The 57,671-nt window shown below is 56.2% G+C and carries 47 protein-coding genes (2 of these 47 cut by a window edge); 11 read left to right on the forward strand and 36 right to left on the reverse strand.

The features are described 5' to 3' along the window. The 5 genes from MXM41_RS06005 to MXM41_RS06025 all read right to left on the reverse strand — a co-directional run. Positions 1-553, reverse strand: the 5' end (the start) of a protein-coding gene (locus MXM41_RS06005; protein WP_325930510.1) for a multidrug ABC transporter permease/ATP-binding protein. It extends 1,091 nt beyond the left edge of the window; the window shows 553 of its 1,644 coding nt (coding positions 1-553); it begins with the start codon at positions 551-553; its stop codon lies off the left edge, out of view. 76 nt (positions 554-629) lie between these two features. Beyond that, complete coding sequence (gene alkB / locus MXM41_RS06010; RefSeq protein WP_325930511.1) at positions 630-1,280, reverse strand: DNA oxidative demethylase AlkB; 651 nt, start codon at positions 1,278-1,280, stop codon at positions 630-632. Further along, positions 1,280-2,344 (reverse strand): bifunctional DNA-binding transcriptional regulator/O6-methylguanine-DNA methyltransferase Ada, encoded by a 1,065-nt coding sequence (gene ada / locus MXM41_RS06015; protein WP_325930512.1) that lies wholly within the window; start codon positions 2,342-2,344, stop codon positions 1,280-1,282. The genes alkB and ada overlap by 1 nt, the downstream gene beginning before the upstream one ends. A 72-nt stretch (positions 2,345-2,416) precedes the next feature. Further along, on the reverse strand, positions 2,417-3,472 hold the full coding sequence (gene apbE, locus MXM41_RS06020; RefSeq protein WP_325930513.1) for an FAD:protein FMN transferase ApbE: 1,056 nt from the start codon (positions 3,470-3,472) through the stop codon (positions 2,417-2,419). A 120-nt stretch (positions 3,473-3,592) separates the two neighbouring features. Next, a complete protein-coding gene (locus tag MXM41_RS06025) occupies positions 3,593-4,711 on the reverse strand; it encodes a porin OmpC (RefSeq protein WP_325930514.1) in 1,119 nt (372 codons plus the stop codon). Between the two features lie 738 nt (positions 4,712-5,449). Here MXM41_RS06025 and rcsD point away from each other — a divergent pair. After that, positions 5,450-8,122: a phosphotransferase RcsD gene (rcsD, locus tag MXM41_RS06030; protein WP_325930515.1), complete on the forward strand. Its 2,673-nt coding sequence runs from the start codon at positions 5,450-5,452 to the stop codon at positions 8,120-8,122. 16 nt (positions 8,123-8,138) lie between these two features. Then, positions 8,139-8,789 (forward strand): response regulator transcription factor RcsB, encoded by a 651-nt coding sequence (gene rcsB, locus MXM41_RS06035; RefSeq protein ID WP_032612710.1) that lies wholly within the window; start codon positions 8,139-8,141, stop codon positions 8,787-8,789. Positions 8,790-8,905: 116 nt separating this feature from the next. Here rcsB and rcsC read toward each other — a convergent pair whose 3' ends face one another. Continuing rightward, a complete protein-coding gene (gene rcsC, locus MXM41_RS06040) occupies positions 8,906-11,752 on the reverse strand; it encodes a two-component system sensor histidine kinase RcsC (protein WP_325930516.1) in 2,847 nt (948 codons plus the stop codon). A 143-nt stretch (positions 11,753-11,895) separates the two neighbouring features. Further along, positions 11,896-14,532 carry a DNA topoisomerase (ATP-hydrolyzing) subunit A gene (gyrA, locus tag MXM41_RS06045; RefSeq protein ID WP_325930517.1) on the reverse strand — a complete coding sequence of 879 codons (2,637 nt, stop codon included), beginning with the start codon at positions 14,530-14,532 and terminating at the stop codon, positions 11,896-11,898. A gap of 132 nt (positions 14,533-14,664) precedes the next feature. Between gyrA and ubiG the strand changes: the two genes are divergently transcribed. The 4 genes from ubiG (at position 14,665) to yfaE (ending at position 19,452) form a co-directional block, all read left to right on the forward strand. Next, complete coding sequence (ubiG, locus tag MXM41_RS06050) at positions 14,665-15,393, forward strand: bifunctional 2-polyprenyl-6-hydroxyphenol methylase/3-demethylubiquinol 3-O-methyltransferase UbiG (RefSeq protein WP_325930518.1); 729 nt, start codon at positions 14,665-14,667, stop codon at positions 15,391-15,393. Between the two features lie 334 nt (positions 15,394-15,727). Next, positions 15,728-18,013 (forward strand): class 1a ribonucleoside-diphosphate reductase subunit alpha, encoded by a 2,286-nt coding sequence (nrdA, locus tag MXM41_RS06055; RefSeq protein ID WP_325930519.1) that lies wholly within the window; start codon positions 15,728-15,730, stop codon positions 18,011-18,013. A 54-nt stretch (positions 18,014-18,067) separates the two neighbouring features. After that, entirely contained in the window at positions 18,068-19,198 is a 1,131-nt protein-coding gene (nrdB, locus tag MXM41_RS06060; RefSeq protein ID WP_325930520.1) for a class Ia ribonucleoside-diphosphate reductase subunit beta, read from the forward strand. Next, complete coding sequence (gene yfaE, locus MXM41_RS06065; RefSeq protein WP_325930521.1) at positions 19,198-19,452, forward strand: class I ribonucleotide reductase maintenance protein YfaE; 255 nt, start codon at positions 19,198-19,200, stop codon at positions 19,450-19,452. The genes nrdB and yfaE overlap by 1 nt, the downstream gene beginning before the upstream one ends. Before the next feature lie 5 nt (positions 19,453-19,457). Here the strand turns inward: yfaE and yfaU are convergent, their stop codons facing one another. The 6 genes from yfaU to MXM41_RS06095 form a co-directional block, all read right to left on the reverse strand. Further along, positions 19,458-20,258: a 2-keto-3-deoxy-L-rhamnonate aldolase gene (gene yfaU / locus MXM41_RS06070; RefSeq protein ID WP_325930522.1), complete on the reverse strand. Its 801-nt coding sequence runs from the start codon at positions 20,256-20,258 to the stop codon at positions 19,458-19,460. A gap of 15 nt (positions 20,259-20,273) precedes the next feature. After that, on the reverse strand, positions 20,274-21,563 hold the full coding sequence (locus MXM41_RS06075; protein ID WP_325930523.1) for an MFS transporter: 1,290 nt from the start codon (positions 21,561-21,563) through the stop codon (positions 20,274-20,276). Positions 21,564-21,613: 50 nt separating this feature from the next. Beyond that, a complete protein-coding gene (rhmD, locus tag MXM41_RS06080; RefSeq protein WP_325930524.1) occupies positions 21,614-22,819 on the reverse strand; it encodes an L-rhamnonate dehydratase in 1,206 nt (401 codons plus the stop codon). Between the two features lie 13 nt (positions 22,820-22,832). Continuing rightward, positions 22,833-23,654: an IclR family transcriptional regulator gene (locus MXM41_RS06085; protein ID WP_325930526.1), complete on the reverse strand. Its 822-nt coding sequence runs from the start codon at positions 23,652-23,654 to the stop codon at positions 22,833-22,835. 200 nt (positions 23,655-23,854) lie between these two features. Then, positions 23,855-25,054 (reverse strand): nicotinamide mononucleotide deamidase-related protein YfaY, encoded by a 1,200-nt coding sequence (locus MXM41_RS06090; RefSeq protein ID WP_325930527.1) that lies wholly within the window; start codon positions 25,052-25,054, stop codon positions 23,855-23,857. A 92-nt stretch (positions 25,055-25,146) separates the two neighbouring features. After that, positions 25,147-25,689: a YfaZ family outer membrane protein gene (locus MXM41_RS06095; protein ID WP_325930529.1), complete on the reverse strand. Its 543-nt coding sequence runs from the start codon at positions 25,687-25,689 to the stop codon at positions 25,147-25,149. A 268-nt stretch (positions 25,690-25,957) separates the two neighbouring features. Between MXM41_RS06095 and MXM41_RS06100 the strand changes: the two genes are divergently transcribed. Then, complete coding sequence (locus MXM41_RS06100) at positions 25,958-27,406, forward strand: catalase (protein ID WP_325930530.1); 1,449 nt, start codon at positions 25,958-25,960, stop codon at positions 27,404-27,406. A 40-nt stretch (positions 27,407-27,446) separates the two neighbouring features. Here the strand turns inward: MXM41_RS06100 and MXM41_RS06105 are convergent, their stop codons facing one another. From MXM41_RS06105 to MXM41_RS06145, 9 genes are all read right to left on the reverse strand, one after another. Then, positions 27,447-28,379: an Rpn family recombination-promoting nuclease/putative transposase gene (locus MXM41_RS06105; protein WP_325930864.1), complete on the reverse strand. Its 933-nt coding sequence runs from the start codon at positions 28,377-28,379 to the stop codon at positions 27,447-27,449. Positions 28,380-28,472: 93 nt separating this feature from the next. Next, the gene (gene menE / locus MXM41_RS06110) at positions 28,473-29,840 is read right to left on the reverse strand and encodes an o-succinylbenzoate--CoA ligase (protein ID WP_325930531.1); all 1,368 of its coding nucleotides are present in this window, start codon (positions 29,838-29,840) and stop codon (positions 28,473-28,475) included. Next, positions 29,837-30,802, reverse strand: a complete 966-nt coding sequence (gene menC, locus MXM41_RS06115; protein ID WP_325930532.1) for an o-succinylbenzoate synthase — start codon at positions 30,800-30,802, stop codon at positions 29,837-29,839. The genes menE and menC overlap by 4 nt, the downstream gene beginning before the upstream one ends. Then, positions 30,802-31,659: a 1,4-dihydroxy-2-naphthoyl-CoA synthase gene (gene menB / locus MXM41_RS06120; protein WP_325930533.1), complete on the reverse strand. Its 858-nt coding sequence runs from the start codon at positions 31,657-31,659 to the stop codon at positions 30,802-30,804. Before menB ends, menC begins: the two co-directional genes overlap by 1 nt. A 9-nt stretch (positions 31,660-31,668) precedes the next feature. Continuing rightward, positions 31,669-32,433, reverse strand: a complete 765-nt coding sequence (menH, locus tag MXM41_RS06125) for a 2-succinyl-6-hydroxy-2,4-cyclohexadiene-1-carboxylate synthase (protein ID WP_325930534.1) — start codon at positions 32,431-32,433, stop codon at positions 31,669-31,671. Then, positions 32,430-34,100 carry a 2-succinyl-5-enolpyruvyl-6-hydroxy-3-cyclohexene-1-carboxylic-acid synthase gene (gene menD, locus MXM41_RS06130; protein ID WP_325930535.1) on the reverse strand — a complete coding sequence of 557 codons (1,671 nt, stop codon included), beginning with the start codon at positions 34,098-34,100 and terminating at the stop codon, positions 32,430-32,432. The genes menH and menD overlap by 4 nt, the downstream gene beginning before the upstream one ends. An 88-nt stretch (positions 34,101-34,188) precedes the next feature. Further along, the gene (menF, locus tag MXM41_RS06135; protein ID WP_325930536.1) at positions 34,189-35,484 is read right to left on the reverse strand and encodes an isochorismate synthase MenF; all 1,296 of its coding nucleotides are present in this window, start codon (positions 35,482-35,484) and stop codon (positions 34,189-34,191) included. Between the two features lie 99 nt (positions 35,485-35,583). Further along, entirely contained in the window at positions 35,584-35,889 is a 306-nt protein-coding gene (elaB, locus tag MXM41_RS06140; RefSeq protein WP_325930538.1) for a stress response protein ElaB, read from the reverse strand. Between the two features lie 62 nt (positions 35,890-35,951). Further along, on the reverse strand, positions 35,952-36,413 hold the full coding sequence (locus tag MXM41_RS06145) for a GNAT family N-acetyltransferase (RefSeq protein WP_325930539.1): 462 nt from the start codon (positions 36,411-36,413) through the stop codon (positions 35,952-35,954). Between the two features lie 73 nt (positions 36,414-36,486). Here MXM41_RS06145 and rnz point away from each other — a divergent pair, with 73 nt between their 5' ends. Both rnz and MXM41_RS06155 read left to right on the forward strand, forming a co-directional pair. Further along, positions 36,487-37,404: a ribonuclease Z gene (gene rnz, locus MXM41_RS06150; RefSeq protein WP_325930541.1), complete on the forward strand. Its 918-nt coding sequence runs from the start codon at positions 36,487-36,489 to the stop codon at positions 37,402-37,404. 66 nt (positions 37,405-37,470) lie between these two features. Beyond that, complete coding sequence (locus MXM41_RS06155; protein ID WP_325930542.1) at positions 37,471-38,475, forward strand: chemotaxis protein; 1,005 nt, start codon at positions 37,471-37,473, stop codon at positions 38,473-38,475. Positions 38,476-38,598: 123 nt separating this feature from the next. On the opposite strand, the gene nuoN is transcribed toward MXM41_RS06155, so the two are convergent. The 14 genes from nuoN to lrhA form a co-directional block, all read right to left on the reverse strand. Beyond that, on the reverse strand, positions 38,599-40,056 hold the full coding sequence (gene nuoN / locus MXM41_RS06160; protein ID WP_325930543.1) for an NADH-quinone oxidoreductase subunit NuoN: 1,458 nt from the start codon (positions 40,054-40,056) through the stop codon (positions 38,599-38,601). A gap of 6 nt (positions 40,057-40,062) precedes the next feature. Continuing rightward, entirely contained in the window at positions 40,063-41,592 is a 1,530-nt protein-coding gene (gene nuoM / locus MXM41_RS06165; protein ID WP_325930544.1) for an NADH-quinone oxidoreductase subunit M, read from the reverse strand. A gap of 75 nt (positions 41,593-41,667) precedes the next feature. After that, the gene (gene nuoL, locus MXM41_RS06170) at positions 41,668-43,509 is read right to left on the reverse strand and encodes an NADH-quinone oxidoreductase subunit L (RefSeq protein WP_325930545.1); all 1,842 of its coding nucleotides are present in this window, start codon (positions 43,507-43,509) and stop codon (positions 41,668-41,670) included. Continuing rightward, positions 43,506-43,808 carry an NADH-quinone oxidoreductase subunit NuoK gene (gene nuoK, locus MXM41_RS06175; protein WP_032612773.1) on the reverse strand — a complete coding sequence of 101 codons (303 nt, stop codon included), beginning with the start codon at positions 43,806-43,808 and terminating at the stop codon, positions 43,506-43,508. Before nuoK ends, nuoL begins: the two co-directional genes overlap by 4 nt. After that, positions 43,805-44,359 (reverse strand): NADH-quinone oxidoreductase subunit J, encoded by a 555-nt coding sequence (gene nuoJ / locus MXM41_RS06180; protein WP_325930546.1) that lies wholly within the window; start codon positions 44,357-44,359, stop codon positions 43,805-43,807. Before nuoJ ends, nuoK begins: the two co-directional genes overlap by 4 nt. Positions 44,360-44,370: 11 nt before the next feature. Then, complete coding sequence (nuoI, locus tag MXM41_RS06185) at positions 44,371-44,913, reverse strand: NADH-quinone oxidoreductase subunit NuoI (protein ID WP_325930547.1); 543 nt, start codon at positions 44,911-44,913, stop codon at positions 44,371-44,373. Positions 44,914-44,927: 14 nt separating this feature from the next. Continuing rightward, positions 44,928-45,905: an NADH-quinone oxidoreductase subunit NuoH gene (gene nuoH / locus MXM41_RS06190; protein ID WP_325930548.1), complete on the reverse strand. Its 978-nt coding sequence runs from the start codon at positions 45,903-45,905 to the stop codon at positions 44,928-44,930. Further along, positions 45,902-48,628, reverse strand: coding sequence for an NADH-quinone oxidoreductase subunit NuoG (gene nuoG / locus MXM41_RS06195; protein WP_325930549.1), 2,727 nt, complete (start codon positions 48,626-48,628; stop codon positions 45,902-45,904). Before nuoG ends, nuoH begins: the two co-directional genes overlap by 4 nt. A 55-nt stretch (positions 48,629-48,683) precedes the next feature. After that, positions 48,684-50,021 carry an NADH-quinone oxidoreductase subunit NuoF gene (nuoF, locus tag MXM41_RS06200; protein WP_325930550.1) on the reverse strand — a complete coding sequence of 446 codons (1,338 nt, stop codon included), beginning with the start codon at positions 50,019-50,021 and terminating at the stop codon, positions 48,684-48,686. Continuing rightward, on the reverse strand, positions 50,018-50,518 hold the full coding sequence (gene nuoE, locus MXM41_RS06205) for an NADH-quinone oxidoreductase subunit NuoE (RefSeq protein ID WP_119937089.1): 501 nt from the start codon (positions 50,516-50,518) through the stop codon (positions 50,018-50,020). Before nuoE ends, nuoF begins: the two co-directional genes overlap by 4 nt. Positions 50,519-50,520: 2 nt before the next feature. Continuing rightward, positions 50,521-52,323 (reverse strand): NADH-quinone oxidoreductase subunit C/D, encoded by a 1,803-nt coding sequence (gene nuoC / locus MXM41_RS06210; RefSeq protein WP_325930551.1) that lies wholly within the window; start codon positions 52,321-52,323, stop codon positions 50,521-50,523. A gap of 89 nt (positions 52,324-52,412) precedes the next feature. After that, complete coding sequence (gene nuoB / locus MXM41_RS06215; RefSeq protein ID WP_003861482.1) at positions 52,413-53,087, reverse strand: NADH-quinone oxidoreductase subunit NuoB; 675 nt, start codon at positions 53,085-53,087, stop codon at positions 52,413-52,415. 15 nt (positions 53,088-53,102) lie between these two features. Beyond that, positions 53,103-53,543: an NADH-quinone oxidoreductase subunit NuoA gene (gene nuoA / locus MXM41_RS06220; protein WP_032612789.1), complete on the reverse strand. Its 441-nt coding sequence runs from the start codon at positions 53,541-53,543 to the stop codon at positions 53,103-53,105. Between the two features lie 633 nt (positions 53,544-54,176). Then, on the reverse strand, positions 54,177-55,115 hold the full coding sequence (gene lrhA, locus MXM41_RS06225; RefSeq protein WP_325930553.1) for a transcriptional regulator LrhA: 939 nt from the start codon (positions 55,113-55,115) through the stop codon (positions 54,177-54,179). A 948-nt stretch (positions 55,116-56,063) separates the two neighbouring features. Between lrhA and alaA the strand changes: the two genes are divergently transcribed. Continuing rightward, positions 56,064-57,278, forward strand: a complete 1,215-nt coding sequence (gene alaA, locus MXM41_RS06230; protein ID WP_325930554.1) for an alanine transaminase AlaA — start codon at positions 56,064-56,066, stop codon at positions 57,276-57,278. A gap of 94 nt (positions 57,279-57,372) precedes the next feature. After that, positions 57,373-57,671: the 5' end (the start) of a 5'-deoxynucleotidase gene (yfbR, locus tag MXM41_RS06235; RefSeq protein ID WP_325930556.1), read on the forward strand. 301 nt of this gene lie beyond the right edge of the window; the window shows 299 of its 600 coding nt (coding positions 1-299); its start codon is at positions 57,373-57,375; its stop codon lies off the right edge, out of view.

Genomic DNA, 57,671 nt, shown 5'->3' on the forward strand with positions numbered 1-57,671 from the left:
GCTTATCTTCGGTTTCGCGCAGTACCGCCATATGCTTATAGACGCGCGACACCAGCATGTAGCCACCCCAGATGGTGATCGCAATCCACAGGGCGGTGATCGCCAGCATTTTGGTGGAGAGCCAGGCCAGATAGGCGGCCGACCCAAAGGTCAGAATAATTCCCTGCACCAGTTCCGGCAGACGCACAAAAGCGATGGTGATTGAGCGTACATCGCTGGTTAAGCCAGCCAGCAGCGAGGCGCTGCCCAGCTGTTCCACACGTTCAACCTGGGTGTCCAGAATACGCTTGATAAACTCGCTGCGCAGGCGGTAGACGAAGTGGTGACCCAGGGTAGTGAGCGCCAGCTGCGATCCCAGCGTGACGGCCATCAGCAGGATCAGCAGCCCGAGAAATTCCGGCAGCACCATCAGGGTGGTATCGACGGTTTCAATTAAACGCAGGTTGATAAAGGCGATAAGCCCAATACCCAGCGCGGCGCTGAGCAGGCTTAATGCCATCACCGCGATAAAAGGCCAGCGGTATTGGCGCCAGACCAGTAACAGGAGTTCCATGCAGAGCAATCCAGACAAGAAAAAACAGCCAGCAGTGTAAACTGCTCGCCGCTTACATCAAGAATAATTCTTATTTTTATTCGTTATACGCCGCCTGGCGGAACGTCAGGTTGTAGCGGTAATCGCCAGTGAGAGGATGCGTACCTGGCTTAAGCGGCTGAATGCCATGGTAAAACAGTCGCGATGGCCCACCCCAGACCACCACGTCACCATGCTCAAGCAGCAGGCGCTTAAGGGGAGCGTTACGACGTAATCCGCCAAACTGGAAGATGGCGGGAAGACCGAGCGACACCGAGACAATCGGCGCCCGCAGGTCCGCTTCATCTTTATCCTGATGCAGCGAGAGCTTCGCCCCGATGCCGTAGCGATTGATAAGACAGGCGTCCGGCTGGAAATCAGGATAACCGGCCGCACAGGCGGCCTCATGGCACAGGGTAGCAAACGCCTCCGGCATCGGCGGCCAGGTGGCGTCGGTAAGCGGGTCGAGTGGGGAGTAGAGATAGCCCCGCTGATTGGTGGTCCAGCCCAGCCCGCCGCAGTTGGTCATCGCCACTGACATGGTGTATCCCCCGGGGGTGACCATCTGGCGAAACGGCGACGCGGCGGACACCTGTTCAACGCCCTGTAATAACGCGGCGGCTTCTGCCCGCGCGAAGCGTCGCAGGATCACCGCCCCGGGTGCCAGCGGCTCATGCCAGGGCTGTTCATCCGCAAAGAGATCGAGCATCACACCTCCTCTTTTTTGGCTTCACGACGCAGCAGAGCCGCTTTGCGGGCCGTGCCCCAGCGGTAGCCCGCCAGCCCGCCATCGCTACGCACCACCCGGTGGCAGGGAATCACGATCGCCAGGGTGTTAGCAGCGCAGGCCCGGGCTACAGCCCGTACCGCGCCGGGATGACCAATAGCATTGGCCACCTGCTGATAGCTTGCCGTCTCACCGCTACGTATGGCGCGCAGGGCCTGCCAGACCTGGCGCTGAAAGGCGGTGCCGCGAATATCCAGCGGCAGCGCGAGCGCCACGGTGTGGTTATCCACGCTGGCGATCACCTGGGCGACACGCGCCGCGAACGCGGCATCTGCCTGTTCCCGTCGGGCGTGAGGGAAGATCGCTTCCAGCCCGGCAATCAGGGCGCTGTCGTCGTCGCCGGGTAAAATCGCGCAGATCCCGCGCGTGCTTTCCGCCACCAGACACCGCCCCAGCGTGCAGTCGCTCAGGGCATAACGCACGGTGGTCTCTTCCCCGCCGTTGCGGAACTGCTTCGCGGTCATTCCAAGCGTGGCATCGGCCTTGCGATAGTAACTGCTGCTGTCAGGGAAACCTGCCGCCAGCACGGAATCGGTTATGCTCTCGCCCTTCGCCAGGGCATGGCGGAGCCTTTTTGCCCGGGCAGCCTGTTGCCAGCCTTTCGGCGTCATGCCGGTGTAAGATTTAAACAGACGATGAAGATTATAAGGGCTCATTGCCACCTGCTGCGCCAGCATCTCCAGAGTCAGGGGCTGCTCCTGCTCCAGCAACCGGCAGGCTTTTTCGATAGTGGCGACGCGCTGCGCCTGGGGATCCTGCTGGTCCGGGCGGCAGCGTTTACAGGGGCGAAAACCCGCCAGCTCCGCATTGCGGGCATCGGGATAAAAGTGCACATTTTCGCGTCGTGCGTGGCGCGCCCGGCATGAAGGACGGCAGAAAATACCGGTGGTCTGCACGGCAAACACAAATTCACCGTCGGCATCAGGATCGCGGGCCAGCACCGCCAGCCAGCGTTCGTCATCATTATTCAGGTTCGGCTTTTTCATGATCGGCTCCTTATGTAAGCATACTCATAGCCTGCCTGAGCGCCAGCCGACAAAAACCTGCAACCTTGCTTTTTAATTCGCCCCGTTGACGAGGAAACTGGCGAACTGCGGGGACATCCAGGTTTTGAAGCCCTGCCCTTCGCGGGTGATCATATAGACCGCCAGACCCTGCTGACGCACGATCTCTTTGGCTTTTTCCGCCCCCAGCACCATCAGGCCGGTATCCCAGGCATCGGCTTCCAGGGCCGTCGGGGCGATCACCGTCACCGACACCAGGTTGTGGGTAATCGGACGACCGGTTTGCGGATCGATCACATGTGAAATGCGTTTTCCATCCAGTTCATAATAGTTGCGGTAGCTGCCGGAAGTGCTGATGCCGTGGCCGTTGATATCGAGAATGGCCTGTACGGCGTTTTGCTCATCGGTCGGCTTCTGGATCGCCACGCGCCAGGGCTTGTCGCTGGCGTTCATGCCGCGACTGACCAGCGCCCCACCCACCGACACCAGATAGCGGGAGATCCCCTCCTCCGCCATCAGGCGGGCCAGGTGATCGGCAGCATAGCCTTCACCTATCGTCGAGAGATCGACAAACAGATCGGGAATATCTTTTTCAAGGTATTGCTGGCCGGCCTGATTAATGACGGTCAGGTGCTGCAGGCCGGTTTGCGCACGGGCGTCGTCAATTTGCGCCTGGTCAGGGGTTTTCACCGGCTGCTTGTCCGGGCCAAAACCCCACAGGTTAACCAGTGGGCCAACGGTGATATCCATCGCGCCGTTGGTTTTGTAGCCCACCCGCAGCGATTCGGTGACAATATCCGCCATCGCTTCGCTCACCGGCCAGGGGGAGGTGCTCTTCGACTGGTTAAAGCGCATCAGCGCCGAATCGTTTTTATAGGTGGACATCAGCTGATCGTCGCCGTCCAGCTGAGACTGAATCTTTTCGCGCAGTTCTTCTGCCTGAGAAGCGGAGAGATCGATCGCGCTGACGCGCCAGAAGGTGCCCATCGTTTTCCCTTCCAGTACCGTCGCGGCGGCGGTTTCGCTCTTTACCTGTGGCGCCGGGGCATCGCACGCAGAGAGCATAAACAGTGCCGCCAGGAAGCCGACACGCAGAAAAGTAATTTCCATTCGTTATTATCCTCGAGCCTGGGACCGGCAAGAGTACACCAAAAAACAGGCTTTGTAAGGGCCTGATAGCAAAACCAAAAAAAGGGGCCCGTTGGCCCCTTTTACAATACGGCGTAAGACTTAGAACTGGTAAACCAGACCCAGTGCTACGATGTCATCAGTGCTAACGCCAGCCTGACGGGTGAAGGAGTTATCATCCAGCAGGTTGATTTTGTAATCCACATAGGTGGACATGTTTTTGTTGAAGTAGTAAGTCGCGCCAACATCAACATATTTCAGCAGATCCTGGTCGCCGAAGTTGGTGTTACCGTTGCTAACGTCCTTACCTTTGGACTGCAGGTAAGCCACGGATGGACGCAGACCGAAGTCGAACTGGTACTGTGCAACCACTTCGAAGTTCTGCGCTTTGTTAGCAAAGCCATAAACATCGCTGTCGGACTGAGAGTTACCGAAACGGGTTGCGTTGTAGGTCTGGGAGTACTGCGCTGCCAGGTACAGGTTGTTCGCATCATATTTCAGGCCGCCGCTGTATACTTCAGCGCGGTCGCCGTCACCGTAAACGCCTGCAGCGTTCTGGTCTGCGGTACGTTTAGAAGAGGCTGCTGCCGCGCCTACGCTGAAGCCTTCGCCCAGATCGTAGGTCAGGGAGCCGCCGAAGCCGTCACCGTTCTGTTTCAGGGTGCTACGACCGGTATCGTTTTCACCGCTTACGCTGCCGTTTTTACCCTGATACTGCAGAGCAAAGTTCAGGCCATCAACGAGGCCGAAGAAGTCCTGGTTACGGTAGGTCGCAACGCCGTTAGCACGGGATTGCAGGAAGTTATCGGAACCGTAGGTGTCGCCGCCGAATTCTGGCAGAACGTCGGTCCAGGAGGTTACGTCGTAGATCACGCCGTAGTTACGACCGTAGTCGAAAGAACCTGCTTCAGCGAATTTCAGACCCGCGAAGGCCACACGCGTCCAGGACTGGTTGTCGCTCTCGGTGGTGTTACCCTGAATCTGGTATTCCCACTGGCCGTAACCGGTGATCTGGTCATTAACCTGAGTTTCGCCTTTGAAGCCGATACGCATGTAGGTCTGGTCGCCATCAGCGCCATCGTCATCAGAGAAATAGTGCAGACCGTCTACTTTACCGTAGAGATCTAATTTGTTGCCGTCTTTGTTGTAAATTTCAGCCGCATTCGCTGCGCCTGCTACCAGCAGTGCTGGCACCAGGAGGGACAGTACTTTAACTTTCATTATTTTAACCCTCTGTTATATGTCTTTTATTACCACTGCTTACTGATTAACCCTCTTAACCAGTCGGCCAGTTCATTCTCCTCAAAAATACAGAATAATCCAATAAGAATATGATACGAAAACTTTTAAGATGTTTCATATTGCTGTATAGATGTTTCATTTTGTAAATACAAGGGAACTTTTTGGCCGCACAATAAGTTAAAAAATAAAGCACCAAAAATCAAAAAGTTAAAATAAATCATTAAAATCAACAAGTTACACAAAAATAAATTATAGCACTGATTGACAAAACAAAAATGGCTCCGACTACTAAAATATCTCTCGCTATCATCATTAACTTTATTTATTACCGTCATTCAATTTTGAATGTCTGTTTATCCAGAATGGAACCGAATGCAATGCATTCGGTTTTTTTTTACTCATCTTTACGCAAATTTAAATATTTGTGCTACCCACCTGAAACTATAACGATTATTAATTAAATCTTTTCTTTCTTTTTTTAGTCATAGAAATTTAATGGGTAATTTAATTTCTTGTTTATTCGTGCTATTTTTTTCATCTATTGTCAGTTATTTGTACAATCTTTACATGACCGTACAGATTTAAGACAATCGTTTTGCTTTGCGCAACGACGCGAAAAAGTCAGCCTTTGCGGTAGCGTGAGGCTGGAAATTCGATTATTACGCTTTATACTGCCCTATTCGCCTGAAGCGCAGCCATAACGGGTCAAACACATTAATGAGTCAGTCTGAAACCACAGCCGCGAACAAGTTCTCCCTGCTTCCGGGCAGCATTACTCGTTTCTTTCTTCTATTGATCGTTGTGCTGTTAGTGACCATGGGCGTGATGGTGCAGAGCGCGGTCAATACCTGGCTCAAAGACCGCAGCTATCAGATTGTCGATATCAGCCACGCGCTGCATAAACGCATCGACACCTGGCGCTACGCCACCTGGCAGATTTACGACAACATTGCGGCAACTCCCACGACCTCCTCTGCTGAAGGCTTACAGGAGACGCGCCTGAAACAGGACGTCTATTACCTTGAGAAAACGCGACGTAAAACCGAAGCCCTGATTTTCGGCTCCCACGACAGCGCCACGCTGGAGATGACTCAGCGGATGTCGACCTATCTGGATACGCTGTGGGGCGCAGAGACGGTTCCCTGGTCGATGTACTATCTCAACGGTCAGGACAACAGCATGATCCTGATCTCTACCCTGCCGCTTAAGGATCTCTCCTCCGGGTTTAAAGAGACATCCGTAGGTAATGTTGTGGATTCCCGCCGCGCTGAGATGCTACAACAGGCTAACGCCCTGGATGAGCGCGAAAGTTTCTCTTCCCTGCGTCGGCTGGCCTGGCAAAATGGCCACTACTTTACCCTGCGCACCACTTTCAATCAGCCGGGCCATCTGGCAACGGTGGTGGCTTTCGATCTGCCGATCAACGATCTGATCCCGCCGGACATGCCGCTCGACAGCTTCCGCCTGGAGCAGGACAACTCGGTGCAAAATCTGCGCGTGCCGACGGATAAAGAGAGCCCTGACAGCGTCTCTATCTCCTTTAATGGTTCGAAAATTGAAATTGCTTCATCGCTGAACACCACAGGCATGCGGCTGGTCTGGCAGGTACCTTTTGGTACGCTGCTGCTGGATACCCTGCAAAATATTCTGTTGCCGCTGCTGCTCAATATCGGTCTGCTGGCACTGGCGCTGTTTGGTTACAGCACTTTCCGTTCGCAGCCGGGTCGCCAGAGCGATGTTCCCGTTTCGGCCGGTACGAACAACGAACTGCGCGTACTTCGCGCCCTGAATGAAGAGATTGTCTCTGTGCTGCCGCTCGGCCTGCTGGTGCACGATCAGGAGGCCAACCGGACTGTTATCAGCAACAAAATTGCCGATCACCTGCTGCCGCACCTGAATCTGCAAAACATCACCAGCATGGCCGATCAGCACCAGGGAGTCATTCAGGCCACCATTAATAATGAGCTGTACGAAATCCGTCAGTTCCGCAGCCAGGTGGCGTCGCGGACGCAAATTTTCATTATTCGCGATCAGGATCGCGAGGTGCTGGTCAATAAAAAACTCAAGCAGGCGCAAAGACTGTATGAAAAAAACCAGCAGGGCCGTGCGGCGTTTATGCAAAATATTGGCGAGGCGTTCAAGCTACCGCTGAAAGCGCTGGCCAGTGAAGCCGCCCACTTATCCAGCCCGGAGAGCCTGCAGCTGTCAGGTCATGCCGATACGCTGGTGCGACTGGTGGATGAGATCCAGCTTGCCAATATGCTGGAAAATGACACCTGGAAGAGCACGGCGTCGCTGTTCTCCATTCAGGATCTGATCGATGAAGTGGTGCCGGAAGTGCTGCCAGTGATCAAGCGCAAGGGGCTGCAGCTGCTGATTAATAACCCGCTGCGCGCCAACGATGAACGTCATGGCGACCGTGACGCCCTGCGCCGTATCCTGCTGATGCTGATCCAGTACGCGGTCACCACTACCCAGATCGGAAAAATTACCCTCGAAGTAAGCAGCGATGAATCGGCCGACGACCGCCTCACCTTCCGTATTCTTGATACCGGCGAAGGGGTTACGGCCAGTGAAATCGACAATCTGCACTTCCCGTTCCTTAATGAGACCCAGGGCGACAACTATGGCAAGGCCAATGCCCTTACCTTCTGGCTCTGCGATCAGCTGGCACGTAAACTCGGCGGTCATCTGAATATCAAAGCGCGTGAGTCGCTGGGCACCCGCTATTCGCTGCACGTCAAAATGGCGGCCAGCCCGCAGGAAGCAGAGGAAGATGAACGCCTGCTGGATGACGTAGTGATCATGGTGGACGTGACCTCAAATGAGATCCGTAATATTGTGGTTCGTCAGCTGGAAAACTGGGGCGCAAGCTGTATCTCGCCTGACGAACGGCTGGCAAGTCAAGAATATGATCTCTATTTAACGGATAATCCGTCTAATCTTACTGCCTCGGGCTTGCTTTTAAGCGATGATGAGCCAGGCGTGCGAAAAATTGGCCCAGGCCAGGTGCGCGTCAACTTTAATATGAGCAATGCTATGCAGGAAGCTGTACTACAACTAATAGAGGAGCAGCTGGCACAGGAAACGATCCCGGAATCCCCACTGGGCGGCAATGAAAATGCTGAACTTCATGCCAGCGGATATTATTCGCTCTTTGTAGACACAGTACCAGATGATGTTAAGAGGTTGTATACTGAATCGGCCGTGAATGACTTCGCGGCATTGGCTCAGACAGCACACCGGCTCAAAGGGGTGTTTGCCATGCTTAATCTGGTTCCAGGCAAGCAATTATGTGAAACGCTGGAACATCTTATTCGTGAGAAAGATGCCGCCAGCATAGAAAAATACATCAGCGACATTGACGCCTATGTCAAAAGCTTGCTGTAGCAAGGTAGCCCTATACATGAACAATATGAACGTAATTATTGCCGATGACCATCCGATTGTACTGTTCGGTATTCGCAAATCACTTGAACAGATCGAGTGGGTGAATGTAGTCGGTGAATTTGAAGATTCCACAGCACTGATTAATAACCTGCCTAAGCTTGATGCGCACGTGCTCATCACCGACCTTTCCATGCCTGGAGATAAGTACGGTGACGGGATTACGCTGATCAAATACATCAAGCGCCATTTCCCCAGCATTTCGATCATCGTGCTGACCATGAACAATAACCCGGCGATTTTAAGCGCCGTTCTGGATCTCGATATCGAAGGGATCGTCCTGAAACAGGGCGCACCAACCGATCTGCCAAAAGCGCTGGCCGCGCTGCAGAAAGGGAAGAAATTCACCCCGGAAAGCGTCTCTCGTCTGCTGGAAAAAATCAGCGCTGGTGGCTACGGCGACAAACGTCTGTCACCTAAAGAGAGCGAAGTGTTGCGTCTGTTTGCCGAAGGTTTCCTGGTGACCGAAATTGCCAAGAAGCTCAACCGCAGCATTAAGACCATCAGTAGCCAGAAAAAATCTGCGATGATGAAGCTAGGCGTGGAGAACGATATCGCCCTGCTGAACTATCTCTCTTCCGTGACGCTGAGTCCGGCAGATAAAGAGTAGTTGTGCAAATTGCCGGATGGCAAAGTAAAAGCAAAAAGGCAACGTAAGTTGCCTTTTTTTATGTTTAATTCCTCGGACGAAAGGAGAGAGTGGGAGTGAGGGTATCAGGCCGCCCCCTATACTCGCGTCTTCCTTACCCGCTCTGCGTATATTGACAGCGTCTGTTTCAGCACGTCCAGCGTAACTGGCTTGGAAAGACAGCTGTCCATGCCCGACTCCAGACAACGCTGCTTCTCTTCTGCCAGCGCGTTAGCGGTAACCCCCACCACCGGCAGCGTCAGGCCAAGCTGTCGAATACGCTGGGTCAGGCGATAGCCGTCCATATTCGGCATGTTCACGTCGCTCAGAACAATATCGATATGGTTTTTGCTCAGCACGTTCAGGGCGTCAACGCCGTCATTCGCAGTTTTGCACTGATAGCCCAGCGAGCCAAGCTGGTCGGCCAGCAGGCGACGGTTGATCGGATGGTCATCTACCACGAGGATCATCATGTCCTCATTTAACGACTGTACTGATTCCGGTGATGGCAGCGACGTCGTCCCGTCCGCGCTGTCCAGTTCCACACGATAGATACGCGCCAGCAGCGCGATCAGCTCATGTGGCGAGGCCACGCTGTTCACCCACTCGCCGTGCGCACGCTCCAGCGCGATGCCGATATGACGACGGCAGAAGATCACTGCCGCTTTACCCTGCCATGGCTGCGTCAGCTCATCGTCGGTAAGGAGCATATCTTCTGCGTCCGGCGTTTGCCCGGCGTAGCGCGCCACCCGGATGCCGTGTGACGTCAGCAATGACTCCAGGTAGGCATACAGCGAGGCGTTATTGACCGCCAGCCAGCAGCGTTTATCGCTTAACCCCTCGATCAGCGTATTGGCCGGAGACTGCGCCGCATAGAGTGGGATACGAATAGTGAACTGACTGCCCATGCCCGGTTCGGTATCCACAGAGATATCGCCGTCCATCATGCTGATCAGTTTTTCACAGATCGCCAGCCCCAGCCCGGTGCCCTGGAAGTTACGCTGCACGCCCGTTCCCACCTGGAAGAAAGGATCGAAGAGTTTAACCACTTCTTTCGCCGGAATACCCACCCCGGTGTCACGCACGCGAATGCTCAGGTAGTCTCCTGCCCGACTCACGTGCATCACAATGCAGCCCATATCGGTAAATTTAATGGCGTTGCTGAGCAGGTTCGAGATCACCTGCTGCAGACGCATCGGATCGCCCTGCAGCGACAGCGGCACGTCCGGCTCAATAAAGCAGTACAGCCCCAGCTGCTTACGCACCACCAGCGGCAGATAGTTGGCGCTGATATGATTCATTACCTCGCGCGGCGAGAATTCACGCGGTTCAATTTTTAGCTGCTCGGACTCGATTTTGGAGAAGTCGAGAATATCGCTGATAATTTTCAGCAGCAGGCTGGAGGAGTTGTTCATCGCCGTCACCAGACGGTCAACGCCCCGTGGCAGCTCTTTGGTCTGCAGCAGATCGAGGTTACCGATAATCCCGTACAGCGGGGTTCGCAGCTCGTGGCTGACGGTTGCGAGGAACATCGACTTAGACTGGCTGGCCTGTTCCGCGGACTGGGCCATATCCTGCAACGACTCTTCCATTTTGACGCGTGCGGAGACATCCACCAGCACGCAAATGGCCACGTTCTCATTACGGTAGCGCGAGTGCACAAAGCTTATCTGCAGGTTGGTGTTATTGCTGGTCAATACATCGACGAAGTTGACCTGCTGCCCGCAGATAATCTGCGTCAGTCGCTGTCTGTCCTCATGGGTGAGCATATTCAGGTAGTTATGTGCCAGCTCGTTACTAAGAATGTTAGTACCGTCAAGGGTGCGCAGGATACAGATCCCCACCGGGGCAGAGGCGACGATCTTACGGTTGAACTGCTCATGCTCTTCAAGACGCTGGGCGTCGACCTCCGCCGGAATAAAGATTTTGCGCTCGTACATCCGCGCGAGGGTAAACAGCGCAATCCCCACCAGCACGTTCAGCAGCACTGAGTTAAGGATCAGCATGCGGATACGCTCCAGCACCATATCCACCGGAACGGAGTAGACGATGCTCAGCGATGACGGTGGCAGGCTTTTTTTCATCACCAGGTCATGAAAACCGGCGCTGTAACCAAACCATGAGCGCTCCTGCATCCATCGGGGATCGATCTTCAGGCGCGATTCCGGCCCGGCCAGCGATATCAGTGAATGGCCATTTTCATCGACAATGGTCACGCCCATCGGCAGATTACCCGGGGTGAAAAAGTTCTCCATACGGATAGTCTGCTCGATGCCGAGCATCGCCTGCAGACGATTGCCCAGATAGACCGGCGTCAACGCATAGAAGTACCCTACCCCCGAACGCGGCCCCTGACTTATCCAGAACAGATTGTTACCGCGCTCATCCTGCGGCGCGTTGCGGTATTTGATGATCCGCTCGTGCAGGCTTTTCAGGGCGCTGTCCCGCTCTACCGGTACGTTGCGCAGGCCAAAGTCGGCCATACAGAGGTTTTCGCTGCCAATCAGGAAGACACGGTTCAGATCGTAGGCTGCCGAGAAGTTATCGCGCCAGTAGCGCATAAACCAGGCCAGCGATTCCAGCGAACCCCGCCACGCGGAGCCCATCGTCGAGCAGTCCGAGTCCGGGAAGAGAGGCTCAAAGTCAGGGACATCCGTTTTACTGTCGCGCCCTCGGATAGCCAGAACGCCGTTTTCTGCCGTCAGACGGTTCTCGGCAATATACTTGAGCTCCTTCATGACGTCAGAGGTGCGCTGAATATAGCGCTGGGCCTGATCGTAGCTGAGGCTAAACTCCTGACGGATCTCCAGTTCCTTCTGGTGCAGCGCATTAACGATATAAAACACCGAAAATAGCGCGATCAGCACCCAAATCAGGAGTGCCAGCGCCCGGAAAAGATAGCGAGAAACTTTCAGCGTGGTTCGAAAGGAGACGAGGTATTTCAAGGGGGCGAGGCTCCGCCGTCAGGATCACAAGGAATGGGTTAAGGTAGCGGTAAATCGCCGCCGTCGCAATGTTCGGTTGTCTGCAATTCAGGGCTCCTGCATAAGAAAAGGGCCGGAAACCGGCCCTTTGTCGTCAGGAGAGATTACTCTTCGGCATCATCTGCCGCATCATCGTCGGTTTCGGCTTCCGGTGCGATTTCATCGTCACCTTCTGCCACGCTACCGTCGATAGAGTCGAGTTCTTCATCATCCACTGGCTCAGCGACACGCTGCAGACCCACCACGTTTTCATCTTCCGCCGTGCGGATGAGGATCACGCCCTGGGTATTACGCCCTACCACGCTGATTTCCGACACGCGGGTACGCACCAGCGTACCGGCATCGGTGATCATCATGATCTGGTCGGTATCATCGACCTGTACCGCGCCGACAACGGAACCGTTGCGCTCGGTGACTTTGATCGAGATAACGCCCTGGGTGCCACGGGACTTGGTCGGGTATTCATCCTGCGCGGTACGTTTACCGTAGCCGTTCTGCGTGACGGTGAGGATTGCGCCTTCGCCACGTGGAACAATCAGCGAGACAACGCTGTCTTCGCCCGCCAGTTTAATCCCACGAACGCCTGTGGCCGTACGGCCCATGGCGCGCACCGCGTTCTCTTTGAAGCGCACCACTTTACCAGCGGCAGAGAACAGCATCACTTCGTCGGAACCTGAGGTCAGATCCACGCCAATCAGTTCATCGCCTTCGTTCAGGTTGACGGCGATAATGCCGGCAGAACGTGGGCGGCTGAATTCGGTCAGGGCGGTTTTCTTCACCGTACCGCTGGCGGTCGCCATAAAGACGTTCACGCCTTCAGCGTACTCGCGAACCGGCAGTATCGCCGTGATGCGTTCGTTTTGCTCCAGCGGCAACAGGTTGACGATTGGACGTCCACGCGCGCCACGGCTCGCTTCCGGCAGCTGATAGACCTTCATCCAGTACAAACGGCCCCGGCTGGAGAAGCAGAGAATGGTGTCATGGGTATTAGCAACCAGCAGGCGGTCGATAAAGTCTTCTTCTTTAATACGTGCCGCTGATTTGCCCTTACCGCCACGACGCTGTGCTTCATAGTCGGTTAACGGCTGGTACTTCACGTAGCCCTGGTGGGACAGGGTGACGACGACATCTTCCTGGTTGATCAGGTCTTCGATGTTGATATCAGCGGAGTTGGCCGTGATTTCAGTACGACGCTCGTCGCCAAACTGATCGCGGATAAGCTCCAGCTCTTCGCGGATCACTTCCATCAGGCGCTCGGCGCTGCCGAGAATGTGCAGCAGCTCAGCGATCTGCTCCAGCAGCTCTTTGTACTCGTCGAGCAGTTTTTCATGCTCAAGGCCAGTCAGCTTCTGCAGACGCAGATCCAGAATCGCCTGTGCCTGCTGTTCAGTCAGCCAGTATTTGCCATCGCGAATACCGTACTGCGGCTCCAGCCACTCAGGACGCGCGGCATCGTCACCTGCACGTTCGAGCATCGCAGAGACGTTGCCCAGATCCCACGGCTGTGCAATCAGGCCGGCTTTCGCTTCGGCAGGCGTTGGCGCACGACGGATCAGTTCGATGATCGGATCGATGTTTGCCAGCGCCACCGCCAGTGCTTCGAGAATGTGGGCACGGTCGCGAGCTTTACGCAGTTCGAAAATCGTACGACGGGTCACAACTTCCCGGCGATGACGGACGAACGCGCTCAGAATGTCTTTCAGGTTCATGATCTTCGGTTGACCATGGTGCAGTGCCACCATGTTGATACCGAAGGAGACCTGAAGCTGAGTCAGGGAGTAGAGGTTGTTAAGAACCACTTCCCCTACCGCGTCACGCTTGATTTCAATCACGATACGCATGCCGTCTTTATCAGACTCATCACGCAGCGCGCTGATACCTTCAATACGTTTCTCTTTAACCAGCTCGGCAATCTTCTCGATCAGGCGTGCTTTGTTCACCTGATACGGAATTTCGTGGACGATAATGGTCTCACGGCCGGATTTTGCATCGGCTTCGACCTCGGCGCGGGCGCGAATGTAGATCTTGCCGCGACCGGTGCGGTACGCTTCTTCGATACCGCGACGACCATTAATAATCGCCGCCGTCGGGAAGTCCGGGCCCGGAATGTGTTCCATCAGCCCTTCAATGCTGATGTCTTCATCGTCGATATAGGCCAGACAGCCGTTAATCACTTCTGTGATGTTGTGCGGTGGAATGTTGGTCGCCATACCTACGGCGATACCGGACGAACCATTTACCAGCAGGTTAGGGATCTTCGTCGGCATGACGTCAGGAATTTTTTCCGTGCCGTCGTAGTTGTCGACAAAATCAACCGTCTCTTTTTCCAGATCGGCCATCAGTTCATGGGCAATCTTCGCCAGGCGGATTTCCGTATAACGCATTGCTGCAGCGGAGTCACCGTCGATAGAACCGAAGTTACCCTGACCATCAACCAGCATGTAACGCAGCGAGAATGGCTGCGCCATACGGACGATGGTGTCGTACACCGCGGAATCACCATGAGGATGGTATTTACCGATTACGTCACCAACGACACGGGCAGATTTTTTGTACGCTTTATTCCAGTCATTGCCCAATACGTTCATGGCGTATAGTACGCGACGGTGTACCGGCTTAAGTCCATCGCGGACATCCGGCAGCGCACGGCCAACAATGACCGACATCGCATAATCCAGATAGGAGCTCTTCAGCTCTTCCTCGATGTTAACCGGTGTAATTTCTCTCGCAAGGTCGCTCATCTAACCGCTATCCCTCTACTGTATCCCGGATTCAAAGGTCGGAAATTATAACACACACGCTTAGGTTTAAACTAATTTGCTTTGTTATCCTGATATACTTCCTCGTCTTTAAATTACGGAGTAAAAGCGTCCATGAATGCGGAAAAATCCCCGTTGGCTGATAACGTCGACCACGAAGAGATCGCCAAATTTGAAGCCGTGGCCTCGCGCTGGTGGGATCTTGAAGGTGAGTTCAAACCGTTGCACCGCATTAATCCTCTGCGCCTGGGCTATATCGCGGAGCGTTCCGGCGGTCTGTTCGGTAAAAAAGTGCTCGATGTGGGCTGCGGCGGCGGCATCCTGGCCGAGAGTATGGCGCGCGAAGGCGCCACGGTAACCGGGCTGGATATGGGTTTTGAACCGCTGCAGGTGGCGCGTCTGCATGCGCTGGAGAGCGGTATTCAGGTGGAGTACGTACAGGAAACGGTCGAAGCGCATGCGGCAGAGCACGCCCATCAGTATGACGTTGTCACCTGCATGGAGATGCTGGAACACGTTCCTGACCCGCAGTCGGTGGTAAGAGCCTGTGCGGCGCTGGTCAAACCGGGCGGTCAGGTGTTTTTCTCTACCATCAACCGCAACGGCAAAGCCTGGCTGATGGCGGTGGTCGGCGCGGAGTATGTGCTGCGGATGGTGCCAAAAGGCACCCACGACGTGAAAAAATTCATTAAGCCGGCCGAACTGCTGAGCTGGGTAGACAACACATGGTTGAAAGAGCAGCATATGACCGGGCTGCACTACAACCCTCTCACTGACAAATTCAAACTGGCGCCAGGCGTGGACGTTAACTACATGCTCCATACCACCGCTAAAAAAGACTAAGCTTAGCCACGCTTTTTCTGACGAATGCGCAGCGGTCCGTTGCGCATTTTTGACCACTCGTTGAAGAAATCAGCAGTCGATCAAATTTTCATTTTTTTTTCTCAAATATTGACATCACGTCCAGGCCTTACGGTACGAGGACTTACGCTTTTTTACCCTTTCACAACCTCAATTTAACCTCAAAATCAACTCTTGTGCTGAAAAGAATCCTTACTAGAATACTCACCATCTTGCGTTATCCTTATCGTAAAACCCCTACATGTAGTATTTATCCACAGAGGTCTGTGGATAAACGGGGGATATTTTCATTTTTCACGGACAGGTAAAAACCCACATGAATCAGAGTCTGCTGGTGACAAAGCGCGACGGTGCTACCGAGCGTATCAATCTGGACAAAATCCATCGAGTTCTCGACTGGGCAGCAGAAGGGCTGAATAACGTATCGATTTCCCAGGTTGAACTGCGCTCCCATATCCAGTTCTATGACGGCATCAGAACGTCTGATATCCACGAAACCATTATCAAAGCCGCGGCGGATCTCATCTCCCGCGACGCACCGGATTATCAGTATCTGGCTGCCCGTCTGGCCATTTTCCACCTGCGTAAGAAAGCCTACGGTCAGTTTGAGCCGCCAGCGCTGTTCGATCATGTGGTGAAGATGGTCGAGCTTGGCAAGTACGACACGCATCTGCTGGAAGACTACACGGAAGAAGAGTTCAAGCAGATGGACGGGTTTATCGATCACTGGCGTGATATGAACTTCTCCTACGCGGCGGTGAAGCAGCTGGAAGGAAAATACCTGGTCCAGAACCGCGTGACCGGCGAGATCTACGAAAGCGCCCAGTTCCTCTACATTCTGGTGGCGGCCTGCCTGTTCTCTAACTACCCGCGTGAAACCCGTCTGGAATACGTGAAGCGTTTCTACGATGCCGTTTCCACCTTCAAAATTTCTCTGCCGACGCCGATCATGTCCGGCGTGCGCACCCCAACCCGCCAGTTCAGCTCCTGCGTGCTGATCGAGTGCGGCGACAGCCTGGATTCTATTAACGCCACCTCCAGCGCCATTGTGAAATACGTTTCCCAGCGTGCTGGTATCGGCATCAACGCCGGTCGTATTCGTGCGCTGGGCAGCCCGATTCGCGGCGGCGAAGCCTTCCACACTGGCTGTATTCCGTTCTACAAGCACTTCCAGACCGCGGTGAAATCCTGCTCCCAGGGCGGCGTGCGTGGCGGTGCAGCCACCCTGTTCTACCCAATGTGGCATCTGGAAGTCGAAAGCCTGCTGGTACTGAAAAACAACCGTGGCGTGGAAGGCAACCGCGTGCGTCACATGGACTACGGCGTCCAGATCAACAAGCTGATGTACACCCGTCTGCTGAAAGGTGAAGACATCACCCTGTTCAGCCCGTCCGACGTCCCGGGTCTGTATGACGCCTTCTTCGCCGACCAGGATGAGTTCGAGCGTCTGTACACCAAATACGAAAAAGATGACAGCATCCGTAAGCAGCGCGTGAAAGCGGTTGAACTGTTCTCCCTGATGATGCAGGAACGCGCCTCGACTGGTCGTATCTACATTCAGAACGTCGATCACTGCAACACCCACAGCCCATTCGATCCGGTTGTTGCGCCAGTGCGTCAGTCAAACCTGTGCCTGGAGATCGCCCTGCCGACCAAACCGCTGGAAGACGTGAACGACGAAAACGGCGAAATCGCCCTGTGTACGCTGTCTGCGTTCAACCTGGGTGCGATTAACAGCCTGGACGAACTGGAAGAGCTGGCCGTGCTGGCCGTGCGTGCCCTGGACGCGCTGCTGGATTATCAGGATTACCCAATCCCGGCGGCGAAACGCGGTGCGATGGGTCGTCGTACGCTGGGCATTGGCGTTATTAACTATGCCTACTGGCTGGCGAAAAACGGCAAACGTTACTCCGATGGGAGCGCCAACAACCTGACGCACCAGACCTTCGAAGCTATTCAGTACTACCTGCTGAAAGCCTCGAACGAGCTGGCGCAAGAGCAAGGTGCATGCCCGTGGTTCAACGAAACCACCTATTCCAAAGGCATTCTGCCGATCGACACCTACAAGAAAGACCTGGATGCGATTGCCAACGAGCCGCTGCATCTTGACTGGGAGCGTCTTCGCGAATCCATCAAGACTCACGGCCTGCGTAACTCCACGCTCTCTGCCCTGATGCCGTCCGAGACCTCCTCGCAGATCTCCAACGCCACCAACGGTATTGAGCCGCCGCGCGGTCACGTGAGCATCAAAGCCTCCAAAGACGGTATCCTGCGCCAGGTGGTGCCGGATTATGAGCTGCTGAAAAATAACTACGAGCTGCTGTGGGAGATGCCAAATAACGATGGCTACCTGCAACTGGTGGGTATTATGCAGAAATTCATCGACCAGTCGATCTCTGCCAACACCAACTACGATCCGTCACGCTTCCCGTCAGGGAAAGTGCCGATGCAGCAGCTGCTGAAAGACCTGCTCACCGCCTACAAATTTGGCGTGAAAACCCTGTACTATCAAAACACCCGTGACGGTGCTGAAGATGCACAGGACGACCTGGCGCCTTCAATCCAGGACGATGGCTGCGAAAGTGGCGCATGTAAGATTTAATATCAATGCCGGGTGGCGCTTCGCTACCCGGCCTACGATTTTCAGGACACAATCATGGCATACACCACCTTTTCACAGAAGAAAAACGACCAGCTAAAAGAGCCGATGTTCTTTGGCCAGCCGGTCAACGTGGCACGCTACGATCAGCAAAAATATGACATCTTCGAAAAGCTGATTGAGAAGCAACTCTCCTTCTTCTGGCGTCCGGAAGAAGTTGACGTTTCCCGCGACCGCATCGACTTCCAGGCTCTGCCGGATCACGAAAAACATATCTTCCTCAGCAACCTGAAGTATCAGACGCTGCTGGACTCCATTCAGGGGCGCAGCCCAAACGTGGCGCTGCTGCCGCTGATCTCCATCCCTGAGCTGGAAACCTGGGTCGAGACCTGGGCGTTCTCCGAGACGATCCACTCCCGCTCCTACACCCATATCATCCGTAACATCGTCAACGATCCGGCGATCGTCTTCGATGATATCGTGACCAACGAACAGATCCTCAAGCGTGCGGAAGGCATTTCCCACTTTTATGACGATCTGATCGAGATGACCAGCTACTGGCATCTGCTGGGTGAAGGCACGCACACCGTGAACGGCAAAACCGTCACCGTGAACCTGCGTGAACTGAAGAAAAAACTCTACCTGTGCCTGATGAGCGTGAACGCGCTGGAAGCGATCCGTTTCTACGTCAGCTTCGCCTGCTCCTTTGCCTTTGCGGAACGCGAGCTGATGGAAGGCAATGCCAAAATTATTCGCCTTATCGCCCGCGACGAAGCGCTGCACCTGACCGGCACTCAGCATATGCTGAACCTGCTGCGCAGCGGCGCAGACGATCCGGAGATGGCCGAGATTGCTGAAGAGTGCAAACAGGAGAGCTATGACCTGTTTGTCCAGGCGGCACAGCAGGAGAAAGAGTGGGCGGAATATCTGTTCCAGGGCGGCTCAATGATCGGCCTGAATAAAGATATTCTCTGCCAGTACGTTGAGTACATCACCAACATCCGCATGCAGGCGGTCGGACTCGATCTGCCGTTCCAGACCCGCTCCAACCCCATCCCGTGGATCAACACCTGGCTGGTCTCTGATAACGTGCAGGTCGCACCACAGGAAGTGGAAGTGAGCTCCTACCTGGTGGGTCAGATTGACTCTGAAGTGGATACTGACGACCTGAGCAGCTTCCAGCTCTGATGAGCCGCGTGACGCTTCGTCTTTCTGGCACAGAGCTTCTGTGCCAGGAAGAGCACCCCTCCCTGCTTGTTGCGCTGGAATCCCACCAGATTGCCGTTGAATACCAGTGCCGCGAAGGCTACTGCGGTTCCTGCCGCTGTCGTCTGGTCACCGGCCAGGTCGACTGGATAACCGAACCGCTGGCCTTCATCAACGAAGGTGAAATTTTGCCCTGCTGCTGCCGGGCAAAAGGGGATATCGAGATCGAGATGTAACCCGGTTAATAGCTGCTTCTCTCTCCCGGGGCGCGGGCAGATTTAAACAGCGCCAGCCGTTTATCCAGCGCCTCGGTATAAAGCATGGTATCAACCCCGACGGCAACAAAGTTCGCTCCCCACTCAAGACAGCGCTTCGCCATCTCCGGATCCACCGCCAGAAAACCCGCAGCTTTTCCGGCATGACGGATCCGGCGGATCGCCTGCTCAATGATCGCCTGCACCTGCGGGTGCCCGGCGTTGTCAGGATAACCCAGCGAAGCGGACAGGTCTGCCGGGCCGATAAACACGCCGTCAATTCCCTCAACTTCCAGGATCGCATCCAGGTTATCCAGCGCGGTTTTGCTCTCCACCTGAATAAGCAGGCACAGTTCGTCGTTAGCACGGGCCATATAACTTTCCACCCGTCCCCAGCGTGCCGCCCGTGCGACCCCTGCCCCAACACCGCGCACACCCAACGGCGGATAGCGGGTTGCAGAGACAATCTCCCGCGCCTGTTCGGCACTGTCGACCATCGGGATCAGCACTGTTCTGGCGCCAATATCCAGCACCTGCTTAATCAGGCTACGGTTACCATCAACCGGGCGAATCACCGGCTGGCTGGTATAAGGAGCAATCGCCTGCAGCTGATGGTAGAGATCCTGAATGGTGTTTGGCGCATGCTCCCCGTCGATTAGCAGCCAGTCGTAACCTGACGTTGCCGCTATCTCCGCCATATAGGACGAGGTGGAACTGAGCCACAGACCAATCTGCGTGTCTCCGTTACGCAAGGCCTGCTTAAAGGGGTTTAAAAGAACGTTCTGCATGATGACTCCCTGATGTTAATGATGTACGCGGTCGGCCTGCGGTGCGGTGCGGGTTACCCCCAGCACCAGGATTGCCAGTGCACCAAGAATGGCGATCCCGGCCAGTGCCAGCAGCCCGGCCGCATCACTGCCGAACACGTTCTGGGCTTCTACCCGGATAAGCGGGGCGAGAAAACCACCGACCGCGCCAAACAGATTGACGAAGCCAATCCCGGCCGCCAGTGCGGTGCCGGAGAGCAACTGCGTCGGCATGGTCCAGAAGACCGGCTGTACCGCAATAAACCCTACTGCGGCTACACACAGCGCCACTATCGCCAGCACCGGCGACACCAGCCCCGAGACTCCCACCCCAATACCGGCTGCCAGCAGCGTCAGCGTGGCAATGTTGCGCCGCTCGCCGGTGCGGTCGGAGTAGCGCGGAATAAGCCAGGTGCCAAACAGCGCGGCCACCCAGGGGATCGCCGCCACCACCGAGGCGGTGAAGCCAACTTTGGTGCCGAGCAGGGCTGCCACCTGGGTCGGCAGGAAGAAAATCAGCCCATAGACGGCTATCTGAATGGTCATGTAGATAAAGGCCAGCTGCCAGACCCGACCGTTGCGCAGGGCATCGCTCAACCGCGAGGTGGATTTGCTTTGTTCTTCCCCCGCCAGCTGAGCAATGAGCACCTGCTTCTCCTGTGGGTTCAGGAAACGCGCCTGCTGCGGGGAATCGTCCAGCCAGAAGAAAGTAAAGACCCCGGCGCCAACGGCAATCAGCCCTTCGATAACAAACATCCAGAACCAGCCGGGATGGCCCATAAAACCGTGCATCTCCAGCAGCGCGCCGGAGAGCGGCGATCCGAGCGACAGCGCCAGGGGAGCCCCCATATAGAACAGCCCCATAATGCTGGCGCGATTGCGCTGGGGGAACCACTGGGAGGTGAGGTAGATCATTCCCGGGAAGAAACCTGCCTCTGCGGCCCCGAGCAAGGTGCGGATCAGCAGAAATTTACTTTCGGTATCGGCCCACGCCATGGCCGCAGAGAGAAATCCCCACAGCAGCGTGGTAGTGCCTATCCACGCCCGGGCGCCAAATTTACGCATCAACAGGTTGGCGGGAACGCCAAGCAGGGCGTATACCACAAAGAAGATCCCGGCGCCGAGGGCATAGGCTTCGTTGCTAAGCCCGGTATCGATTTGGTAGCTCTCCTTGGCAAAGCCGATGTTAGAGCGATCCAGAAACGCCAGCACATAGAGCGCCAGCATGAACGGGATCAGACGGGCGCGGTTTTTCCTGACCACGCTGTCAAGCAGAGTCGTACTCATAGAAAATCCTCAGTGAACGATGACGCCACGCCGGTACGCGGCGCGACGGATTAGTGGCTGTAAGGACGTTTCAGGGCGCAGTCACGGTTGAGCTCGACGCCGAAACCGGGTTTATCCAGCACCGATTTGTGGATGCGGCCATTCACCGGCACCGGTTCATCGAGCAGGATCGGGTCAAACTGCGGACGCAGCGTCGCGCAGTCCGGGCTGGTCATCAGGAATTCGCTGAACGGGGTATTGGTGAAAGTGATCACCGCGTGATGGGAGTAGACCGACGAACCATGAGGCACCACCAGTTGCCCACGGGCTTTCGCAATGGCGGCAATCTCCACCAGCGTGGTTAAGCCGCCGCACCAGCCCACGTCCGGCTGCATAATGTCGATCCCGGTTTCAGACAGCGTGCGGAACGATTGCAGCGTGCCGTGATGCTCGCCGCTGGTCACCATCATGCCCGGTGGGGCATTGCGCTTCAGCTCACGATAGCCTTCGTACTGCTGCGGCGGCAGACACTCTTCAATCCACTTCAGGTTGTACGGCGCACAGGCATGAGCCAGCTTCGTGGCATAATTCACATCCTGGCTCATCCAGCAGTCCAGCATCAGCCAGAAGTCCGGGCCACATTTTTCCCGATACTCCGCCACCATGTCCACATCCTGGCGGATCCCGGCGTCGCCGTCATGCGGTCCCCGGTGCGTTGGCATTTTGCCGCCGATAAAGCCCATCTCTTTTGCCAGGTCAGGGCGCGCGCCGGTGGCGTAAAAACGGATTTCATCGCGTACCGCTCCGCCGAGCAGCTTGTAGACCGGCAATCCGACCACCTTGCCGAACAGATCCCACAGCGCCAGATCGATGCAGGAGATGGTGTTCAGGACCAGCCCGCCAGAGCCAGCGTAGTACATCGTCGCCCCAAGCATCTGGTCGTGGATGAGCTTGATGTCGCTGACGCACTTGCCCTCAATAAAGCGGCTGAGATGTTTTTCAACGATAAAGCAGCCCATCTCCCCCGCCGTGGAGACGGCAAAACCGGTCTGACCATTATCGGCCTCCACTTCCACGATCAGCGTGCCAAGAACGTTAATCCCGAACGACTGACGCGACTGCTCATACTGCGGGTATTTACTCATCGGGGTGGCGATGTGATCGTCGATCCAGTGGTTGGTTCCCTGGTCATGATAATCGCCGCCGCCAGCGCCCTTCTCTGCCGTTGCGCCACCGGTGAACCAGGCGCGGATCTGTTTAATCTTTGGTAGGGTCATGATGTTCTCCACATTATGAGGCGTGTTGTTCGAAGGGGCTTTTCCAGCCCAGTAAACGTGAAATGTCTTTCGCACAGGCAATCGCTTTGCCGGCCAGGTAGTCGCGGTTGTCTTCGTTAATTTGCAGCCGGGTACCTACCACCGAGATTGCCGCGGTGAGATCGTTGCTGGCGTTAAAGACCGGGGCCGCCACGCAGCGCACGTCGGGATAGTCTTCGCCGTTATCAAAGCTCCAGCCCCTGGCGCGAATGCGTGCCAGTTCGTTACGCAACTGCGCAGGATCGGTAATGGTGGTTGGGGTGGCTTGCTCCCAGCTCAGGCCAGCGATGATCGTCTCCTGCGCCTGGGCGGGTTGCCACGCAAGCAGGCATTTACCAATGCCCGAGCGGGAGAGCGACAGGCTTTTTCCCTCATGGGAGCGCACGCTGATGGTGGCCGGAGACTCAATTTTGAGAATGTAGTAGGCGTTGTCGTGATCGATGATGCCGAGATGGCACAGCAGGCCGCACTCGTCCATCAGCCTTGTCAGGCGCGGGCGGGCCAGTTCGCGCAGATCCATCCGGCTAACGGCGTGTCCCGCCAGCTCGACCAGCTTGGTCCACAGGCAGTAGTTATCCTGACTATCGAGACTCAGAAAACGCTGTTTTCGCAGCTCCCCCAGTAGCAGGTAGGCGGTGCTCTTCGGGATCCCTAATTCCTCGATAATGGTCGCGGTGCTCTTCGGGATCCCTAATTCCTCGATAATGGTCGCGGCGCTACATGGCCCCAGACGGGCGATGGTGTTGAGAATATCGATAGCGCGAGTCAGCGCCGGTACTTTGCTTGATTCCAGCATAGTGGACTCCAGTCTTTAATACTGGAATCAGTGTTACGGCTGATGAAGACTTTATTTGTGAGCGGGTTCAAATCTCGCGCGCGATCCAGCCTGCTGGACCATAAGCAGTGGAATTCTGTGATAAACAGCACGGAAAAAAATCTGGCGAGTACAACAGGCTGGACAAACGCGCGCCGGGAGGAGAGCCCGGCGCGTAACTATTATGGCAGGAACAGCGTATCGACTACGTTAATCCAGCCATGTTCGCTGGCAACCGGCTTGCCGTTCAGCCAGCGTCGCAGCATATTCAGAGCCATCATCGCGCAAACCTCCTGACGCACCGCCAGGCTGTAGCGCGTGGCGCTCATTTTGACGCGCAGGCCGTGCGTGCCTTCGGGGGTGGCAAGGGCAAAGTTAAGGTGCTCCTCTTCCAGCCCGGAGATCGCCAGCGCCAGCCCGGCAAAATGGTTTACTCGCCGTTCTGCGGCCCAGTGCGCGGTTTGCGCCAGGGTCTCTTCCTGAGAAGGCACCACTTCGCTTGCCAGCAGCGAGGCGTTGGCGCGGGATAACTGCAGAGCCAGAAGCCCGCCGGTAAACTGCTCGCTCAGGGTCAGGCCGAGCTGACGGGACTGAAGCTCACGCACGATCTGCGCCGGCAACCCCTCGGTGCCTTCAAAAATCAGATTCTCACCTGCCACGCGCTGTACTTCCGGCCATAGCGCCAGCATGGCGGCTTTTTCCGTCGCCGGGCCGGTGAGTTTAAGTTCGATAATCGGCATGGAAGAGCGATAACCCATCGTGACGCCTGGCGGTAAAGAGAGATGATCGAGACTTTGGGCCAGATCGCTTTCGGAACGTCCGAAGGTGGTAAGACGTAAGCAGATCGGGGGATCCGGCAGGGAAAAACGGGCCCGCAGCCGCGGCAGGATCTCCTTTTCAACCATCACCTTAAATTCGGACGGCACGCCGGGGGTGAAGAACATCAGGCAGCGATTTAGCTGGATGGCAAAGCCGCAGGCGGTGCCGACCGGGTTATCCACCAGCTCGGCGCTGGCCGGGATTTCAGCCTGCTTGCGGTTGCTGGGGGCCATCACCCTGCCGCGGTCGCTGAAGAAACGTTCCATATGGCTGAGCCACTCGGTGTGCAGCACCAGCGCTTCACCTTTTGCCGTCGCGGCGGCCAGTGCGCTCAGGTCATCGCTGGTGGGACCAAGCCCGCCATTCACAATCAGGACATCAGCATGTTCGCTGCGCTCCCGTAAAACGTTGACCAGTGCCTCCAGTGAGTCACCCACCGTGTTGCGGCGCGTTAACGGTAATCCCTGCTCAAAGAAAATATCAGCCAGCCAGGCCGCATTGGTATCGGTAATTTGTCCATGCAGCACTTCATCGCCAGTGGACAGCATCTCCACGTTTATCATTGTGTTCTCCCGCTTAGGTGGTGAAAACACTATAACGCAATCGGCGGTGTGAGAAAGAGAAACAGGCGCGGCAGAACGCCGCGCCAGAGGGATCAGAAGCCAGCGCTTACGCCCACATACGGACCATCAGCAATAGCGTTGTCGCGGTGGCCATCTTTGCCCGCCAGGTTCAGATAGCGATAACCCGCTTCAATGGTAATCGGACGTATAATGGTCCAGCGTGCGCCGACATTCGCCTCTTCGTAGCTGTCGATACCGCTGGAGAGTGAGTCCGGAGAGTAGTAATACTCGCCATACAGACCAAAGCTGTCGCCAATTTTCCACTGCAGACCACCGCCCAATGCCGCCGCGTAACCTTCGTCGCCGTCGTTCGGGTTGGTGTAAATTCCTTTACCGCCGACCGTCGCCAGGAACGGGCCCAGAGGGAGGTTCAGACCCAGGCCGAGGCTGGCAGCATCGCCGTCGTCATCGTTATGCGTCCAGTTAGCGCTCACAGCCAGGCCCGACGTTTCCGTGCCAAAACCGACGCCAACGTTGGTGTAATCCTCACCGGCCTGGCCGCTAATGGAAATCGCGTTCGCTGCCGCAGAAACGAACATCAGGCCGCCCAGGCCCAGTAATACCACTTTTTTCATTGTCGTGATCCCGCACAATTATTGAAAGAAAATCCCAAACCGCGTGATTTTAACGTGCATATGTCTGCGATCAACGCTGACGTGATGTAATAAAAAATTAGATTGTAACGAGTTGATACTTACAGGTTTTAACAATGTTAAATCCCGCGAAACGGGTTTGCACCGATTAAGTTGCGGAAGATCAACAGGCGAGCCGGGTAATTTATTTAGATTAACTCTCGCTAAAAAGGACGTTTATTGATCAATTATTCACCATCAAGGAGTCAAGATGAGCAAAAAAGGTTTAACCACGGCATCCGGCTGCCCCGTTGCCCATAACAATAATGTCGCCACGGCGGGCCCACGCGGGCCGATGCTACTGCAGGATGTCTGGTTCCTTGAAAAGCTGGCACATTTCGACAGGGAAGTGATCCCGGAACGTCGGATGCACGCCAAAGGCTCAGGGGCATACGGTACCTTTACGGTCACCCAGGATATCACCGCCTTTTCTCGCGCGAAGCTATTCTCTGCTGTCGGTAAAAAAACCGATCTTTTTGTCCGTTTCTCCACCGTCGCCGGTGAACGCGGCGCCGCCGATGCGGAACGTGATATCCGTGGCTTCGCGATCAAGTTTTATACCGAGGAGGGCAACTGGGATCTGGTCGGGAATAACACGCCGGTTTTCTATCTGCGCGATCCGCTGAAGTTTCCGGATCTTAACCACGTCGTGAAACGCGATCCACGTACCAACCTGCGTAACCCCACTTACAAATGGGATTTCTTCTCCCAACTGCCGGAAACGCTGCATCAGCTGACCATCGACTTCAGCGATCGCGGCCTGCCGCGCTCCTATCGCACCATGCACGGCTTCGGCAGCCACGCCTTCAGCTTTATTAATCACAACAACGAACGCTTCTGGGTGAAATTCCATCTGAAGTCGCAGCAGGGTATTGAGAACCTGCAGGACGATGAAGCCAAACGCCTGGTCGCAGAAGATCGCGAAAGCTCACAGCGTGATTTGTTCACCTCCATCGAAAAAGGCGATTTCCCACGCTGGACGTTTTACGTGCAGATCATGCCGGAAAGCGATGCCGCGAAGGTGCCTTACAATCCGTTTGATCTGACCAAAGTCTGGCCGCACGGCGACTATCCGCTGATGGAAGTGGGTGTGCTTGAACTGAACCGTAACCCGGATAACTACTTTGCGGAAGTCGAGCAGGTGGCGATGTCGCCCGCTAACGTGGTGCCGGGGATTGGCTTCTCACCGGATCGTATGCTGCAGGGACGTCTTTTCTCCTATGGCGATGCGCACCGCTATCGCTTAGGCGTCAACCACCATCAAATTCCGGTTAATGCCCCGCGCTGCCCGTTCCATAACTATCACCGCGACGGCGCCATGCGGGTGGACGGCAACAGCGGCAACGGCGCAACCTATGAGCCAAACAGTTTCGGTGTCTTCCAGGAACAGCCAGACTTCAGTGAACCGCCATTGTCCCTTGAAGGTGCCGCTGACCACTGGAATCATCGTGAAGATACCGACTACTTCAGCCAGCCGCGTAAACTGTTTGAACTCCTGAGCCCGGAAGAGCAGCAGCGCATGTTTGAACGCATCGCCGGGGATATGCAGGATGTGCCGGCGTTTATTCAGGCCCGCCAGATTGCCCTGTTCAGTGAAGTCCATCCGCACTATGGCGCGGGTGTCCAGGCGGCGCTGATGCGCCTGGCCGAAGAGAAGTAAAAAAACAAAACGGGAGCCCAGGCTCCCGTTTTGTGCGTGTTTAATGCCTGGCCCGCTCGACAATCTCCGGGGCCAGCCCGGTCAAACGGGCAACCATTTCTGGCTGCAGGCCATTTTCCAGCATGGCCTTCGCGATGCGAAGCGCCTCCTGTTCGATACCTTCCGCTCGGCCCTGGCTAATTCCCTGACTTAATCCTTGTGCCATGCCCTCTTCCCGGAGAAATTGCGCGATATTCATTAACGTCTCCTTATGCTGATGATCCTTCGTCCTCTGTGCTAATGCCTGCAAAAACGCTGCGGGATCGGCGGTGTGACCGGCCTGCAGAAGATAGTTCAGCAACGTTTTCAACTGGGCATGGCTAGTGTATCCCAGCGCCAGGAGACTGACCAGATGCTCATGGAGCTCCAGCATATCCCGTTGGCGGATATGTTTTTGCAGCAGTTCCAGCATCGCAACCCGACGGTGTTGCATAATGCTTTTGTCAGGTATGCAGGTGATATCCACCAGGGGAAACGCCCCGGTATAAAGCGATTCAGCCTGCTCAGACAAGGCAAAACTATCGAGCCAACGTAGTGACCAGGGATAAGGCGATGTTTTGCCGTGATAAAAAAGGAGCGGGATCACCAGCGGCAGCTCGCGATACCCTTTTTCGAGATGACGCTGCATCGCGGCAATGGCGTAGCGCATCAGACGAAAAGCCATATGCCGATCCGGGGTGCTTTGATGTTCAATCAACACATAGATATAGCCGGCGCCGGAAGAGACGTTGACCGAATAGAGGACGTCGGAATAACTGAGCCGAAGATCCTCTTCGACGAAGCTACCCGACTCCAGACAAAGCGAAGAGAGATCGCACAGTACGCGGAATTTTTCAGGTAAATGAATCGCTAAAAAATCGCGCGCCGCCTCCGGCTGCGACAAGATTTTACGAAACACCGCATCATGCGGCGTGGGGGTTGATGGGCTGTGCATATTTTCCCTTGCGCCAGTGTCCTTAGGCGGAAAATAGCACAGCATGCGATGCAGGGAAGCCTGGTCGCTGCCTTTCACGAGCAGGATCGCAACTCAACCTTTCAGTGTCTGATGAACCCACTGTTGCAGGGCGCGACGGGAGATCTTAATGCCGCCATTTTTCAGCTCAGCCGGTAGCACCAGCCAGTGCACCGGCTGCTGAAAGCGCGCCAGCTTGTCGCTGAGCCAGTGCGGTAACTGGGCGATATCCGCTCCCGCCTCGCACTCAACCACCGCCACCGGCCGCTGCCCAAACTCGGTATCATCCAGGGGAACCACAAACACCTGGCTTATCTGAGGATGGGTGCCTATCACCCGCTCCAGTTCCTCCGGCTGGATCCCTTCCCCGCCACTGAAAAAGAGATTATCCATGCGACCGAGGATCGTCAGGCGTCCGTCCGTCATCTCACCGCGATCGCGGGTAGCAAACCAGCCCTGCGCGTTGGCAACACTCACCAGCCTGCCATCACGCCAGTAACCGCTGGCCATGCTGGCGGCCTTTAACCACACTTCGCCCTCCACTAGTTTTACCTCCCGGCCCGGCAGCGCCACGCCGACATCCGCCCGGCCGTCCGCCTCTTTGGCACACACGGTGGACGCAAACTCCGTCAGGCCATAGCCGCACCAGCTGCGAATGCCCCGGCTGGCAGCGCGCTGGGTTAACTCTCCGGGGATCGCCGCGCCGCCCAGCAGTACCGCTTTAAGCGCCACATCCTTGCCTGCGTTAAGCAAACGCCAGAGCTGGGTGGGTACGAGAGAGGCATGGGTACAGCCTCGCAGCATTTGCTCCAGGGGCCGTTTTTCACAAACGGTCAGACGGGCACCCGCCAGCAGCCAGCGCCACAGGATCCCTTGTCCGGAAACGTGGAACAGCGGCAGGGAGAGCAGCCAGTCGTCCTCCCCGGCGTAGGGCAGAAGGGACAGCACCCCTTCGGCACTGGCAAGGTGGGCGGCAAAGGTGTGCACCGCCGCTTTCGGCAACCCGGTAGAACCTGAGGTTAAGGTCATGGTCGCCAGCCGCTCAGGCTGCCAGACGGCACCTCTACTGCCCTGTAATGGTGCAAGCGTCAGGGCAGAGAGGCCGCAATATCCTCCCTCGCCGTCGAGCACCAGCGAAAACCGCAGCGTCAGGGGCGGGAGCAGGACCTCCAGCAGTGAACGCGGCAGCTGTGGGTTCACCGGCAGAATACGCGCCCCGCACTGCAGCAGCGCCAGCCAGGCCAGCAGCGTGTCGGGATGATTATGCGCCTGCAGCATCACCCCATCGCCTTCCCGCAAGCCCTGCTGCATAAAACCGCTTGCCAGCGCATCGGTACGCCGACAGACTTCGCGCCAGCTCAGGCTTTCGTCGTTAAGCCGCAATGCCAGTTGGTCAGATTTAGAGGCGCACCAGTGCCGCCAGGGCCAGTCAGTAAAGGTCATAGCAGCGGCTCCAGCGCCTCGCAGCCCAGGCATGGTAAGGTGCTGCCCGGCCAGGATCGCAGCAGCTGCGTCTGCATCAGGTTAAGGGTATCCAGGCCTGGGATCGTATCCGGCGTGAACCGTGCGGCGATGCGCGCCAGCTGGGTCAGACCGAGGCTCGACTCAATCGACGAACTGATCACTGCCGTCAACCCGAGGGCATGGGCCGCCAGCACCTGCTCGTGGACCTTCGCGAGACTGCCGGTGAGCGTGGGTTTAATTACCACCGCCCTGACTCCCGGCTCGGCAACGAATGCAAAATCGTCCTCGCGCAGGCTTTCATCCCAGGCAATGGCGATGCCGGTCTCCCGGGCAAAGGCCAGCGAGTCCGCACGGGTTTTACAGGGCTCTTCCAGAAAGGCAATGCGATCGCGCCAGGCTGGATTAACGTATTTCGCAAACTGCTGCGCTTTCAGCGGGGTCCAGGCCCGGTTGGCATCAAGCCGCAAACGCAGATCCGGGATGGCCTCCAGCAGCAGGTTCGCCACCATGCCGTCACGAACCGCTTCATACAGACCGACCTTGATTTTCGCTACTTTTTCGCCTGGCATCGCTGCCAGCACGGCAAACAGCTCATCGGGGTCGCCGGTACAAAGCGGCGCGGCGCGATAGTCCGCCTGTTCCGGCAGGGTGCCGTCCAGCTCAGCCTGCGCACAGCTGATGCCAAAATCTACCGCAGGCAAACCTGGCAGCAGCGGCGCTTCACCGTTGCGCCAGGCGATACACCATGCCCGCAGTGCAGCTTCCGCCTCCTGCAGCGATTCGCGACTGAAGCCCGGCAAGGGGGCGATCTCTCCCCACCCTTCCCGGCCACCGTGCTGCAGATGAACGAACAGACCGTCGCGGGTTTTCAACCGCCGCTCACGCAGGACCACACCCGCGTCCATCGGTACCTGCCAGCGGTAGATCTGCACCCTGCGCATTACGGATTCCGTTTGTATTTGCTGAAGTCCGGCTGGCGCTTCTCGTTAAAGGCGTTACGCCCTTCCTGGCCCTCTTCAGTCATGTAGAACAGCATGGTGGCATTGCCTGCCAGCTCCTGCAGTCCGGCCTGACCGTCGCAGTCGGCATTCAGCGCCGCCTTCAGGCAACGCAGCGCCATCGGGCTGTTTTGCAGCATTTCACGACACCAGCGCACGGTCTCTTTTTCGAGGTCGGCAATCGGCACCACGGTGTTAACCAGCCCCATATCCAGCGCCTCCTGGGCGTTGTACTGACGGCACAGGAACCAGATTTCACGTGCTTTTTTCTGTCCGACGATGCGCGCCATGTAGGACGCGCCCCAGCCGCCGTCAAAGGAGCCGACTTTCGGGCCGGTTTGACCAAAGATGGCGTTTTCGGCGGCAATGGTCAGGTCACACATCATATGCAGCACGTGACCACCGCCAATCGAGAAACCAGCAACCATCGCGACAACCGGTTTCGGGCAGGTGCGGATCTGACGCTGGAAGTCGAGCACGTTGAGGTGGTGCACACCGGAGTCATCCTGATATCCGCCGTAGTCGCCGCGCACTTTTTGATCGCCACCGGCGCAGAACGCCTTCTCACCTTCCCCGGTCAGGACAATCACGCCGATGTTGTCGTCGTAACGGGCATCCGCCAGCGCCTGGATCATCTCTTTGACGGTTAACGGGCGAAAGGCGTTACGCACTTCCGGACGGTTAATGGTGATTTTGGCGATGCCGTCCGCCGATTTGTGGTAGCGAATGTCGGTATAGCCTTCGGAGCAATCCTGCCATTCCACCGGTGCATACAGCATATTTTCATCAGGGTAGATCATAGCGTGTCCTTAAATTGAAAGACGGAGTATCTGGGCCAGACACTCGGCCACCGCAACGGGATTTTCCCGATGGGCGTTATGTCCGGCGTGGGGAATTTCATGGCGCCTCACGGAAAGTTGCCGGGCAAGATCCCGAAACTTACCGTCCTGCTCGCCATACATATAGAAAAAAGGGATGGCTGACCTGGCAAGTTCAGCCCGTAAATCGGGCTGTTCGGCCAGCGACGTCGCCTGCAGCATGGCAGCCAGCGCAGGACCGTTGTTGCGGCTGCGCAGGGCCACCAGCTGCTGGCGCTGCGCTGGGGTTAGCGAGGCAAATACCGGCTGTTGATACCAGTCGGTAAACACCCTCCCTGGAGTTTCCCGGCAAAAGCGCACGGCCCACTGCGCATCAGAGGCGCGACGGTTCGCGCGTTCATGTTCATTGCACAACCCCGGGTGCGCCCCCTCAACAATCAGCCCCTGCAGCGCCTCGGGCCGCTGGCAGGCGTGGTACAGCGCAATGCGGCCGCCGAGGGAGTACCCCACCAGCCAGTATTTTAGTATGTTGTAACTAACAAGCGTGCGATTCAGTAGCGTATTAACATCACTGAAATCGCGCACCCTAATGTGCGCCGATTTACCGTGTCCCGGCAGATCGAGATACAGCCGGGAATATTCGCTCAGGCGCTCACCTGACAACTGCCATTCCTGGCAATCGCCGGAAAAACCGTGCAGAAAAACCAGCCAGGGTTTATCCGCCTGACCTTTGCACGCGGTTCCCTGGAGGATCATAGATGGCTTACCTGCGCCAGCAGACTTTGCAGCATCTGCGCACCGTCGCTGTCGTTCACTACCACTTCGATAAGCGTAGCGCCGGGTTTGCTCCACGCCGTGTTAAGCGCGCTCTCCAGCTCATCCCAGCTTTCCGGGCGCTGATACCTGAGGCTGAACATCGCCGCGGCATGTTCAAACTGCACGTTTTGCGGCATCAGATAAAAGCGTTCCCGCTCGCTCTGCGGGGTGGGCAACAGGGAAAAAATCTGGCCGCCGTTATTGTTGATCACCATCAGCACAAAGGGTGGCGAAGCCTGACGCAGCAGCGCCAGCGCATTCAGATCGTAGAGCGCAGACAGATCGCCGACAATCGCCAGCGTCGAACGGGCATTGGCGCGCTGAACTCCGGCGGCGGTAGAAATGAGTCCGTCAATGCCGCTGGCACCACGGTTACTGAACACCGGATAGCCCGCCGGCAGGCGGGAGAAGGCGTCAATTAGCCGCACCACCAGGCTGTTGCCTACGAACAGTTGCCCCTGTTCTGGCAGAAAGCGATGGATACGGTGGGCCAGCTGCGCCTCGCCAAATGCTTCACTGTGTTGCCCTGTCAGCGCCCAGGCCTGGCGAGAGAGCTCGGGGATATCGGTTGCCCAGGGAGCGCGTTTCTCCGCCGGATGCAGTTCCAGCCACTCGGTCACGCTGGATACCAGCCGACGACCGCGATGGTGCGCGGGATCCAGCCGCCCTGCCTGCGAATCAACCAGCCAGTACTCTTCCGGCGTGCAGGTGGCCTGCCACTGCAGCAGACGTTTGCCCGTCAGGCTGCCGCCAAGCTGCACCACAATCTGCGCCTGCGCCAGTTCGGTGACGGCTTTAGCGTTGCCAAGCCAGAGATCCGCGCACGGCAGCGGCTGCCCGGTCTGGGAGAGCACGTCGCCAATCAGCGGCCAGCCCAGCCGTTGTGCCCACTGGGCCACCTGTTTGCCTTCCTCAGCGCTCATCCTGCCCGCGATCACCACGCCGCGTTTTTGTCGCCAGAAGAACCAGTCGCGTTGCTTCGGGCTGGAAAGCTCTGCCGGGGCGCGCAGCCAGGGTTTATCGCTCTGCCACCAGTCGCCCAGCGCCTGCTGCCAGTCGAGATCGGTATTATCCATTTCACCATACAGCGGCTCGGCAAACGGGCAGTTAATGTGCAGCGCCCCCGCTCGCAGCGCGCCCAGGGCGTTATCCACCGTCGAAACCAGCCAGCGGGCGGGGATGTCCCGGGTCGGGCGCGGCAGCGACAGCGTTTCTGTGGGATGAGAGGCAAAAATACCCGCCTGGCGAATGGCCTGGTTTGCGCCGCAGTTGATTAATTCGGGAGGACGATCCGCCGTCAGCAGCACCAGTTTTTCACCGGTCAAACCGGCTTCAATCAGCGCAGGATAGAGGTTAGCCACGGCCGTCCCGGAGGTGACAATAACGGCCACCGGCGCATCGCTGGCCTTTGCCAGCCCCAGCGCCAGATGTCCGAGGCCGCGCTCATCAAAATGGGTGTGATGAATAAAGGCGCGGTTTTCAGCGGCAGCCAGGGTCAGCGGCGTCGAGCGCGAACCGGGCGCGATGCAAACATGCCTGACGCCATGGCGGGTCAGGGCTTCAAGGATCACCGCCGCCCAGCGCCGGTTAAAGGAACTCACTGACATGGAATTGTCCGGTATCAATATTGCGACGTAGTATAAATAATAGAGAAAGATGTAATTTTGATATGAATCGGTAATGTACGACTCAGTATTAATCCTTTAGGAGCAGAGAGCGCAGCCCGGCGGCTTTATTTTCAATCTCCTGCCACTCCTGTTCAGGGTCAGAGCCGCTGACAATCCCTGCTCCGGCATACAGGCGTACCCGTTTCTCCTCAACGCTTGCCGAACGTAGCGCCACGCAGAACTCGCTTTGCGCTAACGAGAGATAACCGGCGGAACCGGCATACCACTCCCGGTCAAAGGGTTCATTACGGGCGATGAAATCCCACGCCGCCTGGCGCGGCAGACCGGCGACAGCCGCAGTGGGTTGCAGGCGCAGCAGGCAGGCTTCATCGTCCGGCTGTTGCAGCGCGGTCCAGATGCAGCGGCGTAAATGCTGAACCTTACGCAAACGCACAACTTGCGGTGGGAGCACGTCGAGCACCCCGTTATCGCGCTGCAGGCGCTGACAGATGTCCTCAACCACCAGCATATTTTCACGCTGGTTTTTATCGTCATTCATCAGCCAGTGACCCAGGCGCGCGGCATGAAGATCGTCAGGATGGCTGGCGACGGTACCGGCCAGCGCTTCGGTGCGCAGCAGCAAGCCGCGTCGCCGCCAGAGCCGTTCCGGCGACGAGCCGAGAAACGCCCGGGAGGCATCGCTGCGCATCAAGAAGTGGTAGCACTGGAAGTTAACCTGGCGGCTGGCGGCCATCAGCGCAGCCGGGTTAACCGGCTGGTTAAACTGCAGATCCGTGGCCCGGGCCAGCACCACTTTATCAAACTCCCCTGAGGCGATGGCCTCTGTCGCCCGGGAAACTAACTTCAGCCAGCCGGCCCGGTCAGGCAGATGGGCTTCGCTCTCCACCCGTTGCGTCACCGGGGATACAGGCTGGCTGTCAGCCAGAGAATCTATAAACTCACGCCCGCGCTGCGCCTCGGTTTTTAGCGAGGTGTCGCTCCAGAGCAGCAGACGCAACGTTGCGGTTCCGCCAAAACGCTGCCAAAGCAGACGCGGCAGAAACAGGCTACCCTGTTTCGGATCGAACGCATTAACGCCAACGACCCGGAGATCGGGAGCATGCGGATACCGGCGTAAAAACTGGCGGGCTGCGGATAACGAGGGGAAATGCATTGTCGCGCCCAGCGCGGCATATTCTTCGTCGCCGTTGCGCTGTTGCCAGTAAAAGTGCGGGAAGGTGTGCTGGGCATTCAGCCAGCCGAGCGGATCAAACGCGTCGTTAAGTGCAAAGGAGACATCAAGACAATGCAGGCCAGGGGCATCGGGAAAATCGGCTGCTAATTGATGGCGAAGACCTTCAAGCGCGGTGGAAATCGAGTGCACGCGAACTTCTCCCAGCTCAAAAACCTCACATTATAAAGGGTACTTAAAAGAAAAAGCAGTACCCCCGATTTGGCAGGGAGAAGCCTTCGTGCTGTGTTGTTAACGGCGGGCGAGCAGAATACCCAGGATCAGGCCAGCGGCGGCACCTACGCCAATCCCCTGCCAGGGTTTTTCACGGACATAATCATCCGCACGGTAGACCGCTTTTTTGGCCCTGTAATAGTATTGATCGGACGCATGGCCAACGCGCGTTTTCACATCATGCAGAGCCTGCTCAGCACGCGCTTTAAGCTCAACGTATTTCTGATCGGCCGGATCGCCGGAAGAGCGTAACACCTCTTCCAGAGTTTCACTCAGCAGGGTCAGATCGTCATCAACATGGTTATCCGATGATTGAAAAGACATAGTGTTCTCCATGTGGTTGCATCAGTTCGGTAACTATAGACAATCCCTGACGATTCCGCCTGCTACGCTTGTTGTATCTCCTTCGCCATCCCGATGTGCGGGATACCGTCTTCGTCGTAAATTTCCGTCACGGGAACAAAACCGAAGTGGGCATAAAATGCGCTCAGATGCGCCTGTGCTCCAAGATATAACGCCTTGTTCGGCCAGTTGTTTTCACAGGAGCGCAGCGTTTGCTCCATCAGGGCATAGCCCAGCTTCTCGCCGCGAACCTGGCGGCTGATAATGACGCGGCCAATCACCACGGGAGAAACGTCGTCCTCACTTTTCAGAATCCTCGCATACGCCACCAGCCGATCCTCTTTCCAGCCGAGGATGTGACGGTTCTCTCCCACCAGATCTTCGCCGTCAATGTCCTGATAGGGGCAGGTTTGTTCAACAACGAACACCTCGCAGCGCAGTTGAAGTATGGCGTAAAGCGCAGGTACGGTTAGCTCGCTATGGTGCAGATCTTGCCACTGGATCATCAGAGTCTCCTTATCGTGAGGGGAGCCGTTATACTAATGACTTTTCGTCCCCGGTGCAGAGGTTGAGTGCATTATGGAGCTGTTTTTTTTAGGAACATCCGCTGGCGTGCCGACCCGTACGCGTAACGTCACGTCACTGTTGCTGGATTTACAACACCCCACCCGTGGCGGGCTGTGGATGTTTGACTGTGGCGAGGGCACGCAGCACCAGCTGCTGCGCACCGCCAGCCATCCCGGCAAACTGGACAAAATTTTTATTACTCACCTGCATGGCGACCATATTTTTGGCCTGCCGGGGCTGCTGTGCAGTCGCTCAATGGCGGGCATTATCCACCCGCTCACCATCTACGGCCCGCCCGGGATCCGGGAGTTCGTCGAAACCAGTCTGCGGATCAGCGGCTCGTGGACCGATTATCCCCTCGAGATTATTGAGATCAAACCTGGGGTGGTGTTCAGTGACGAGGCCTACAGGGTGACCGCCGCCGCGCTCAATCACCCGGTGACCTGTTATGGCTATCGCATTGAAGAGTGCGATAAACCCGGCGCGCTGGATGCCGCCGCGCTGATCGCCGCCGGTGTGCCCTTCGGCCCGCTGTTCCAGCAGTTGAAACGCGGCGAAAGCGTCACACTGGAAGATGGCCGGACGATCAACGGCGCAGACTATCTCTCCCCGCCCCGCCCGGGTAAGAAGCTGGCTATCTTCGGCGATACCGCCCCTTGCGAGAGCGCCCTTATGCTGGCGAGCGGCGTCGATCTGCTGGTGCATGAGGCCACGCTGGAGAGCGCGATGGAAGAGAAAGCCAACAGCCGCGGCCATAGCTCTACGCGCCAGGCGGCAATGCTTGCCCGCGACGCCCAGGTGAAAAAATTGATCGTCACCCACGTCAGCTCCCGTTACGACGCCCAGGGCTGCGCCAGGCTGCTGGAGGAGTGCCGTGCCCTGTTTGCTGACAGCCAGCTGGCAGAAGATTTTGCCACGGTACGCGTTTAACGCTCTGGTTTTCCCCGAAACTGCCGATAACCCTGTCAGGCAGGTATTTTTCACTTAGGGGCAAACATGGATAATTTCCAGAAAGACATTGATGACAGGGCAAATCTTACTCTGTCGAACCGTTTTGAGCTGCTGCTGTTCCGCCTTGGCCGCTCGTTGAATGAAAATAAATCTGAGCTGTTCGGCATCAACGTCTTTAAGCTTCGCGAGATTGTGCCCATGCCCGCATTCACCAAACCGGCGGGGATGAAGTCGCCGCTAATGGGCATGGTCAATATTCGCGATCAGGTGATCCCGGTCATCGATCTGGCCGCCGTGGCAGGCTGCAAGCCTGAAACCGGGCTCAATATTCTGCTGATCACCGAGTATGCCCGTAGCGTCCAGGCCTTTGCAGTAGAGTCGGTCGAAAATATTATGCGACTGGACTGGAAGCAGGTGCATGCAGCGGAAACCGCGGTCAGCGGACGCTATATCACCAGCATTGCCTGCCTGGACGAGAAGACCGATACCAACGATCTGGCGATGGTGCTGGACGTTGAGCAGATCCTGTATGACATCACTCCGGCCAATCACGATCTGCATGCTACCGATCTGAAAACCACCCAATTCAATATCAAGCCGGGTGCCGTGGCGATTGTGGCGGAAGATTCGAAAGTGGCGCGTTCGATGCTGGAGAAAGGCTTGCTGGCGATGGCGATCCCGGCGCTGATGCACATTACCGGTAAAGAGGCGTGGGAGAAGATCGGCCAGCTGTCGGCTCAGGCCCAGGCGGAAGGAGTGCCGATCACCGATAAGATCGCGCTGGTACTTACCGACCTCGAGATGCCGGAGATGGACGGCTTTACCCTGACGCGCAAAATCAAAACCGACGCCATTCTGAAGGATATTCCGGTGGTGATTCACTCTTCGCTTTCTGGCAACGCCAACGAAGACCACATCCGTAAGGTGAAGGCCGATGGCTACGTGGCGAAGTTCGAGCTGAACGAGCTGTCATCGGTAATTGAAGAGGTGCTGGAGCGCGCCAACAAGAAAATCGACGGGCCGTTGATTAGCCGTAAGCAGCTGGCCTGATTTGCGCTGTTTTGCCGGGTGGCGCTACGCTTACCCGGTCTACAATACCCGCAGGCCCCGCAAGCGCAGCGCCGCTGGGCAATAAAAAAACCCGCCGAAGCGGGTTTTTTGTTTGTGCCTGGTTTACATCAGCGGCATTGCATGCTGAACAATCTCAATCAGCGGCTGCGGATAGATACCGAAGATCAGCACCAGCAGCGCGGAGATCAGCACCACAATACCACCGGCGCTGTACTGCCAGTTGCCCGGCGCATCGCGGTTGAGCTGCGAAGGCGCGCTCAGGTACAGGCTCACGGCAACGCGCAGGTAGTAGTAGAGACCAATCGCGGAGCCGATAACCACGCCCGCAGTCAGCCACCACAAACCCGCCTGCACACCCACTGCCAGCACGTAGAACTTACCGATAAAGCCCAGCGTCATCGGGATACCCGCCAGAGAGAGCATCATCACCGTCATGACCGCAGACAAAATCGGACGGTGCCAGAACAGACCACGGTAGGAGAACAGCGAGTCGGCATCCGGGCCACGGTACGGGCTGGACATCAGGCTCACCACGCCGAAGGCGCCGAGGCTGCTGAACAGGTAACCGGCCAGATAGACGCCCACGGTTTCCATCGACATCTGACCGCTCTGCAGGGCGATCAGCGCCACCATCAGATAGCCGAGGTGCGAGATGGAGGAGTAACCGAGCAGGCGCTTGATATTGGTCTGGCTCAGCGCCATCAGGTTACCGAAGATGATGGAGACGAAGGCAATAATACCCAGCACCACGCGCACCGCTTCGCTGTCACCTACCGGGGCGTAGAGGAACAGACGCATCACCACGCCGAAGATAGCGATTTTGCTCGCCGTCGCCAGGAAGGTAGATACCGGCGCAGGCGCGCCCTGGTAAACGTCTGGCGTCCACAGGTGGAACGGCACCAGAGAGAGTTTGAAGCCGAGGCCAACGATCATCATGCCCAGACCCGCCAGCAGCAGCGGCTCATGGAGCATGCCGTCGCCGAGGCTCTTGCCAAGCGCCATAAAGGAGAGGTTACCGGACTGAGCGTAGATCAGCGCAATACCAAACAGCAGGAAGGACGAAGCAGCAGCAGACAGGATCGTATACTTGATACTCGCTTCCAGAGAGCGCTTCTGGCGGAAGGCGTAACCAATCAGGCCGAACAGCGGCAGAGAGATCAGCTCAATACCGAGGAACAGCGCCGCCAGATGGTTGGCGTTCGCCAGCAGAATGCCGCCAAGGGCAGCAATCAGAACCAGCAGGTAAAACTCTTCTTTGTTGTCGTTGTAGCCTTCCAGCCACGGGTAAGCAAAGGTACAGGTCGCCAGGCTTGCTAACAGCACCAGCCCGGTATACAGCATGGCGAAGCCATCAACGCGCATCAGCGGCGTGACGTCCATCGCGCCCGCCTGGCCTACAAACCAGAGGGAGACTAACGCAGCGTTCAGACCCAGAACCGCCAGCGTGGCATTCAGGAAGTGATTGCGTCGCCACGCAATGGAGAGCATCACAACCACCACCGTCAATCCGACGATCAGCAGCGGTAGCAGCGCAATCAGTTGTTGTGGAGTTATTGTCATGGCGATTTACGGCCTTGTAGTAGAAGCAGAATTAACAAACCACTGCTGGATGTTACCCATCGCGGAATGCGAAGTATCCAGAATCGGCTGCGGGAAGAAGCCCAGCAGCACCAGCAGTACGACCAGCAGCAGGATGATGAACAGCTCGCGCAGCGACATCCCCGGCAGCTCTTTGGCAGCGATTTCACTCTTCGCTTTACCGAAGTAAGCGCGGTGCAGCATCGCCAGCGAGTAAACCGAAGCGAACACCAGACCGAAGGTAGAGATCACGGTAATCACCGGTACCACCTTGAAGCTGCCGAACAAAATCATGAATTCGCCGACGAAGTTACCGGTGCCCGGCATCCCCAGCGTCGCCACCGCGAAGAACATCGACATCGCTGGCAGCCACTTGATTTTGCTCCACAGACCGCCCATCTGACGCATGTCGCGGGTGTGCAGACGTTCATACAGCTGGCCACACAGGATGAACAGACCGGCTGCGGAGAGACCGTGCGCAATCATCTGGATCACCGCGCCCTGGTACGCCAGCTGGCTGCCGGTGTAGATAGCAATCAGCACGAAGCCCATGTGGGAAACGGAGGTGTAAGCAATCAGGCGTTTGATGTCGTACTGCGTGAAGGCCATCCAGGCACCGTAGAAGATACCGATCACACCGAGCCACATGGCAATCGGCGCAAACTCTGCGGAGGCATTCGGGAACAGCGGCAGAGCGAAACGCAGCAGGCCGTAGGCCGCGGTTTTCAGCAGGATGCCCGCCAGGTCAACGGAACCCGCCGTTGGGGCCTGGGAGTGCGCATCCGGCAGCCAGCCGTGCAGAGGCACCACCGGCATTTTCACCGCAAAGGCAATGAAGAAGCCCAGCATCAGCAGGTATTCCACGCCGTGGGACATCGGGGTCTTCAGCAGATCCTGATAGTTGAAGGTCCAGACGCCGGTGGCATCGTAGTGCACGAACACCAGCGCCAGGATGGCAATCAACATCACCAGACCACTCGCCTGGGTATAGATGAAGAACTTGGTTGCCGCCGTGATACGCGTTTTACCGTCGGACGCCTTATGGCCCCACAGCGCGATCAGGAAGTACATCGGCACCAGCATCATCTCCCAGAAGAAGAAGAACAGGAACATGTCGATGGCAAGGAACACGCCGATAACGCCGCCCAGGATCCACATCAGGTTCAGGTGGAAGAAGCCCTGGTATTTTTCGATTTCTCGCCAGGAGCAGAGTACCGCCAGAACGCCGAGCAGACCGGTCAGTACCACCATCAGCAGCGACAGACCGTCAATCGCCAGATGGATCGTGATACCGAAACGTGGGATCCACGGCAGAATGAATTCAGACTGCCACTGCGGAATACCCGCAGACTGGGTCAGTGAATAACCGCCCTGCAACCAGAGTTGCAGGCCAAGCGCGAGCGTCAATCCCATGGTGATCAGCGCAATCCAGCGCGGCATCTTCACGCCAAAGCGTTCGGTCTGCCAGCACAGGAACCCACCGATAAAGGGAATTAGTATTAGCCAGGGTAGTAACATGGCGATTTGCATTCCTTTTTAAGGCCCCCAGCAGGGGCCTGATTTTCAACGAATTCGAATAAATTCACTTTACGATCAACGCAACACCATCAGCAGCGCCAGCACCACAACCGCACCGATGCTCATGGACGCCACATACCAGCGCAGATAGCCGTTCTCGCTGAACAGCAGGCCTTTACCTGCAAAGCGGGAAAGGATGGCCGGGATGTTCATCAGGCTGTTCAGCGGATCGCGTTTGATAAGCCACGCAATGCCGAGGAACGGCTTAACGAAGATCATGTCGTACAGCCAGTCAAAGCCCCAGGCGTTATACCACCAGGTGCCCAGCAGACGGCCCGGCGCACTGTTGGCAACCGAGGTGACCAGCGTACGTTTGCCCAGCCACAGCCATGCCGCAATCAGGATACCCGCGATAGCGACCACACCGGAGGTGATCTCAAGCGTCAGAACGCGACCGTGCTCAAGCTCGGTGGTGTCTGGCAGCACGCCCTGCAGCGGTGGCACAATCATCGCGCCAACGAAGGTGGACAGGACCAGCAGCACAATCAGCGGCAGGTGGTGGGTGATCCCCTTCCCTGCGTGAGCGTGAATTTGTTCTTTACCGTGGAAGACGATGAAAATCATACGGAAGGTATACAGGGAGGTCATGAACGCACCGACCAGACCTGCAACCATCAGATTGATATGACCATTCGCCATGGCGCCCGCCAGGATTTCGTCCTTACTGAAGAAGCCAGCGGTGATCAGCGGCAGTGCCGCCAGCGCCGCGCCGCCCACCAGGAAGCAGACGTAAACCAGCGGAATGGACTTACGCAGTCCGCCCATTTTGAAGATGTTCTGCTCGTGGTGGCAGGCCAGAATCACCGAACCGGACGAGAGGAACAGCAGCGCTTTAAAGAACGCGTGCGTCATCAGATGGAAAATCGCCGCGTCCCACGCCTGAACGCCCAGCGCCAGGAACATGTAACCAATCTGGCTCATGGTGGAGTAAGCGAGAACGCGTTTGATGTCGGTCTGAACCAGCGCCGCAAAGCCTGCCAGCACCAGCGTCACCGCACCCACGATCCCCACCAGATGCAGAATTTCCGGGGTCATCAGGAACAGGCCGTGGGTACGGGCAATCAGGTAGACACCGGCGGTAACCATGGTCGCAGCGTGGATCAGCGCGGAGACAGGCGTCGGACCCGCCATCGCGTCGGCAAGCCAGGTCTGCAACGGCAGCTGTGCGGATTTACCCACAGCACCACCGAGCAGCATCAGGGTTGCCCACCACAGCATATTATTGCCCGCTTCGAAGTGCGCCGGCGCCAGTTCCACCATCTCGCGGAAGTTCAGCGTGCCCAGCTCGTTGTAGAGAATGAACAGGGCGAAAGCGAGGAACACGTCACCCACACGGGTCACGACGAACGCTTTCATGGCCGCAGCGCCGTTCTTCGGATCGGTGTAGTAGAATCCGATCAGCAGATAAGAGCACAGACCCACGCCTTCCCAGCCGAGATACATCAGCAGCAGGTTATCGGCCAGCACCAGAACGACCATGCTGGCGATAAACAGGTTGGTGTAGGCGAAGAAGCGGGAGTAGCCCTCTTCACCGCGCATATACCAGGAAGCGAACATGTGGATCAGGAAGCCAACGCCGGTGACCACGGAGAGCATGGTCAGGGACAGACCATCCAGCACCAGGTTGAAACCGATGTTGAAATCACCGACCGACATCCAGGTCCACAGCGGCACGCTGAAGGCCTGACGTCCGTTGTTAAAGAAGTCGATCCCCGCATACGCCGTTACCAGCGCCGCAAGGCCGACAGAGCCCATACCGACGGTGGCAGAGAGATTCTCAGACCAGCGGCCGCGAGAAAACGACAGCAGCAGGAAGCCAATCAGCGGAAAAATAATGGTTAAGGCAAGCATGTTCATCCACGCAACTCACTTACTGAATCGATGTTCAGGTTCTGGCGGCGACGATGGAGCTGCAGCAACAGCGCCAGGCCAATACTCGCTTCCGCAGCCGCAAGGCTGATGGCGAGAATGTACATCACCTGACCATCGGTCTGGCCCCAGTAGCTACCGGCAACCACAAAGGCCAGCGCGGCAGCGTTAATCATGATCTCCAGACCAATCAGCATAAACAGCAGATTGCGGCGGATAACCAGACCGGTTAAGCCCAGCACGAATAAAATCGCAGCGAGGATCAGTCCGTGTTGTAAAGGAATCATGCGCGTTCCTCCATTTTTCTTTTCGCGCTGTCGTCCTTGCGGTTGCTCAGCACTTCTCCAGCACGCTCTTCGCGGCCCACGTGGAACGCTACAACCAGACCTGCCAGCAGCAGCATCGAGGCCAGTTCGACGGCCAGGACGTATGGACCAAACAGGGAGATACCCACCGCTTTGGCGCTGATTGGCGTCCCGTCGATACCCTGGTCGTTCACCCCCAGAATGGCGTAAACAATCACCGCCAGCATGATGGCCGACAGAATTGCCGGACCAATCCATACCTGCGGTTTCAGCCACTGACGTTCCTGCTCAATTTCAGACCCGCCCAGGTTCAGCATCATCACCACGAAGACGAACAGAACCATGATAGCCCCGGCGTAAACGATGATTTCAAGCGCACCGGCAAAGTGTGCCCCCAGCGCAAAGAACACCCCGGAAATAGCCAGCAGCGAAATGATTAAATAGAGCAGCGCATGCACCGGGTTGGTGTGCGTAATCACTCGCAGCGTAGCCAGGATGGCGATCAGGCCACAGATATAAAAAGCGAATTCCATTGCCCCTCTCCTTACGGTAACAGGCTCTTGACGTCGATAGGCTTGGCTTCGTTCTCTGCTTCGCCCTTATCTTTGCCGTCGATTGCCATACCCGCCATCCGGTAGAAGTTATATTCCGGGTATTTGCCCGGACCGGAAATCAGCAGATCCTCTTTCTCGTACACCAGGTCCTGACGCTTGAATTCGCCCAGTTCGAAATCCGGGGTCAACTGAATCGCCGTGGTTGGGCACGCTTCTTCACACAGACCGCAGAAGATGCAGCGTGAGAAGTTGATGCGGAAGAACTCCGGGTACCAGCGACCGTCTACCGTCTCTGCTTTTTGCAGAGAAATACAGCCTACCGGACAGGCTACCGCACACAGGTTACAGGCAACGCAGCGCTCTGAACCGTCCGGATCGCGGGTCAGCACGATACGGCCACGATAGCGCGGCGGCAGATATACCGGCTCTTCCGGGTACATCCGGGTTTCGCGTTTTGCAAACGCGTGCAGGCCGATCATCCAGATACTGCGTACCTGGGTGCCGAAGCCTACCAATAATTCTTTTAAGGTCATGGTCGTATAGCCCCTTATTGCGCCTGCCAGAGAATGACAGCCGCCGTTACCAACAGATTGACAAGCGTCAGCGGCAGGCAAACTTTCCAGCCGAAGGACATTACCTGGTCATAACGCGGACGCGGTAATGCTGCGCGAATCAAAATGAACATCATCATGAAGAACGCGGTTTTCAGCGCGAACCAGATGAACGGCGGTAAGAACGGGCCATGCCAGCCACCAAAGAACAGCGTTACCATCAGCGCAGAAATGGTGACGATACCGATGTATTCGCCCACGAAGAACAGACCGAACTTCATACCGGAATATTCAATGTGGTAACCATCGGCCAGTTCCTGCTCGGCTTCTGGCTGGTCAAACGGGTGACGGTGACACACCGCCACACCGGCGATCGCAAAGGTGACAAAACCAAAGAACTGCGGGATGACGTTCCAGATGTCGGCCTGGTTGTTGACGATGTCGGTCATATTGAATGAACCGGCCTGCGCCACCACGCCCATCAGGGAGAGGCCCAGGAACACTTCGTAGCTCAGAGTCTGCGCAGAAGCACGCATTGCCCCCAGCAGGGAGTATTTGTTGTTACTGGACCAGCCTGCGAACAGCACCGCGTAAACCGCGAGGCCTGCCATCATCAGGAAGAACAGGATCCCGATATTCAGGTCAGCCACAACCCAGGTCGGGCTCACCGGAACGATAGCAAACGCCAGCAGCAGCGAGGTAAAGGCGATCATCGGTGCCAGAGTAAAGATCACGCGATCCGAGAAGCGCGGGATCCAGTCCTCTTTAAAGAACATCTTGATCATGTCCGCGACCAGCTGGAGTGAACCACCCCAGCCCACGCGGTTCGGTCCATAACGGTTCTGGAACAGACCCAGCAGACGACGTTCACCAAAGCTCATGAACGCGCCGCAGGTGACAACCACCAGCAGAATAACAACCGCTTTCAGAATGCTCAGCAGGATGTCGATAAGATCGGGCGTTAACCAACTCATGCTTTTGCCTCCTGCAGGTTATCAAGATGCGCACCCGCCAGTACTGGCGCGATGCCAGGCATCCCCATCGGCAGACCCACCTGCCCTGCTGTCAGACCTTCAGAGATAATCAGCGGCAGGCTGATTGTCTGGCCTTCGTAGCTAAAGCTGATGTTCGCGCCCGCGTTAACGCCAAGCTTCGCGGCATCGGCCGGGTTGAGCTTGATGTATGGCTGCGGCATGCGGCTCTGGAACACCGGAGAACGCTGGGACATTTCGTCGCTACCAAACAGATGGTAGTAAGGCGCAATACGCCAGTTACCCTCTTGTGGCTGGAAGCTCGCCGGAACGGTGGCGAAGAAGTCCAGACCGCTTTCAGAGGCTTCAATCAGACGCACACCCGGATCCCCGTGGCGCAGAGAACCCCCCACTTCAGCCTGGAACTTGTTCCACGCCTGCGGGGAGTTCCAGCCTGGTGCCCATGCGAATGGGATCTGCGAACGCGGCGCAGACGGCTGGTTGTTCCCTTCCATCGAGAAGGCGAACATGGTGTCTTTGTCCTGCGGCTGACGCGGTTCGTGCACGCTGATGTTGGCGCGCATTGCGGTACGCCCACTGTAGCGGTGCGGTTCACGCGCCAGTTTCTGGCCACGAATACGGAAGCTGGCTTCCGGCGCAGCATCTTTAATGCCGGCCAGCTGCGGCAGTTTTGCCACGGCAGCATCGATCACGTGGTCGAGCTGGGTCCAGTCCACTTCACGGCTCAGCACGGTGCTGTGCAGGGAGTGCAGCCAGCGCCAGCTTTCCAGCATCACAATGCTGCTGTCGTAGTACGCCGGGTCATAAACCTGGAAGAAGCGCTGGGCACGGCCTTCGTTGTTGATAACGGTACCGTCGCTTTCTGCGAAGCTTGCCGCAGAGAGCACCAGATGCGCCTTGTCCATGATCGCGGTGCGCTGATGGTCGATAACCATTACCAGCGGCGCTTTAGACAGAGCCGCGTCAACGCGTGCCGCAGAGGCATGGCGGTGCAGGTCGTTTTCCAGCACCACGACGGCGTCAGCGGCACCGGATTCCAGCTCGCTTAACGCAGCCTCCAGAGAGCCGCCGCCAATCATGCCCAGACCAATGCTGTTTACCGCACGGGCAATCATGGTCACGCCGACGTCCGCGCCGCGGCCTTTCAGGGCCTTAGCCACGTTTGCCGCTGCTTCGATGATCGCAGCGCTACCGGCGTTAGTACCGGAAATAATCAACGGTTTTTTCGCACCGGCCAGCGCCTGCACGATCACGTCAACTTTGTTCTGCAGGTCGCGATCCAGACCTTCAACGGCCGGCGCGCTGTTATCCAGTGCGTGAGCAATCGCAAAGCCCAGGCGGGCCTGATCTTCAACCGGCGCGCGGTAGGTCCACGCCGCGATATCATCCAGACGAGTGTCATCGACGTTAGTGACAAACAGCGGGTGTTTAGCGCGCTGACCGATGTTGAGGATTGCCGCAATCTGCCAGTCAGCCACTTTCTGTGCCGCTGCCATTTCACGAGCCTTCCCTTTCACCGCCTGGCGAACCGCCAGTGCAGCACGCGCGCCGGTCTGGGTTAAATCTTCGCCCAGCACCAGAACCGCATCGTACGATTCGATTTCGCGCAGCGCCGGGGTATGAATACCGCCTTCGCGCAGCACCTTCAGCACCAGCTGCAGACGTTCCTGCTCGCCCTGGGCGATACCGGTGTAGAAGTTTTCGGCACCCACCAGCTCACGCAGCGCGAAGTTGCTTTCGACGCTGGCGCGCGGGGAGCCGATACCGATCACTTTCTTCGACTGGCGCAGAATATCGGCTGCGCCCTGCATCGCCTGCTCAGCGTTCAGGGTGATGACGTCGTCGCCACGACGCTGAACCGGCTGACGCGGACGGTCTTTCAGGTTCACATAGCCATAGCCAAAACGACCGCGGTCGCAGAGGAAGTAGTGGTTAACGGTACCGTTGTAACGGTTTTCGATACGACGCAGTTCGCCGTAACGCTCACCCGGGCTGGTGTTACAGCCAAGGGAGCACTGCTGGCAGATGCTTGGCGCAAACTGCATGTCCCACTTACGGTTGTAACGCTCGGAGTGCGTTTTGTCAGTGAACACACCGGTCGGACAGATTTCGACCAGGTTGCCGGAGAATTCGCTCTCCAGGGTGCCATCTTCCGGACGACCGAAGTAGACGTTGTCATGTGCGCCATAGACGCCCAGATCTTCGCCGTCGGCGTAGTCTTTGTAGTAACGCACGCAGCGGTAACAGGCGATGCAGCGGTTCATTTCGTGAGAGATGAACGGCCCCAGATCCTGGTTGCGGTGGGTACGTTTGGTAAAGCGATAGCGACGGAAGCTGTGGCCGGTCATCACGGTCATATCCTGAAGGTGGCAGTTACCGCCCTCTTCGCAGACCGGACAATCGTGCGGGTGGTTGGTCATCAACCACTCCACCACGCTTTCGCGGAACTGTTTGGCTTCCGCGTCGTCGATGGAAATAAAGGTACCTTCGGTGGCTGGCGTCATACAGGACATCACCAGGCGACCACGCGTGTCTTCCGCGTTTTGATATTGCTTCACCGCACACTGGCGGCAAGCACCGACGCTGCCCAGCGCCGGATGCCAGCAAAAATACGGAATATCAAGGCCGAGAGACAGACAAGCTTCCAGCAGGTTGTCCGCCCCGTTAACCTCATATTCTTTGCCGTCTACATGAATCGTAGCCATTAGCATGCTTCCAGTTGTCTCGAATTAGCTTCGAGCGTTAATCAAAATTCTGTTTTTACCAGCGCGCTTTCAGCAGGTTCGGCTGAATACCATTGATCGAATGGGTATTGCTGAACGGCTGCTTGATGCCTGCTTCGAATTCGTCGCGGAAATATTTAATCGCGCTTTGCAGTGGCTCAACGGCACCGGGCGCGTGGGCGCAGAAGGTTTTACCCGGCCCCAGGAATCGACACAGTTGCTCAAGTGTCTCGATATCGCCAGGCTGGCCTTCGCCACGCTCAATAGCACGCAGGATCTTCACGCTCCACGGCAGTCCATCACGGCACGGCGTACACCAGCCGCAGGACTCGCGGGCAAAGAACTCTTCCAGGTTACGCACCAGCGATACCATGCCGATCTCGTGGTCGACGGCCATCGCCAGCGCCGTACCCAGACGGCTGCCTGCTTTACCAATACTTTCGAATTCCATTGGCAGATCGAGGTGCGCTTCGGTCAGGAAGTCGGTCCCTGCCCCGCCTGGTTGCCAGGCTTTAAATTTCAGGCCATCACGCATGCCACCGGCGTAGTCTTCAAGGATTTCACGTGCGGTGGTGCCGAACGGCAGCTCCCAGACGCCCGGGTTCTTCACGCGACCAGAGAAGCCCATCAGCTTGGTACCGGCATCTTTGCTTGAGGAGATGCCCTGATACCACTCCACGCCGTTGGCGAGGATCGCCGGGACGTTACACAGGGTTTCGACGTTGTTTACGCAGGTCGGTTTACCCCACACGCCGGAGCTCGCCGGGAACGGTGGCTTGGAACGCGGGTTCGCACGGCGGCCTTCCAGGGAGTTAATCAGCGCGGTCTCTTCCCCACAGATATAACGCCCGGCGCCGGTGTGCACAAACAGTTCGAAGTCGAAACCGGTGCCCAGAATGTTTTTGCCAAGCAGCCCCGCTTCGGTAGCTTCGGCAATCGCGCGACGCAGATTCTCTGCCGCTTCGATGTACTCGCCACGCAGGAAGATGTAGCCACGGTACGCTTTCAGCGCGAATGCCGAGATCAGCATGCCTTCCACCAACAGGTGCGGCAGCTGCTCCATCAGCAGACGGTCTTTATAAGTGCCCGGCTCCATTTCATCGGCGTTACACAGCAGGTAACGGATGTTCATGGATTCGTCTTTTGGCATCAGGCTCCACTTCAGACCGGTGGAAAAGCCTGCGCCGCCGCGCCCTTTCAGGCCAGCGTCTTTTACCGCGTTAACGATTTCATCCGGCGCCATACCGCTGAGGGCTTTACGCGCACCGGCATAGCCGTTTTTGCTCTGATATTCGTCGAGCCATACCGGCTGTTTATCATCGCGCAGACGCCAGGTCAGCGGATGGGTCTCAGCAGTACGAATTACAGTTTTCATTTGTACTGCTCCAGCAGATCAGGAATGGCTTCCGGCGTCAGATGGCTGTGAGTGTCCTCATCAATCATCATGGTCGGCCCCTTGTCGCAGTTACCCAGGCAGCAGGTTGGCAGCAGGGTAAAGCGCCCGTCAAAGGTGGTCTGGCCCGGCTTGATATTAAGTTTCTGCTCAATCGCAGCCTGAATGCCCTGATAACCGGTGATATGGCATACCACGCTGTCGCAGTAGCGGATCACGTGACGGCCTACCGGCTGACGGAAGATCTGGCTGTAAAACGTTGCCACCCCTTCGACGTCGCTCGCCGGGATACCCAGCACTTTTGCGATCTCATAGATCGCGCCATCCGGCACCCAACCACGCTGTTTCTGTACGATTTTCAGCGCTTCAATGGACGCCGCACGCGGGTCTTCGTAGTGGTGCATCTCGTGCTCAATAGCGGCACGTTCTGCTTCACTCAGCTCAAAAGCCTCGGTTTGTGGTTGTTGATTCTCGTGCATAATTAGCGGTCCACATCTGACATAACAAAATCGATACTACCCAGATACACAATCAGGTCAGAGACCAGACTGCCGCGGATGGCGGCCGGGATCTGCTGCAGGTGCGCGAAGCTTGGCGTACGCACACGGGTACGGTAGCTCATGGTGCTGCCGTCGCTGGTCAGGTAGTAACTGTTGATACCCTTGGTCGCCTCGATCATCTGGAAGGACTCCTGCGCCGGCATGACCGGGCCCCAGGAAACCTGCAGGAAGTGGGTGATCAGGGTTTCGATATGTTGCAGCGTGCGCTCTTTCGGTGGCGGCGTGGTCAGCGGGTGATCCGCCTTGAACGGGCCTTCCGGCATGTTGTTGAGGCACTGCTCAAGGATGCGCAGGCTCTGGCGCAGCTCTTCCACTTTCAGCATCACGCGGGTATAGCAGTCGGAAACACCGCCGCCAACCGGGACTTCAAAGTCGAAGTTCTCGTAACCAGAGTAAGGACGGGCTTTACGCACATCGAAATCGATACCGGTCGCGCGCAGGCCAGCACCGGTGGTGCCCCACTCCAGCGCCTCTTTCGCGCCGTAGGCGGCAACGCCCTGGGAACGGCCTTTCAGGATGCTGTTACGCAGCGCGGCTTTCTCATACGACGCCAGACGTTTTGGCATCCAGTCAAGGAATTCACGCAGCAGACGGTCCCAACCACGCGGCAGATCGTGTGCAACACCGCCGATACGGAACCAGGCCGGGTGCATACGGAAACCGGTAATCGCTTCCACGAGGTCGTAGATTTTCTGACGGTCGGTAAAGGCGAAGAACACCGGGGTCATCGCGCCGACGTCCTGAATAAACGTCGAGATGTACAGCAGGTGGCTGTTAATACGGAACAGCTCTGAGAGCATCACACGAATCACGTTAACGCGATCCGGCGTAGTGATGCCCGCCAGCTTTTCAACGGCCAGCACGTATGGCATTTCGTTGACGCAGCCGCCGAGGTATTCGATACGGTCGGTATAAGGAATGTAGCTGTGCCAGGACTGACGCTCGCCCATCTTCTCAGCACCACGGTGGTGGTAACCGATATCCGGAACGCAGTCGACAATCTCTTCGCCATCAAGCTGAAGAATAATACGGAATGCACCGTGCGCAGACGGGTGGTTTGGACCGAGGTTGAGGAACATGAAGTCCTCGTTGTCGGTGCCGCGCTTCATGCCCCAGTCTTCCGGTCTGAAGGTCAGCGCTTCCATCTCCAGATCCTGCTTGGCTTTCGTCAGCTCAAAAGGATCGAATTCGGTGGCTCGTGCCGGGTAGTCTTTACGCAGCGGGTGGCCGGTCCAGGTCTGCGGCATCATGATGCGCGTCAGATGCGGGTGACCATCGAAGGTCATGCCAAACATTTCCCAGGTTTCACGCTCATACCAGTTCGCGTTCGGGAAAAGTTTAGTGATGGTCGGCAGATGCATGTCGTTTTCAGACAATGCCACCTTGAGCATGATATCCGTGTTGCGGTCTATTGAGATCAGGTGGTAGAAAACGGAAAAATCCGCCGCGGGTAAACCCTGGCGGTGGGTACGCAGACGTTCGTCCATGCCGTGTAAGTCAAACAGCATGACGTAAGGTTTAGGCAGTTTCTTGAGGAAATCAACCACTTCCAGTAACTGCTCACGCTTCACCCAAACAACGGGTACCCCGGTGCGGGTGGCCTGAACAGTAAAGGCATCCGGCCCAAAACGGTTGCGCAGTTCGCCGATGACCGGGTCATCCAGATGATCCCGTGTTTGCCAGGCGGCGTCTTGCGCGGTTAAGTCGGTCATAGTGTTCACCATTGCAAAAGGTCCGTGGTGACTGTCGGGCGTGGCTTCGCGCTATTTGAATAGTGATATGCGAAGGTTATCTCCATGCCCACAGGCGCAAATTAAATTTCGTCTGGTGTACGCAGATTGGTCACTGCGATACGTTCACCGCGTTTACGCTCGCGCTCAGACTGCATGTTAGCGCGGTACACGCCCTGGTCACCCACAACCCAGGAGAGCGGACGGCGTTCTTTGCCAATCGACTCCTGCAACAGCATCAGCGCCTGCATATAGGCTTCTGGACGCGGTGGGCAGCCCGGAATGTAAACATCCACAGGGATAAACTTATCTACACCTTGCACGACGGAATAGATGTCGTACATGCCGCCAGAGTTTGCACAAGCGCCCATGGAGATAACCCATTTTGGCTCGAGCATCTGGTCGTACAGACGCTGAATGACCGGTGCCATTTTGGTAAAGCAGGTTCCCGCCACTACCATCAGGTCAGCCTGACGTGGAGAGGCGCGCAGTACTTCTGCACCAAAACGCGCAACGTCATGCACCGCAGTGAATGACGTCACCATTTCAACGTAGCAGCAAGAAAGGCCAAAGTTATAGGGCCAGATGGAGTTCTTACGACCCCAGTTGACCATATCGTGCATGGCATGCTCGAGCTTGCCCATGTACACGCTTTTATTGACTTCTTGCTCCAGGGGGTCGGTTACGATCTCCTGCTTTTGCAGGGGGTAACGGTCATTCTCACCGTTAGGATCTATGCGGGTGAGCGTATAATCCATCTTATTGCCTCGCTGTTACTGCTGACGATTAGAGATACTGTTTTCCGGGTTGATACGTTCACGGCGTGAACGCGCAGGTGTCCAGTCCAGCGCGCCAATACGCACCAGATAAACCAGACCGGCCAGTAACACTAAAATGAAAATTGCGGCCTCGACAAAGCCTACCCAGCCACTCTCACGAATGGAGGTCGACCATGCGAACAGGTAAAGCGCTTCCACGTCGAAAATGACGAAGAACATGGCCACCAGATAGAACTTGGCGGACAGGCGTAAACGCGCGGTACCTACCGAATCGATACCCGATTCGAATGGCGTGTTTTTGTGCCTTGCGCGGGCGCGACCGCCCAGGAACCAGCCGCCGACTAACATCAGGCAGCACAGGCCAATGGCAACGATAAGAAAGATTGCGAATGCCCAGTGATGAGCGATGACTTCTGTGGATGTTGACATACTCATTGCTTACTCATCAAAAGTGATACCTGAAACACTGCTCTTTCTGGCAGATGGGCATCACATCGATTCATGGGGAGGAACAAATAACCGTACACTAACTGTCGAAAATGAGACATAGACAGCAAAATGATGTGGTTTTTTACTCCTTTCTATAACCTTTTGTCAACTTTAACAAAAGTTTCTTCACATTAAATTACATTGATCGAACTTCATTAACATTTAATGCCCTTTATCCTCAGAAAATGTGAGGCGCGTTCCTGCGTGGGGGTGTTGAATCGTGTCCGTAATGAACTAATACAAAGATTACCCTCCTATTTTGACAGGATTTGCCCCCGATTCCTCCCCCCAAAGAGGAGTATTTTCTTGATCTGTGACACGCTTTTGTTAATTCAATCAAAAAAACGGCAACATCTTTGCTGCTTTTTTAACATGAACATTGACATTAGAAAGAAGAAGTATAGCGGGTTTCGGGAGGAAGGATGGATATCTATCGAATTGATAAAAAAGAAGATTGACAACGACTTAAGTAAAACCGCTTATGACGACATGCAAAAAAAGAACCACTGTGCAAGAAGGTTCTGCCAGCGGTTCTTTTTTTTCGTCCGCGAATTGTTACCAGATTATTAGTGATTCGTTTTACTCAAAATCGCGTTCGATCACCAGAGAGTCATCCCCCCCTTCTGGAGTAACATTATTGTACTGCCAGGGGTTATGGTAGTTATCCATGGCGTTAAAGATGGTCTGCGCCAGCTCGTTGTTGCTGGCCGGATTATGACACAGCATATATTCCGTATCTGGCAGCGCAGGCAGCCCGTCCGCTTTACCCAGCACCCGTAAATCAGGGCTCATCATTTCAACCGGACGCGCCGTCACACCCAGACCCGCTTTCACCGCAGCACGAATGGCAGGCAGCGTGGAGGCAACATACGCCAGACGCCATGGAACATTGGCGGCGTTGAGCGTGGCCAGCACGACGTCGCGGAAAGGACTGGGATCGTCCATCAGCACCAGCGGCACAGGCTCGCCACGCTGCAACGTGAACTCGGCGGCACAGTACCAGTGCGTCGGTGATGTGCGCAGCGAAAGACACTCGAACTGGCTGGTTCGATGGGTCGTCACCACCAGATCGACCTCCTGCTCCTGCAGCATATCAACCATAAAGGCGTTGCGTTTAACCCTGACATCAAGGGCAAGTTTCGGATAAACCGAACTTATCCGATTGAGCAGAAACGGTAGAATAGTGTCGGCGGACTCGTCAGAAGCACCTAATGTTAAGACGCCCTGCAGGTTACTAAACATTAATGATGAACATGCTTCATCATTGAAGCGCAGGATTTTTCTGGCGTAACCCAGCAGCTGAATACCGTGTTCCGTTAACAGCTTATTGCGGCCATGGCGGGCAAAAAGCTCTTTGCCAACCAGTTGCTCCAGTCGTTGCATTTGTTGACTGACTGCAGATTGGGTACGGCAAACTGCCGCCGCCGCAGCAGCAAAGGTGTTCAGATCGGCGACCGCCACAAAGGTTCTCAGCAGATCGAGGTCGAGATTCAGTATCGGACGATTTGCATTAATCATATCTTTTCACTTACAGGTTGCTCGTACGGAGCTGCCCCAGGTTTAAGCTGTGTGCGTAAAAGTAATACAGTTCCTTCTGAACAAAGTCCTCTGACGTCCCGGTCCGGCAGTGTATCTGCATAATGTAATTGTGCTGGGTATATCAGTGGTCAGAAACAACTTATCTGACGTTATTTTTATTCTCAAAAACGTTAGAGATATTTAGACGTTTGCCGGATGATGTAAATTCCATTAAAGAAGATGCCTATCCAACGTCAACTTTATCGCAGTACAGGTTAAGCAGCAATGGTATCACTTCACTTATCCGGGCAGAGATAATTCTAGCAATTACAATAAACTATTAAAGGTCCAGGCATCAAGGCCTGCTATGGCCGGTTATCTTCCATAACTAAACCCGGGACACATCTTACCCTAAAACCTTTTTATTTATAAGCCTTATTGCAATTTCTGTGTTTTAACCTTAATGATAACTCACTAAACTAATTTTATTAATATTAACGAAAGTTGCGATTTCGTCTTTATTTAGAAATAAATAATAATTGAAACAAGACTTAATGATTAATAATGCTTAACATTAATTTCACATGAGCAACGTTAATATAAAAAGGCAGAAAAGCGAATACCCGGATGTTTTACTCAGCTTTTACGAAATATCACTACTGGAAACTGTAGCACCGCCAGCGTAAGTCGCTCAATACACACCTTTTTAACAGAGAAAAATCCATTTTAAAATACAAATAACAACACAAAAAACCAGTATAAAATCAAAAACCACCTAATTAAGTGATTATAACCTTAAAAAACAGTTAAAAATTTCAGCAACAACCGCCAGAACTAGACAAAATCTTCTACTGCCAACCCTTCAAAAGCAGGCAAGTGAGGAGTACATTGTTTCGTGCTGACTTCCACGGCAGGACGTCGCAATAACAGTGAAAAGGTCAAAGATTCATGTCACCCATCGAAAAATCCAGCAAGTTAGATAACGTTTGTTATGACATTCGTGGCCCGGTTCTTAAAGAGGCAAAACGTCTCGAAGAAGAAGGTAATAAAGTACTTAAGCTCAATATCGGCAACCCGGCGCCATTTGGTTTTGATGCACCGGATGAAATTCTGGTTGATGTGATCCGCAACCTGCCCACGGCGCAAGGCTATAGCGACTCCAAGGGTCTGTACTCTGCGCGTAAAGCCATCATGCAGCACTATCAGGCGCAAGGCATGCGCGATGTCACCGTTGAAGACATCTATATCGGTAACGGTGTATCCGAGCTGATCGTCCAGGCGATGCAGGCCCTGCTGAACAGTGGCGACGAGATGCTGGTGCCGGCACCGGATTACCCGCTCTGGACGGCGGCAGTGTCGCTTTCAAGCGGCAAAGCAGTGCATTACCTGTGCGATGAGTCCTCCGACTGGTTCCCCGACCTGGATGATATTCGTGCCAAAATCACGCCGCGCACCCGCGGGATCGTCATCATCAACCCGAATAATCCGACCGGCGCCGTCTACTCGAAAGAGTTACTGCTGGAGATCGTCGAGATTGCCCGCCAGCATAATCTGATTATTTTCGCGGACGAGATCTACGACAAAATCCTGTACGACGCTGCGCAGCACCACTCAATTGCCGCGCTGGCGCCGGATCTGCTGACCGTGACCTTTAACGGTCTGTCTAAAACCTATCGTGTTGCCGGTTTCCGTCAGGGCTGGATGGTACTGAACGGGCCGAAAAAACACGCTAAAGGTTATATCGAAGGTCTGGAGATGCTCGCCTCCATGCGCCTGTGCGCCAACGTCCCGGCGCAGCACGCAATCCAGACTGCGTTGGGTGGCTATCAGAGCATCAGTGAATTTATCGTGCCGGGTGGACGTCTGTATGAGCAGCGCCGGCGCGCGTGGGAATTGATTAACGATATCCCGGGCGTCTCCTGCGTGAAGCCAAACGGCGCGCTCTATATGTTCCCGAAAATCGATATCAAACGCTTTAACATCTTTGACGATCAGAAGATGGTGCTCGACTTCCTGCTGCAGGAAAAAGTATTACTGGTACAGGGCACCGCATTTAACTGGCCCTGGCCGGACCACGTGCGTATTGTGACGCTGCCGCGTGAGGATGATCTGGAAATGGCCATCAGCAGGTTTGGACGCTTCCTTTCCGGCTACCATCAATAAAATGATAATCGGGCTGCCACGGCAGCCCGATTTGCATCTCACCGCCCCTCCCCTCACAATGAAACCTGTCGCTGTGTAAGACGAAAGGTAACTTATGAGTCAGAGTCATTTCTTCGCCCATCTTTCCCGCCTGAAATTGATCAACCGTTGGCCGCTGATGCGTAACGTGCGCACCGAGAACGTTTCTGAACACAGCCTGCAGGTGGCGATGGTCGCCCACGCGCTGGCCGCCATCAAAAACCGCAAGTTCAATGGCCAGGTGAACGCCGAACGTATCGCGCTGCTGGCGATGTATCACGATGCCTCAGAAGTGCTGACGGGCGATCTGCCCACCCCGGTGAAATACTTCAATTCGCAAATCGCCCAGGAGTACAAGGCGATTGAAAAAATCGC

The sequence above is a fragment of the Leclercia adecarboxylata genome (assembly GCF_035787115.1).
GTDB classification, from domain to species: domain Bacteria; phylum Pseudomonadota; class Gammaproteobacteria; order Enterobacterales; family Enterobacteriaceae; genus Enterobacter; species Enterobacter adecarboxylatus_E.

What these genes read in the sequence shown, in the direction of transcription:
- ubiG (WP_325930518.1), top strand. Translation starts at nt 14,665, where the DNA reads ATGAATGCGGAAAAATCCCCGTTGGCTGATAACGTCGACCACGAAGAG.
- alkB (WP_325930511.1), bottom strand. Translation starts at nt 1,280, where the DNA reads ATGCTCGATCTCTTTGCGGATGAACAGCCCTGGCATGAGCCGCTGGCA.
- menC (WP_325930532.1), bottom strand. Translation starts at nt 30,802, where the DNA reads ATGCGCAGGGTGCAGATCTACCGCTGGCAGGTACCGATGGACGCGGGT.
- nuoJ (WP_325930546.1), bottom strand. Translation starts at nt 44,359, where the DNA reads ATGGAATTCGCTTTTTATATCTGTGGCCTGATCGCCATCCTGGCTACG.
- nuoC (WP_325930551.1), bottom strand. Translation starts at nt 52,323, where the DNA reads ATGGTGAACACTATGACCGACTTAACCGCGCAAGACGCCGCCTGGCAA.
- nuoK (WP_032612773.1), bottom strand. Translation starts at nt 43,808, where the DNA reads ATGATTCCTTTACAACACGGACTGATCCTCGCTGCGATTTTATTCGTG.
- MXM41_RS06105 (WP_325930864.1), bottom strand. Translation starts at nt 28,379, where the DNA reads ATGCACAGCCCATCAACCCCCACGCCGCATGATGCGGTGTTTCGTAAA.
- rnz (WP_325930541.1), top strand. Translation starts at nt 36,487, where the DNA reads ATGGAGCTGTTTTTTTTAGGAACATCCGCTGGCGTGCCGACCCGTACG.
- nrdB (WP_325930520.1), top strand. Translation starts at nt 18,068, where the DNA reads ATGGCATACACCACCTTTTCACAGAAGAAAAACGACCAGCTAAAAGAG.
- nuoE (WP_119937089.1), bottom strand. Translation starts at nt 50,518, where the DNA reads ATGCACGAGAATCAACAACCACAAACCGAGGCTTTTGAGCTGAGTGAA.
- nuoA (WP_032612789.1), bottom strand. Translation starts at nt 53,543, where the DNA reads ATGAGTATGTCAACATCCACAGAAGTCATCGCTCATCACTGGGCATTC.
- nuoM (WP_325930544.1), bottom strand. Translation starts at nt 41,592, where the DNA reads ATGTTACTACCCTGGCTAATACTAATTCCCTTTATCGGTGGGTTCCTG.
- rcsB (WP_032612710.1), top strand. Translation starts at nt 8,139, where the DNA reads ATGAACAATATGAACGTAATTATTGCCGATGACCATCCGATTGTACTG.
- MXM41_RS06100 (WP_325930530.1), top strand. Translation starts at nt 25,958, where the DNA reads ATGAGCAAAAAAGGTTTAACCACGGCATCCGGCTGCCCCGTTGCCCAT.
- menE (WP_325930531.1), bottom strand. Translation starts at nt 29,840, where the DNA reads ATGACCTTTACTGACTGGCCCTGGCGGCACTGGTGCGCCTCTAAATCT.
- rhmD (WP_325930524.1), bottom strand. Translation starts at nt 22,819, where the DNA reads ATGACCCTACCAAAGATTAAACAGATCCGCGCCTGGTTCACCGGTGGC.
- gyrA (WP_325930517.1), bottom strand. Translation starts at nt 14,532, where the DNA reads ATGAGCGACCTTGCGAGAGAAATTACACCGGTTAACATCGAGGAAGAG.
- nrdA (WP_325930519.1), top strand. Translation starts at nt 15,728, where the DNA reads ATGAATCAGAGTCTGCTGGTGACAAAGCGCGACGGTGCTACCGAGCGT.
- MXM41_RS06085 (WP_325930526.1), bottom strand. Translation starts at nt 23,654, where the DNA reads ATGCTGGAATCAAGCAAAGTACCGGCGCTGACTCGCGCTATCGATATT.
- menH (WP_325930534.1), bottom strand. Translation starts at nt 32,433, where the DNA reads ATGATCCTCCAGGGAACCGCGTGCAAAGGTCAGGCGGATAAACCCTGG.
- lrhA (WP_325930553.1), bottom strand. Translation starts at nt 55,115, where the DNA reads ATGATTAATGCAAATCGTCCGATACTGAATCTCGACCTCGATCTGCTG.
- menD (WP_325930535.1), bottom strand. Translation starts at nt 34,100, where the DNA reads ATGTCAGTGAGTTCCTTTAACCGGCGCTGGGCGGCGGTGATCCTTGAA.
- rcsD (WP_325930515.1), top strand. Translation starts at nt 5,450, where the DNA reads ATGAGTCAGTCTGAAACCACAGCCGCGAACAAGTTCTCCCTGCTTCCG.
- nuoG (WP_325930549.1), bottom strand. Translation starts at nt 48,628, where the DNA reads ATGGCTACGATTCATGTAGACGGCAAAGAATATGAGGTTAACGGGGCG.
- nuoI (WP_325930547.1), bottom strand. Translation starts at nt 44,913, where the DNA reads ATGACCTTAAAAGAATTATTGGTAGGCTTCGGCACCCAGGTACGCAGT.
- yfaU (WP_325930522.1), bottom strand. Translation starts at nt 20,258, where the DNA reads ATGCAGAACGTTCTTTTAAACCCCTTTAAGCAGGCCTTGCGTAACGGA.
- ada (WP_325930512.1), bottom strand. Translation starts at nt 2,344, where the DNA reads ATGAAAAAGCCGAACCTGAATAATGATGACGAACGCTGGCTGGCGGTG.
- MXM41_RS06090 (WP_325930527.1), bottom strand. Translation starts at nt 25,054, where the DNA reads ATGATAAACGTGGAGATGCTGTCCACTGGCGATGAAGTGCTGCATGGA.
- MXM41_RS06095 (WP_325930529.1), bottom strand. Translation starts at nt 25,689, where the DNA reads ATGAAAAAAGTGGTATTACTGGGCCTGGGCGGCCTGATGTTCGTTTCT.
- MXM41_RS06025 (WP_325930514.1), bottom strand. Translation starts at nt 4,711, where the DNA reads ATGAAAGTTAAAGTACTGTCCCTCCTGGTGCCAGCACTGCTGGTAGCA.
- MXM41_RS06075 (WP_325930523.1), bottom strand. Translation starts at nt 21,563, where the DNA reads ATGAGTACGACTCTGCTTGACAGCGTGGTCAGGAAAAACCGCGCCCGT.
- menB (WP_325930533.1), bottom strand. Translation starts at nt 31,659, where the DNA reads ATGATCTACCCTGATGAAAATATGCTGTATGCACCGGTGGAATGGCAG.
- MXM41_RS06145 (WP_325930539.1), bottom strand. Translation starts at nt 36,413, where the DNA reads ATGATCCAGTGGCAAGATCTGCACCATAGCGAGCTAACCGTACCTGCG.
- apbE (WP_325930513.1), bottom strand. Translation starts at nt 3,472, where the DNA reads ATGGAAATTACTTTTCTGCGTGTCGGCTTCCTGGCGGCACTGTTTATG.
- nuoN (WP_325930543.1), bottom strand. Translation starts at nt 40,056, where the DNA reads ATGACAATAACTCCACAACAACTGATTGCGCTGCTACCGCTGCTGATC.
- MXM41_RS06155 (WP_325930542.1), top strand. Translation starts at nt 37,471, where the DNA reads ATGGATAATTTCCAGAAAGACATTGATGACAGGGCAAATCTTACTCTG.
- nuoL (WP_325930545.1), bottom strand. Translation starts at nt 43,509, where the DNA reads ATGAACATGCTTGCCTTAACCATTATTTTTCCGCTGATTGGCTTCCTG.
- nuoB (WP_003861482.1), bottom strand. Translation starts at nt 53,087, where the DNA reads ATGGATTATACGCTCACCCGCATAGATCCTAACGGTGAGAATGACCGT.
- yfaE (WP_325930521.1), top strand. Translation starts at nt 19,198, where the DNA reads ATGAGCCGCGTGACGCTTCGTCTTTCTGGCACAGAGCTTCTGTGCCAG.
- alaA (WP_325930554.1), top strand. Translation starts at nt 56,064, where the DNA reads ATGTCACCCATCGAAAAATCCAGCAAGTTAGATAACGTTTGTTATGAC.
- elaB (WP_325930538.1), bottom strand. Translation starts at nt 35,889, where the DNA reads ATGTCTTTTCAATCATCGGATAACCATGTTGATGACGATCTGACCCTG.
- nuoH (WP_325930548.1), bottom strand. Translation starts at nt 45,905, where the DNA reads ATGAGTTGGTTAACGCCCGATCTTATCGACATCCTGCTGAGCATTCTG.
- nuoF (WP_325930550.1), bottom strand. Translation starts at nt 50,021, where the DNA reads ATGAAAACTGTAATTCGTACTGCTGAGACCCATCCGCTGACCTGGCGT.